The following is a 57,671-nucleotide window of genomic DNA, read 5'->3' as shown; positions in this document are numbered from 1 at the left end:
GCGGATAACGGTTGCTGGGGTGCTCCGGGGTCCAGCGGTTTAATCCCGCCTCCGCGGATATATTCTGCACCCCGCGGAAGTCCTCCAGCGCCAAAGCGTTGAAGTTCGCCATCTTGTTGCCCTGCGATCCCTGGATAAACACGCTCAGGCTGAAGTTGCCGTACGAGAGCGTGTTGTTGAACCCCCAGGTAAAATCCGGAAGCGCATTACCGAGAATGGTTCTGTCAAGCTCGTTGATGACCGTGTCGGGGGCGGAAAGATTCCGGTACTTCCTGTCGCCGGCGCGCGCACGAGTGAGCGCGTTGGCGGGAATGTTATGCTGTCCGTTGAGCACCGCCGAAGATTCTGCTTCTTCGTCTGTCTGGAAAATACCGTCGAATTGCAGACCGTAAAAAGTACCGAGGGGCTGACCCTCCCGCAGGATAAGGCCCGAGCCAAGGTTCACGTCTTTCCCTTCCTCCGCCAGCCGGGTAATCTTGTTGCTATACGTAGAAAAGTTGATGGATGAGCTCCATTTCAGCTTGCCGGTGGTGTTCACGGTGCGCAGGTCGATGTCTAGTCCCGTGTTCTTCAGGTCGCCGATGTTTAGCGTCGTAGCATCGAAGCCCGATGTGAACGGGATGGGCGTGCTCAGCAGCAGGTCATAGGTATACTTCTGATACAGATCGGCCGTGAGGGTGATCCGGTCGTTTAGGAACCCTGCGTCGATGCCGATGTCGAACTGGCGCGTGGTCTCCCACTTCAGGTCGGGGTTGCTATAGGCGGTAGGTTGGCTGCTGGAATAATAGTCGAGCGTCGCACCGTGGTTGAAGACGCCCTCGCCGTACACTCCGACAAGCGCGAGCGACTGGTACGAATCGATGGCCTGATTGCCGATGATACCGAGGGATGTTCTCAGCTTGAGCTCGGATATGAACTCCGCAGGCTTCATCCATTTTTCTTCCACGACCCTCCAGGCAAGGGCCGCCGACGGGAAGAACGCGTATTTGTTATTCGCGCCGAACTTCGAGGATCCATCTACCCGCCCGGTAAGGGTAACGAGATACTTGCTATTCAGCGCATACTGAACCCGCGCCAGGTAAGATTGCATGGACCACGTCGACTCGCCTACCTGGGGGGGTTGAGGTTCGGCTGCGCCGCGAAGGCTGTGGTACCCCAGGCGGGGATCAGAAATACCGAAGACATATCCGGTGAGCCGTTCGCTCTTGAATCCCTGCAGCGTATATCCCGCCATCGCCGCGATTGAGTGTTTATTGTTTATAGTCTTGTCAAACGTGATCGTATTCTCGTTCAGCCACGTCAGGGCTTCGAGCGTTGCAACACCGGCTTCCCCCTTGGAGCCTGCCGCCGATTTCAGGAAGTCCGGCGCGAACGTCCTGTCGCGGGACGAAATGCCGTCAATGCCAAACGTGCTCTTGAGCGTCAGCGACGGCAGGATTTTGTAGCGCGCCTCGACGTTGCCCAGTACGCGGTTAGCGGTGCTGTAGGCCTTGTGCTCCTTTGCTTCGGCCACGGGATTTCCGATCACGATGCCCCGGTCGTTCTCATAGGTATATTTACCGCGCACGGCAGGATCATACACCGGGAGGATGGGGTTCATGCCCAGCGCGCCGCCGATCACCCCCGGCGTAATCTGTTGCAGCCCGGTGTTCACCGAATTTCCCCGCGTATAGGCATACGCAATGTTGGCGCCGATGCTGAGTTTTTTAGTCACCTCGGTCGTAACGTTCGAGCGAAAATTATACCGCGAGAAGTCGGAGTTGATCACGATCCCCTGTTGGCCGAAATAACCTCCGGAAATGTTGAACGTGGTCTTTTCACTCCCGCCGGAAACACCGACCTGGTGACTCTGAATGGGCGCCGTGCGAAGCATTTCCTTCTGCCAGTCAGTGCCCTCGCCCAGCGTAGATGGGTTGACATATTCCGGCACCTGGCCACCGTTGATGCGCGCATCATTGACGAACTCGGCAAATTGCTGTGCGTTAAGCAGATCGATATATTTCGATGGTTCCTGCACGCCATAGTAGCTATCCACCGTCACAGCGCTCGTACCCTTCTTTCCGTGCTTGGTGGTGATCAGCACCACGCCGTTGGCGCCGCGCGCTCCGTATATAGCCGTAGCGGAAGCGTCTTTGAGGATCTCGATGGACTCGATGTCATTGGGGTTGATGGCGGCCAGCGGACCGATGCGCGGCGCGCTTCCAATGGTGCCATTGGTCACTTCCGCCGTGTTGCTGTTCACCAGCATGCCGTCGATGACATATAAAGGTTCATTTCCCGCGAGAACGGAACTGATCCCGCGGATGCGGATGGATGCTTCCGCTCCCGGTGCGCCTGACGTCTGCATGACCTGAACGCCCGCGGCCCGGCCTTGCAGCGCCTGGTCGAACGATGTAGTGGGTACGGCCGTGATCTCTTCTGCTTTCACCGATGCCACCGACCCGGTAAGGTCCGTTTTCTTTACCGTACCGTAACCGATCACCACCACTTCTGACAACGTCTCGAGCGACGGAGTCAGCGTAACGTTCACAGTGGTCTGCGTCCCCACAGTGACCTCTTCCGGCGAAAAACCAATGAAAGAAAAGACCAGCACAACGTCCGGACCGGCATTCAGGGTATAATTACCGTCGGCGTCCGAGACCGTACCGATGGTGGTGCCTTTCATCAACACACTGACACCCGGCAGCGGTTCACCCGACGATGCGATCACCTTTCCGCTCACGGCTCTCCCTTGAACCGTTCCCTCCGGAAACACTTCGAAGGAGACGCCCAACGCCATACTTAACAGTAGCAATAACCGATAAAAAATGCGGTAGAATTTTCTGTTCATAATTGATTGGTTAAGACTTTTATATTGCTTTCATAAAATGCGTTACGTTCGTTACTCTTCTGTTCCCCATGCCGTATTCGGTTTATCTCCCAGCCAGATTTCCAGTGCTCCACCTTTTGCATATTCCTCGTGCGTGAACCAGAAGCGTTGTTGCGGTTTGCCGTTCAGCGACGCGTGCTGTATATATATGTTCTCGGGGGCGTTGTTGTGCGTGGTGATCACGAACTGCTTCCCCATGTAGTACTTCGGATCGAGCCGGATGGTGATCCTGTCGAAGATCGGGCTCGTGATCTCGTAAGTGGGAACAGCCGATTCATTACCCTGCAGGCTGAACAGCCCCATGGCCATGAGCGCGCTCACCCCGCCCATCTGCCCTTGGTCTTCGTCATGCCCGCCGTAGCCGAGGTCGGGCGTGGTACCGCCGTACGCCTGCTCTTTTACTCGTCTCACCCACTGTTGCGTAAGCCAGGGCTTGCCCGCGTAGTTGAATACATGGGCATTGGAGCAACCGGGCTGGTTAGCGTAGCTCACATAGCCGTCGTTGTAGGCGAATACAAAATCGCTAGCGCTTGCCTTCTCGAAAGCATGGTTCAGCTTGTGGCACAGCGTATCGTTGCCTCCCATGAGCGCAGCAAGTCCTTTGATGTCATGCGATACACCCCACGTAGCCTGCCACGCATTCGCTTCCACCCACCCCTGTCCGCTCAGCGGGTTGTGATGCACAAAATTCCCGTTATCGCCTTTCGGAAACAGCAGCTTCTGCTGCGGGTCGTAACACTTCTTCCATCCCTGCGAACGGTTCATAAAGAAGGTATAGTCTTTCTTCCTGCCAAGGCGTAGCGCCATCTGGGCGATGGCCCAATCCTGAAAGGCCGCTTCTATGGTGATGCCTGCGTTGTTACGCCACCAGCCGTTCTTCGTATAGAAGTTGATGTCGTCCGCTGACCCGAGCATGCCGCCGGGAAGGTGGTTGCGCTTCAGAATTTCAAAAGCATGTTTCGGATCGGCTTTTGTGAGCATGCCCTTCATGTATGTGCTCACAATGAGGTTGGTGGTAGGGCAGCTCGTCATGATGTACGAATATCCGCCACCCGAAGGGCCGCGCGGTAGTAAGTAGCCATTGTCTGCATACTGCAGCATCGACGCAGACATCTCGTCCTGTATGCCGGGCCACGCCAGGCCCCACAGAATATTGAGGTTCCAGTGCGACAGCCAGAAGGCGTCTGAATTATACATGTTGTAGCGCAGACTACCATCGGCGTTTTTCGGCAGCGTTTTAACCTTGAAAACGGCATCGGTAAAAGTTCCTTCGCGCTTTCCCTGCGTACGGTCGGGATAATCGCCCGAGATGTCGTTGATCTTGTGCCGGCCCAGCAGCACGTGCCACAAGTCCGTATAGAATTTCACGCGCTGGTCCGTGCGGCCTCCCTGCACGTCTATTTTTCCGAGCCATTCGTTCCAAACCGCTTTAGATTCCTGGCGCACAGCGTCAAAATCCCAGCCCGCACATTCTTTCTGTAGATTATCTCGGGCGTTGTCGATGCTGGTATAGGAGATGCCGATCTTCATCTGCACGACCTCCCCTGCCTTTACTGTATAGGTCGCGGACAGCCCGAGACTGTCGCCCTGCAGTGTGGATACACCCTGGTGGTGTTTACTTCCCACCCACCCATTGAGCTGGTCGTACGGTTTGTCGAACTGCACCACAAAGAAAATCTTAACATCCCTGGGACCACCCCAGTAGCGGTCCACCGAGCTAAACGATCCTTCAAATTCCCTGTCGCTGTTCTTCTTCACCGACGCGTTGGCCATTGTGGTGCCACAGAGATACCCGCCCAGGTTTGTCAGCAATTGCGTCTGCCGATCGTCCGTAAACCTGAAGCGGTAGAAGCTAACACGTTCCGTTGCGGTCAGCTCCACCCACGTTCGTGGATCCTGCAGATATACCCGATGATAGCCGGGCTGAACAATTTCTTCCGCATGCGTGAAACGCGACTTCCACGCCTGTTCACCGCCGGAAGGGTTTACATCCTTGTTGGCCGGCATGATCTCCAGGCCCGAGAGCATCCAGCAGGCAACCTGGCCGAAACCGAGGATATGCCCCTCGTTATAGTTATAGCCGCCACCGCCCTGATTCTTGTTGCGGGTATGCGGTGCGGCGCCCGTCATCCCAAACGGGCGACCTCCGGTAATGAAAAAAAAGTAGCGGCCCCGGTTCGTTTCGATATAAGGATCCACCATCGATACATAGTCGGTAAATTGATCGGCAGAGGGAAAGACCTCGACCTCCGAGAACCCGAGGTCGCGGCCAGTGCCGTCTGTGACAACGATCTTAACCCATACAATTGTTCTGGTCTGGAACTCCACCGCTTTGCCCGTACCGTCGTCAGGGATCTGGTTCACCCAGAGTGTACTACCGTCACTGAAGAGCAGCTTGCAGGTGGCGATGTGGTTGCGTGATGTCACCCGGTCGTAGAGCACTATGCGGTTCACCCGTTGCGGAGACTTCCACTCCAGCTGAAGCCATGGAAACCGTACATACCCCCAGTCGGTGGTGTCGCCCTGGCAGGCCCACTCGCCCTGGCCGGCAATATGAATGATCCCGTCCGCCACATTAGCCGGCGTATAGGACTCTCCCAGATACGTCGATGCAGTAATGTTCGCCTGCGAAGCGATATTGTCGGGCCCCGCCCAGGCTTTTGCCGTAAAAAAGAAAAGGACAGTGATCGAACGAGTAATAAATTGGAAGTTTCTCATTATTAATAATGTTGTCAGGTGATGGACTTGCCTCCTTGCCAGGCCTTTAACAGTAACTGTATGATATATGTACCCAAGGAATCGTTCGCACGTCCGGGTGATAGTCTACGTGTCCGGCACGGATGGATCCGAAGTGGTCTTCCAATTTCACCTTCCCTTCTAGATTTCTATGAGCAATAATCTGGGCCCGCAATTGCCCGAATGCAGTTACGTATGATAGAGGAAGTATCAGCCGCGTCATGATTTAGTATTTAGCTACATAAATGTATGTATGTTCATACTTATTGCCAAGAACTTTTTCAATCGTTTGCGCTGATAGGTAGAAATAATTAAAAAATACTGGACTTACCTAAAACACAACAGGACATAGTAGATGGTATGTACTATACCAGACCCTTTCTAACGCTGCGCAGATGGCATTGCACCTTATTCGCTCTTCAATACTTCGGCGGGGTTACGTCGAGCGGCCCTCACGGTCTGCGACCCGATCATAATAAACGCGATCACCAATACCGCTAACACGCCAACGAGCAGCTCGGCAATTTGTACGGGTGTGTGATATGGGAAATTCGTGAGCACAAATTTTTCGAAGAAGATGTACGTTACCGGCAGAGCAATGAGCGCCGAGATGGACAAGAGCGACAAAAAACCACGGCTCAACAGGTATATAAGGCTGCCGGCGCTGGCCCCCATCACCTTTCGAACGCTAATCTCTTTCAGTCTTGTCTCGGTTGTGAATATCACCATTCCGAACAACCCCATCGATGCAATAGAAATGGCGAGAACTGAAAGAAAGCCAATGATTTTGATCTGAACCGAAAATTCACGGTATGCGTCTTCAATTTCTTCATTAAAAAATTTAGCCTGGAAAGGATGAACAGGATCGATTCTATTCCATGCAGACCCAATCTTGGCTATGGTTGTCGGCATATCGGTGCTGTTTATTTTCGCATTAATGATCGCCCGGTCGTTAGGCGTCCAGAACATAAATGCCACTGGCTCGATGAGGTTATCAAGCTTGCCATAGTGAAAGTCTTTCATTACTCCAACAATGGTCATCTTGCGATGACGTACCTTGAAACTGCTGAAAGTGATCTCCTCTCCGATGGCTTTCTCAGGGTCGTTGTTGCCGATGTTAAATCGTCTTAGGAATTGCTCATTCACAACAACTTCCGTAGCAGCTTCTGCTGTAGTAGGTCGCGTAATGAAATTCCCCCCGGCGGCGAGCTCATGTTGATGCACGGATAGGTAGTTTTCGTCCACAAGGTTAGTCAAGACCAGTACAGAGTCCCGGGAATCTTTGTATTTCATAAATCCACCCCACGCGTTCCCAACACTGGTGACTATCAATGAGCGGGATAGCCCAGTTACTTCTGGCATCTCGCTAAGTTCTTTAAGAAGCGCATCGGGCTTATTACCCTGCATATCAATATTCAGAATGTTCTCCGTGTTGAACCCCAGGTCGAATGCAAGAATATCTTTGTACTGCACATAACCGACCGTGGTGGTCGTTATAAAGATTAGCGTCGCTGTATATTGGATCACCACCAGCACCCGTCTAAGTGCAAGGTGTTTAAATACTTTTACCGATGACACATTCCGGAGCGCGCTAATAGTGCTGACTTTCGAAAAGAGCATGGCAGGCATGAAGCCGGCAATTCCCCCAACAATGACCGAAAATATAATAAAGGCTATAACCATCAGAGGAGTGACTTCGAGCTTCACCATGCGCTGCAACTCCGGCGCTATGTTTATCAGCTCTTGCCGCAATCCGAGAAATAATAAGTATGAAAAAAGAAGGGCTATCAGGGAGATCATAATCGATTCTGCCAGGAACTGCTGCTGTACCTGGCCTTTTTTTGCACCGATAGCTTTCCGAAGACCTACTTCCTTAAAACGTCGCATGGCGCGTGCCATCGAAAGATTCGTATAGTTGAAACACGCAGACAATATGACTATGACTGCAAGCCCTCCGAGTATCCAAAGTACACGCGGAGACATGTGTACGCCAATAGATCCGGGACCTCCCTCGGATGCGTGGAATTCCTCCCCGACGACAGTTTCATAGAGAGGAAGCAATTCGAGCTGGATCGTATTCGTCTCTTCCGTGAGATTTTGGATTTTCGCAATCGCGTTGAGCTGCGACTGGATTGAAGTCATGTCGGCATTTTCCTGCCGCAGGAGGTACACGTAGTTCGACGACATATCCGTCCACGCCTGAAGACTCCTGTCGTTTATACTTTCCTGTTCAAGTGTTGAGAAGGACACCAATGCTTCGAAGGTGATGTGTGAAAAGAAGGGCACGTCTTTCAGTATGCCCGTCACCTGGTAATCAAGTGTATCAAATTTGACGGATTTGCCGAGCGCTGTTTGGTTGCCGAATAGTTTCTTCGCTGCCGTTTCTGTAAGAACAATCGAGTACGGATCTTTCAGCGCCGTGTCGGGATTTCCCTCCAGCATTGGAAACGTGAAGATCTTGAGCAGCGATGGCTCTGCCCAATAGCCTTTTATCGGCAGGATATTTTTGCCGACAATCGCATCTTTCGAAAAGTCGTAGCGTAGAATCGCGACCTCTTCAATGCCAGTTACCTGGTCACGGATAAGCTTTCCAGCCTTTATCGATGTCGAAGCATATTTGGTACCTCGTGCACCATTCGATGTAAGTATGCTGGAGACGCGATAAATCCTCTCTCCATTTTCATTAAACCTGTCATACGACTGCAGGTCGAGAACGAAGGCGATTAGCAGTACTCCGACGGACATGCTGATAGAAAGGCCAGCAATATTGATGGCCGAAAACAGCTTGTTGCGCATGACGTTGCGCGACGATGTTTTGAGGTAACTTCCGATCATGATCCCGTTAATTAAAGGCTTACAGTTTGGCGCACGTACTGTATAAATTCTAACGAACTTAAAATCATCAATAATGGCAACTTTGCCCAGATCGATTACTAGTCAGCGTCCACCATAGCATCTTCCCAATCGATATCATACGACTGTGTTATTTACTGAGCGCCGTGTTGAAGCGCTGCCAGCTCCTCAAATTCATCTTTAAGTTTAACACTTAGACGCTCAAAAATCTGAAAGTATCGGTTATAGGTCGCATGATCCTCTTCACGAGGCATAATCGTATGCTGGTAATCGGTACTCCCTGCAGCTTTCTCGAAATCAGGGTAAATTCCCATATCGATCGCACTTAACAAAAAAGCGCCACGACTCGCACTATTTAAGTTCTTCACCATATTAATAGGTTTATTAAAAATATCAGCCATTAGTTGCGCACAAAAAGGGATTGTGGCAAAGCTACCATTTATAGACAGGCTGTTGATGGTGCGATGCTCTTGTAAAATTTTTCCGATACTATACACCTCATACAAAATACCCTCAATCGTAGCCCGTATAAAATGCTGCCGCTCATGTTTTATATTCAGACCAAAATATGATCCGCGGGCATTTGCATTCCAGATCGGGGCGCGTTCACCAAGAAGATAAGGCAAGAATAACAGACCATTTGACCCTGCGCGCACACGCGATGCCTCATGAATCAGATTTTCCATGATTTGTTCAGTGTCGAATGGAACGCGAAAATCACCAAACTGTCGGGCAAACCACTCAAAGACCACTCCGCCATTATTTGTCGGGCCACCGGACACATAATAGTTTTCTGCCAGAAGATAATTAAAGAACCGTCGCCTATCGTCGCGCAGAACGTGATTTCCAACAATACGAACAGCACCACTGTCTTCTATGGTAACCACGGCTTTATCTTCGCGCCATACACCCGCGCCCAGGGTTGCCATGCAACCGTCGCTTGAGCCGACCATAACCCGTGTGTTCGCACCCAGACCTAGTGATTTTTGATACTCTTTCCGCAGCTTACCCGGGTTACCGAATACTGGCATCAATTCCGGCAACTGCCCGGAATGAATGCCAGCAAATTCAAGTGCCTTCGATTCCCACTGCACAGTGTGAATATTCAGTAACCCGGTGGCGGAAGCCAGACTGTGGTCAATCACGTATTCCCCGGTAAGTTGCTGAAGAATATAGCTCTTTATCGAAAGAAATTTAGAGGTATGCGCAAATCTATCTTTGTCATTGTTTTTTAGCCACGCTATTTTTACCAAGGGAGACATGGGGTGAATAGGTGTTCCTGTGGCATGGTACAGCACTTTTCCTAAATCGGAATCTTTTAACTCATCCGCCTCTCTTTTACCCCGATTATCTGCCCACGTAATAACGTTCCCGAGAGGAGCACCTTGTTTATCGATGGCGAGAACGCTATGCATGGAGGCTATAAAACATATCGATTGAACGGCGTACCGTTGAGGTTGTAGGTTCTCAGTAATCAAATTTTTCAGCACGTACAACATCGTGATAAAAATCTGCTCAGGGTCTTGCTCGCTATAGTCTGGCTGAATGTGAAATGTCGGGTAGGAGCCTTTGGCCGACGCCACCACATTTCCGTTCAAATCGAAGGCAAAGACACGTACCGCGTTTGTTCCAAGCTCTATTGTAATTACACATTCCATTTCGATGTATATTTATTTCCCTATTTCTTCTTCCTGAATTCCATGGGCGTATAGCCCGTAAGCTTCTTAAACGTCGTTGAAAAATGCTGAGACGAATAAAACCCTGTTTCTAACGCAATCTCCGTTACATTGATCTCTGGTTTCTTCAACAGCTTGATGGCCTCTGAAATACGAATGTTGATCAGATAATTCAACGGAGAGAATCCGGTGAAGACCTTCACTTTCTCCGAAAAAGCAGTCGTTCCGAGACCGATCAGCGCGGCCATCTCTTCCACGGTCCATTGGTGCCCCAGGTTCTGCCGCAACGCTTCCTCCATCTTTGTAAACATCTCTGGAAAATCCCGCCGCAGGTTGGTCTGACGACCTGACTGTCGCGCAATAAAAATCAAGAGCTCGTCAATGAGGTGATTAACCCGCGTGGTGTAACCAATCTCCCGTTGAAACAATTCGTCTTTGATTGCCTGAAGAATGATGAAGGCTTCCTTCACCTTTGACAGGACGACAATATTGTTCAGTTGCAGAATCTTACTAATCGTAACACTATCACTTTCCGACAGTCCGCTCCAGTCGCCCAAAACCATTCTTCGACTATTATCAGCGTGTTTTACTTCTATGCTTATCCAACAAAAGGTGCCGATATCAACAAATCCCCTGCTTCCGCCAAAGGACTGGCCGGGCAGAATGATCGCGAGGTCTCCCGGATACAGAATATGAGACCGATCATGGATGAACCATTCAAACTTCCCGTCCAGAATATAATAGATACGAATATTGTCGGTGGTCGTAGAACAAAGTGAATTGAGCTGTACACTGGTATTCTTTCGAATACCGATCTCCCGGATATGACCAAAACCATCTAATTCCTGTGACGCGCCTTGATTTAAAAGAAACTGGTTCATGGTAAAATTAAATCGACAATATCAAAGCATCAGTATTGCTTTAACGCGGAGCTGCAAACCCACATCTGACAAATCTGGAAAAAACAGATGGATATCCAAACTCAAAAACGTCAAAATTTACAATTTATATCGTTACCGCAATCGTGTATAAAATTCAACGGCGGGTTTTATTGGAAGTCTGTCTGGCCAAGACTATTCAGCTTGCAGGACCGATATCAGGTTCATTCTTTCAGGAACGACGCCTGCATACATGAACGACCGAGGAATGCGATACTACACATTTTATGACGAAACGGCTGAGTTGGAGAATACGCAAAGCCCTTTGCGCTTGTCTCATGTTATCACTGGCACTGACGGGAACGGACTGTTCAGATAAAAAAAGTAGCGCACCGTTTCCATTCCTGGACACGGCGTTGAACATAGACCAGCGCGTCAATGACCTGGTCGCGCGCATGACGCTGGAAGAGAAAATCGGCCAAATGATGAACGATGCTCCTGCCATCGAACGGCTCCATATACCACGCTACAACTGGTGGTCGGAAGGACTGCATGGTGTAGCCCGCGCCGGATTGGCAACCGTATTTCCACAATCCATCGCGCTTGGAGCAACATGGGATCAAGAACTGATTCATCAGGTATCAACAGCCATAGCCGATGAAGCGCGTGCAAAGCATCACGATTTTGAGAAGAAGGATAAGCGGTTCATTTATCAAGGACTTACCCTGTGGTCCCCGAATATAAATATTTTCCGCGATCCGCGTTGGGGTCGCGGACAAGAGACGTATGGGGAAGATCCCTTTCTGACAGGAACCTTAGCCGTTAAATTCATTCGGGGATTGCAGGGAAACGATCCTCGCTATCTGAAAACGGTGGCTACGGTCAAGCACTTTGCCGTGCACAGCGGCCCGGAGCCCGAACGTCACAGCTTCAATGCCGTAACAGACGAACGTGACCTGCGCGACATGTACTTGCCGCAATTCGAGATGGCAATTCGACTCGGTAAACCATACTCCGTCATGTGCGCCTATAACCGATACAACGGGGAAGCCTGTTGCGGAAGCCCGGGCCTACTGAACGACATCCTACGAAATGAGTGGGGTTTTGAAGGTTACGTGGTTTCCGATTGTGAAGCGATTACGGACATCTACAAGTATCATAAAATCGTAGCAAGTCCCGAAGAAGCTGCCAGCGTAGCGGTCAGAGCGGGTACCGACCTGGAATGTGGTAATGTCTATTCGCACCTGAAGGAAGCGGTTTCAAAAAACCTTATCACGGAAAAAGAAATAGACATCGCTGTAAAACGGCTCTTTTATGCGCGATTCAAATTAGGCATGTTCGACCCCGCGGAAAGGGTAACATATGCACAAATACCATATTCTACCGTTGATAGTAAGGAACATCAAGCCCTGGCGCTGGCGGCAGCCCGTAAGTCGATCGTACTGCTAAAGAATGAAAAACGTTTACTTCCGCTGAAAAAAGATATTGGCACGGTGGCCGTCATTGGCCCCAATGCCGATCAATGGCTCATGCTGCTGGGCAACTACAATGGTGTCCCCTCACGTGCCGTCACACCCCTGCAGGGCATTCAAGAAAAGGTCTCCCGTCAAACGCGTGTATTGTTTGCACAAGGATCTGAATTGGCCGACGGCATGCCTATGTTTTACACCGTCCCCGCAACAGTACTCTTTACCAACGAAAATACGCCGGGGCTGCAGGCAGCGTACTACAACAATATAACTTTGACGGGACAGCCCCTGTACACGGAAGTCGATTCGACCCTGGACGCCAACTGGTCAAACAATGCCCCGCGCAAAGGCATGGATGACGATAACTTTAGCGTGCGGTGGACCGGCGCCATCATTCCACAACTTTCCGGCACGTACCAACTGGGGTTTATTTCGACGTGCAATACAAAGCTATACATAGACGATAGCCTCGTAACAAAAACGATTTATCACTTTCGCGATGAATACGGCGATCCACGCTTGCGAAAAACAGCCCCTATGAAACTGGAAGCAGGCAGGAGATATAAAGTGGTGGTGGAAGCCATCGAAACATTTGCCGACGCCCAGGTGCAGCTGGTCTGGGCGGCGCCTAAACCCAACCTCCTGCGCAATGCCATCGAAACTGCCCGTCAGGCGGATGTGGTGGTAATGTGCATGGGGCTCACCCCGCGTATGGAAGGCGAAGAGATGGATGTCATGATAGATGGCTTTCGGGGTGGCGACCGAACCCACATCGACCTTCCTCAGTCGCAGCAGAACCTCATCAAGGCCATTCACGCGTTAGGCAAACCTATCGTACTGGTCTTGCTCAATGGCGGCGCACTAGCCGTGAAGTGGGAAAATGACCACGTACCAGCAATTGTGGAAGCCTGGTATCCGGGGCAGGCCGCGGGGCAGGCGCTGGCCGACGTCTTGTTTGGCGACTATAATCCGGCAGGAAGATTACCTGTAACATTTTACAAATCCACACGCGACCTCCCTCCCTTCGACGACTACAACATCACAAACCAAACCTACCGCTACTTCAAAGGCACACCGCTCTATCCGTTTGGGTATGGGCTGAGTTACACCACGTTTTTATACGCAGATTTGCACGCGGCACGTATCCCCGGCACCGATAGCATTCAGGTTTCTGCACGCGTGCAGAACACCGGTGGTTGCGACGGCGACGAAGTCGCTCAGGTATATGCTTCCACAAAAGACCTTACCCGTAAAACCGGCCATCCGATTCGTTCGCTGGTGGCCTACAAACGAGTACATCTTAACATGGGCGAAACACAGTCCGTAACACTCATGGTGAAAATTCCACCCGGCGCCTCAGGGCCGCTGGAGCTTAGTATCGGTGGCGGTCAGCCCGATACACATTTCCCCATGACATCTAATATACTGAAAACTTCCATACCTATACCCTAACATACCGCGACATGAAAGTATACAAAACGGCAACAGAAATAATCATCGAGCACCAGCAGCATCACTATCGTTCAAACGAGGCAAACTGGGACACCTTCGTTAACCGCCCAAACCTCTATGCAGAAATCCTACGTGAAATCGACCGACTACAATCCGATTCAGCACTCGCCGCACGTTGCCAGGCAAGCTCCGTCGCGCCCATCGGTAGTCAGGAAGTATGGGCCTCGGGTGTTACCTACCTGCGTAGCCGCGAAGCCCGTATGGAAGAATCGAAGGATGCCGGTGGCGGCGACTTCTACGCACGCGTTTACGAAGCCGATCGCCCCGAGCTTTTTTTCAAAGCTCCCGCCTATAGAACCGTCGGACCGAATCAACCGGTACGCATTCGAAAAGATTCAAAATGGAATGTTCCCGAGCCGGAATTAACGTTATTCATCTGTACCGCCGGCACCATTGAGGGATATACTATAGGCAATGATATGTCTTCGCGCGATATCGAGGGCGAGAATCCGCTCTACCTGCCGCAGGCAAAATCATACGACGGTGCCGCCGCCATTGGCCCTTGCCTCTTTGTATCCGAAAAGCCAATCGATCCCGGCACAAAAATCAGCATCTCCATCAACCGCCAGGGTAAAACCGTTTTCACAAATGAGATTTCCATCGACAGAATGAAACGAAAGCACACCGAATTGGTAGAATACCTGTTTCGCGAAGTCAGCTTTCCGCACGGTACATATTTAATGACGGGAACCGGAATTGTTCCGCCAGATAATTTCACGCTACTCGCGCAGGACGTGATCAGCATAAGAATCGAGCCTATTGGTACACTAGAAAACACCGTCGCGTGACGGTCATCGCTATGATCCCTATCGAAGGAAACCAACTCATTGGATTTAAAGAAAGTGGACGGGGCTCCGAATTTTTCCAGTCCGCCAATCCAGCTACCGGCGCGCCATTGCCCTATCATTTCGCCAAAGCCACAGCAGACGAACTACACCAGGCGTGCGAAAAAGCTTCGGAAGCATTTCAGCAGTATCGTAAAGCTACGGGAGCCACAAAGGCAGCATTCCTAGAGGCAATCGCCGTTGAAATAAAATCACTGGGGGACCAGCTCATCGAAATCTGCAACCTCGAAACAGCACTTCCCAAACCACGCCTGGAAGGCGAGCGTGACCGCACTGTAAGCCAGTTGCTGATGTTTGCCGGCATGCTGCGCGAAGGTTCGTGGATAGGCGCCCGCATCGACACAGCAAACCCCATGCGTACGCCCCTTCCGAAGCCCGATTTGCGCACAATGCACCTCGGCCTCGGCCCCGTTGCCGTATTCGGAGCAAGCAATTTCCCCCTGGCCTTTTCGGTGGCAGGGGGCGATACTGCCGCGGCTTTCGCTGCGGGGTGCTCCGTCATCGTAAAGGCGCATGAGGCCCACCCGGCCACATCCGAGCTGGTGGGAAAAGCCATTGTACGCGCAGCGAAGGCGACAAACATGCCCGATGGTATATTTTCTTTGCTGCATGGCCATGGAAACATTACAGGCATACAACTGGTTAAGAACAAACACATAAAAGCAGTTGGCTTCACAGGGTCTTTCACAGCCGGCAAAGCGCTGTCCGAGGCTGTCGCCCAACGCGACGAGCCCATACCCGTCTATGCAGAAATGGGCAGTATCAACCCTGTTTTTATTTTGCCGCGGGCGATGCAGGCGGCGAGTCAAAAAATAGCGCAGGGCTTCGCTGCGTCGGTTACCCTTGGCACTGGGCAATTCTGTACCAATCCGGGGTTGCTGGTGTACGAAGAAAATGAGCCCGGCCGCACATTTCAAAAATACCTCACCACGGAGTTTGGAAACACCTCGGGCGGACCGATGCTGACAGCAAATATTCTCCGCTCCTATACAAACGCCATTACCCGGCATATCACACAAGGTGAACTGGAAGTGCTTGCCCGTGGAAAAGACGGTCCGACGCAAAACTGTGCACTCCCTATACTCTTTAAGACTACGGGGGCGGTATTTGCACAGCATCCTGCACTTGCCGAGGAAGTATTCGGACCAACAAGCATGATCGTCTCAGCCGCTTCCCGAAACGAGGTACTTTCAATCGCACGTACTCTATCGGGACATCTCACGGCTACCGTACATGGAACGGATGAAGATCTTGATGCCTACCGCGAATTACTCGATATCCTTGAACAAAAGGTCGGCCGGGTTGTGATCAACGGCTTCCCAACCGGTGTCGAAGTTTCGCACGCCATGGTGCATGGCGGCCCCTATCCGGCGACGACCGACGGACGAAGTACATCCGTCGGAACAGCCTCGATATTCCGCTTCACACGCGCGGTATGCTATCAGAACATGCCGCAGGGACATTTGCCGGCCGAACTGCAGGATAATAATCCGTTGGGCATCTGGCGACTCCTCAACGGAGAACAAACACGAGAATCAATAAAGTAACGAGCGTCTTAAGTATACCTATATGAGCTACAGAAGTGCCGAATGGTTTGGTAAAAAAGATAAAATGGGATTCATCTACCGAAGCTGGATGAAAAACCAGGGCATCCCGGAAGATATGTTCGATGGCCGTCCCGTCATTGGCATTTGTAACACCTGGTCGGAGCTTACGCCCTGCAATGCGCACCTGCGCGATATTGCCGAATGGGTGAAACGAGGTGTTTACGAGGCCGGTGGGTTTCCGCTTGAATTCCCAATCATGTCGCTTGGGGAAACCCTCTTGAAACCAACCGCCATGTTGTTCCGGAATCTTGCCAGTATGGACGCCGAAGAATCCATCCGCGGCAATCCCCTCGACGGAATTGTTTTGCTTACGGGTTGCGATAAAACAACACCGTCTACGATGATGGGCGCAGCCAGCGTGGACCTTCCGACGTTGGTTGTACCCGGTGGCCCGATGCTCAATGGGAAATATCAGGGACGGGACATCGGTTCGGGTACAGCCGTATGGCAGCTCACAGACGAGCTTAAAACCGGCAAGATCTCATACGATGAATATGCGCACGCCGAAAGTTGTATGTCGCGCAGTCCCGGGCACTGTATGACTATGGGCACCGCGTCAACCATGGCCTGCATGGCAGAATCCCTGGGCATGACGTTACCCGGCGCGGCGGCCATACCGGCGACAGACTCGCGTAGAAAGGTATTAGCCCAGCTCTCCGGAAGAAGGATTGTTCAAATGGTTAAAGAAGACCTGAAGATGTCGACAGTTCTTACACGCAACGCTTTTGAAAATGCCATCAAAGTAAATGCCGCCATTGGCGGGTCTTCAAATTTCATCATCCATCTCACGGCTATTGCAGGCCGTATAGGCGTTGAGTTAAACCTGCAAGACTTTGATGACGTTGGAAGCAAAGTCCCCTTACTGTTAAACCTCATGCCATCGGGCAGGTTCCTGATGGAGGATTTCTACTATGCCGGTGGTTTACCGATCATACTGAAAGAATTACAATCCATTTTACACCTGGATACGCTAACGGTCAATGGTAAAACACATAGAGAAAATCTGGAACGCTGTCACGATTGCTATAACAAAGATGTCATTGCCGACTACGACACTCCACTCATTAAAGAAGCCGGCATCGTCGTACTGAAAGGCAATCTGGCGTTAAACGGGGCCGTGCTAAAGCCGTCGGCGGCCACCCCTGCGTTGATGAAACATACGGGACGCGCGGTGGTTTTCGAAAACATTGAAGACTATCACCATCGTGTCGACGACCCCGACCTCGACATCGACGAAACCTGTGTCATGGTGCTGAAAAGTGTGGGGCCCGTGGGCTATCCGGGCATGCCGGAGGTTGGCAACATGGTGCTTCCGAAAAAACTTCTGGACAAGGGCATCACCGACATGGTGCGAATTTCCGATGGTCGCATGAGCGGAACGGCCTACGGCACGGTGGTGCTGCACGTGTCGCCCGAGTCGGCGATTGGCGGCAACCTGGCACTGGTTGAAAACGGGGACCTGATTGAATTAAATGTCGAAGAAAAGCGGATTCACCTGCACGTCTCTGACGAAGAGCTTACGCGACGCCGGCAGCACTGGAAACAGCCCACGCCGACCGCGGACCGCGGTTATGCCAACCTGTATATCAACCATGTGCAACAGGCCGATAAAGGGGCCGACCTGGATTTTCTCGTCGGTAAATCGGGGTCACGCGTGCTACGCGATTCTCATTAGCCCCGTCTACCGATGACATTTTTCATTCTGTTTGCCTGTGTGGGCTGCTTAGTCTTGTCGATAACCTGGGGCAAGATCAATCCATTCCTGGCGTTCCTCGGCGTGTCCATACTTTCAGGTGTGTTACTAAAAATGCCGTTAAGCAAAATTTCACAATCTGTCACTACTGGCATAGGCAATACGCTGGGTTCTCTGGTGATCGTCATTGTGCTGGGCGCGATGCTCGGTAAACTCGTGGCCGAAAGCGGTGCTGCGCAACGCATTGCCGACACGATGCAGCGCCTGTTTGGAACACGTCATCTGGTGTGGGCGATGGCATTCACCGGCTTTCTGGTCGGAATACCCTTATACTACAACGTAGGGTTTGTACTGCTCATGCCAATTATTTTCTCAGTGGCCTACCGTTATAAGCTTCCACTGGTATACATCGGCCTTCCCATGCTTGCCTCCCTGTCCGTCATGCATGGCTTCCTTCCCCCTCATCCTTCGCCTATGGCGCTCGTGATGCAGTTTCACGCCGACATGGCCACGACCTTCAGCTACGGCATTATCATCGCCATCCCGGCAATCATCATTGCCGGTCCGTTGTTTGCGCGATCGTTGAAACACATCGCCTCCTCTGATCCAACCGTGAGCCTTTGTACGACAAACGCCGACGCCGATTTGCCCGGTGTCGTCAACAGTTTTGTATCGTCATTACTTCCGGTCATTACCATCGGTGCGGCAACAGTACTTGAGAAAATATATAGCCTGAATGATTCCGCACAAAACATCTTCGCTTTTTTTGCTGATCCCAATATCGCCATGGTGCTGACGATTGTGATCAGCACGTATTCGCTGGGCATCCGCGGCGGCAAAAAGATTTCCCAGATCATGGCGGTCTATGCCGACGCCGTCAAAGACATTTCCATGATTCTGCTGATCATTGGCAGCGCCGGCATTTTAAAGCAAATATTCGTCGATAGCGGCGTCAGCAACGCACTGGCCACAAGTTTAAAAAGCTGGCCGTTACCTCCCCTGCTCCTCGCGTGGCTGGTAGCCGCCGGCCTTCGGATAGCGCTTGGCTCGGCTACGATCGCCGGCCTGACGGCTGCCGGCATTCTCTCGCCGCTTGCTTTGCAGGTGGGAGTCGATCCAAATCTCATGGTGCTATCCATCGGCGCAGGAAGCCTGTTTTGTTCGCATGTCAACGATACGGCATTCTGGCTGTTTAAGGAGTATTTCGGATTGACAATAACGGACACGCTACGCTCCTGGACGATCATGGAATCAATCGTATCGGTCGTCGGCCTCCTGGGTGTCTTGTGTCTCAACTATCTGATGTGAAGCAACCGTTTGACTTGTTGATACGATAAAGGCGGAATATGCCGGAATCATAAGAATCCGTATACTCCGCCGATACTATCGCTTCCAGACACTATTACCTGTGTACGAACATCAGGCAGGCCTAAGGGTTATCCCAAAACACGCGGGTGGTCAGGTTGTCACCACCGATGGCCAGCGCAGCGGCCTGATAGCTGGTTTCATTCTCAGAACTTTCATCGTCCGGATAGGCCATACGTCGCGCAAAGCCCCCTCCGCCAAGCCCCCCGTTGACAGCATTGGGCGTAAGCGTCGGAAATCCGCTTCGTCTGAAGTTGGCAAAAGCCTCGGCACCGTTCGCGACATTTACGATCCAATATTGTGTATTGATCAGCTCCAGCGCATCGTTCGTGTTAAAGACCACTTCGGGAAGCGCCAGGTAATCGTCCTGCTCTTCCAGTGTGATGGCAACGTCCGGTGTATTCGGATAGAGCGACCATTCATCCATGCTTGCGCGTACCCCTTCCTCGTAATACTGCTGCGCAGCGCCATCGATCCATCCCAGGTGAGCAGCCTCTGCCATCAACAACTTTGTCTGTGCGTTTGTAACAAAGAATATAGGTGCAATGGCACTGCCTACGACACTAAAATTGAGCTGCGAGTAATTAAAACCCTGGCCTGCGGTTCCCTGGTAGTCCGGATGCTCCGTGATGGTATTTTGGTTGTACCCCACGGGAAAGCCGACCTGATTCGCGGGGGAAACATCGGGAATTGCATTCGGAGCATCGTTCGGCTCGGCATATTTGCCCCAGATGTATTTAGCCCGCGGATCGTTTGTGGCTTTCAGTTGATCAACGAACGGCTCGGCCAAATAATAATAACGTGGATTAATGGTTCGTGGTCCCTGGTTAAGCTGGTTGGGATATACGGTAGTAAACCGCAGGTAGGCGTTGTCGGCGTTCGTTTCCATCACACCCGCATTGACGGCCTCGGCGACAATGTCTTTGGCCTTGCCGGGGTTAATCTTCGAATACCGCATGCCCAGTCGCAGCAATAGTGAATTGGCCAGCTTTTTCCATTTTCCTGCCTGAACGTCAGCCGTGACAGCAGGCGTGGCAGAAGAAAAACCATAGAACAAATCTTCTGGAACATAGCTGCCCGCAGGATCCAACGCGTTCGACGCCGCCGTCAACTCCCGATACAAGTCCTCGTATATTTCCTCGTCATCATCATATTCAGGAAAAAAATTCTGCTCTAAATACGCTCCGCCGGCGGCGTAATATGGCACATCACCGTAGGTATCCACTAAGGTCATAAACACATAAGCCTTCCAGATACGCATCATACTCATCAGGTTTACGTTCCCCTGCGGCTCTTCCTTCGCTAGCGCAATCGCCTGAACAAGCAACTTAATGGTATTTTCATAATTGGCGTTCCATTTTAGGTTATTGAAATTGTTATTATCCAGATTGAAATTAAACCCAGAAGTAGCACCAAGATCGTATGCATTTAAAAATTGTTGTACGATAGTCTGCTCACCTTCCCACGATCCTGTGTGCGTGGTCCGCACGGCATTGGCAAAGAGCAATGCCGGGTCAATTTTTGTAACGCCATATGGATTCTTGTTCATTTCCTCAAAACCATTATCACATCCCCAAAAACCGAGGATTGTCACAGATACCAGAAGAATTATATATTTTCTCATAATCAGTTTCTTAGAATTTAACATTCAGGTTAATGCTGTAGTTACGCGTCGTCGGCAGCGAGGTCTGCTCATACCCTACCCGGTTATCACCGGAAGACGCAAACGCCTCCGGATCCAGATCAGCCAAGTCTTTATACAGAATCGCCACGTTACGGCAAGACGCGGACAATGCCAGCCCCTGGATAAACTTCACGCGGCTTTTCACCCACGAGGTCAAATCATAACTAAGCATTATATTTCTCAGTTTGACAAAGTCCGATTTAAAGATGAAGGGATCGGCGATCTGCGCATTGCGGTATCCGGTGTAAAAATCCTGCGGATTCACCGCGCTGGTATTTCTTTCACCATTGGCATATACAGCATCGAACACCACCCCTGTTTCACCTTCACGACGGCCAACCAGGGAAGCTTTTGTATGCCCCTGCCGTAACCCATTCAAGGCTGTTGAAGAAAGGATCTTACCGCCCGCTTTGAAATCGACATGTACCATCAAGCTCAGGTTTTTATACGACAGGGTGTTCACCCAGCCCCCCGTCCACTTGGGAAGCGCGCTTCCAAAATTCACATTTTGGGCCGTCGCTATCAACGTTCCATTATCATTTACCACGATCTGCCCGTTCTCATTCCGCTGATACGTGCGGGCAGAAAGTTGATTGAGCGGTAGCCCGACTTCATATACCAACGACCCGATGAACTCGTTGCCCGAGAATGATTGCACGGTAAACCTGTTCACGCCGGGGGCCAGGGCGAGCACTTCCGTTGTATTCAGCGCCGTGTTAAAAGAAGTCGTCCATTTAAAATTGGTGTATTGAACCGGCACAACCTCTACCATGAGTTCCATGCCGCGATTTTGAAGCGATCCGATATTGCGTTTTGTATCGAGATAGCCCGAGGCGTTGGAAACCTGGACATTGAGGATCTGGTCCGTGGTAACTTTTTCGTAGGCTGCTATATCCAACCTGACTTTACTGTTGAAAAGCCTCGCCTCCAGACCGAGTTCTTTTTCTGTCACGGTGAAGGGAGTAAGCGACCGATTCGGAGAGGTTGTACTGGGAATGGTGCCGAGCGTCTGACCGTTAAATTGATTTTGCACCAACCCATAAAGCAAAGTACCCTCGTAAGGAGATACACCGTTGGCGCTTCCCACGCGCGCCCACGAGCCCCGCAGCTTACCATACGACAACCACTCGGCGTCAGGTAAAATTTCCGAGAAAACAAAGCTACCCGACACGGAAGGATAAAACTCGCTGTTATTTTCAGGGTTTAATACCGAGAACCAGTCCTGTCTGCCGGTAATATTCAAGTATAACATTCCCTTATACCCCAACTCCAGCAACCCATACAATGAATTGACCTGGTCACGGGAAATAGTATAGTCTGTAAGCCGCGTATCATCGACGTTCGTTTTGATGACACCGTTGGCAAATGAATAAACATCGCGTATCGTGAACTCCCGCACGCTCAGGTTAGCCGTGCGATTGCTGCGTTTGAAAATATTTCCCCCAACGCTGGCATCAACAGAAAAATTACCGAACTCTTTATTTGCGCCGAGCAGGAAATCGGTGTTCACCTGCGTGCCCTGTGCGTCGTTGGCATCATATGTACCGTTGAAAGCGGTGCCTGCGGAATTGTACGGGGTAGATGTTCCCATACCCGTAGGCGTATTGTACTCGGTCAATCCTACACCGTAGTCGTAGTTATACCGACCTTGTATAAACAACCAGTCTGTCAGCTTATAACGCACGGTGGCCGTTCCCAGAAAGCGGTCTTTCTTGTTCTTAAAGAACTGCCGTCCCATCTGGAAGTAAGGATTGATCAGCGTCGTCTGAAATCCGGACGTTGGTGTTTCCGTACCATTCGGCGCAACAGCATTTTCCTCTAATGCGCTCAACGGAACTGAGGTGGACATCCGGTATAGAAAGTTGGCTGCGCCGGGTCCTTGTACACCTACCTGCGGCGGGTTCTTGTTGATCTCGTGCGAGAAGTTGATGTTCGCGGTAACGCTCAGCCTGTCGGTGACATTCTGTTGAAGCCCCAGGTTAGCAATATCCTTGGAATACGTATTATCCGGCGTGATCCCTTCAGCATCTGTTTTTGAATAGGATAGTCTAAAATTGCCATTCGCGCCGCCGCCGGAGACTGCCACCGTATTGGCGAATGTCCGGGCGTCGCGAAAGAACTCTTTGATGCGGTTTGGGTTGGCCGTGTAGGGCCTCATTTGGCCATCAAAATTGATCGTCGGTTCTCCATCCAACCTTGCGCCCCAGCCCAACATGCCAGTGGACACAGCGTTGCCTTGTGTAGTCGGTCTATTACCCAATTGACCCTGCCCAAACTCGTGTTGGAAATCGGTAAAATCCATGACGCGGCCGAGCGTATAATTAGAATTAAGCTCCACCCCAATGCCGTGGCTATTCCTACCTGATTTTGTCGTGATGATGACAGCACCATTCGCCGCGCGTGAACCATATAACGCCGCTGCCGTCGCGCCCTTCAATACGGTCATACTTTCGATATCGTCCGGACTGACGATCTGAAGATTGTCACCCCGATCACGCGAATCGTTGCCATTGGCGCTCTGGGCGCCTTGATCCATGGGGAGACCGTTGATTACGATAAGCGGTGAATTATTCGCACCTGCGAAGCCGGACTGACCACGGAGACGGATTTTTGTACTGGCTCCGGCCCCCGACGACGGCGGCGAGATATCCAGCCCGGCGACTTTGCCTTCCAGCGATTCTCCTACATTGACTGTTCTGTTTTTCTGCAGTGCATCGAGCTGCACCGTTTCAACGGCGTAACCAAGCTTCTTCGATTCCTTCTGAATACCTAACGCGGTTATCACCACTTCGCCCAGGGAGGCGACGTCGGGGGCAAGCGCGACATCAATAGTGGTTTTTCCATCGATCGGCACCGGCTGCGCAATATATCCGACAAATGAAAAAACAAGTGTTGTTGCTCCTGCGGGAATGTCCAGTGAATACATTCCTTCGGAACTGGTCACCGTACCGATTCCAGTACCTTGCACAACCACATTGACGCCGGGAAAAACAACGCCGTTCTCATCCGTTACGGTCCCACGAATCGTTTGCTGCTGTGGCAGTGGTAAGAACGAACCTGCAACCCGCGATCCGCTGCCGAGGGCTGACGTATGAGGACACACTATACAAAGTGCACCAATCAAAACGATTAAGTAATGTTTTAGCATGTTTACTAGGTTAGGGTTAAGAATTGACGTGGCTATTCGGCAAGGCCACGGTAACGAAGATATCGGTCACCCCTCTGTCATACTTCCAATAACAAACACCGTTGAATATTGCACACGATTGCGATGACCATTTAAACCAGCGTTATCCAAAAAGAGCGGCACAGGGCTATCGCTCCCTGTGCCGCGGCAAAACATGGAAATGTATATTGGTAGACGTCTTACATTTAACTAACCGGCGCAACGTCACTGCCAGAAATCCATACCTCTATTTAAAGAATGGGTAGCCTTCCGTGGCATACTTCTTCATTCCCTCTACGTTAATATCTACACCGATACCAGGCTTTTCAGAAACTGTGATGAACCCATTCTCGACCATGGGACCGTCAAACGTCACGATATCTTTAAACATCGGGTCTGTGTGAAAGTAAGATTGCCACTCCAAAATCATAAAGTTCGGAACAGAAGCACAAACGTGGCACGATGCCATGGCGCCCAAATAGGAGGCAACCATATGCGGGGCGAAAGGAACATAGTACAGGTTAGCCAGATTGGCGATGCGCTGGCCTTCACCTAATCCTCCGACTTTCTGGAGGTCGGGCATGATGATGTCCACTGCACCGATCTCCAGCAGCCTTCTGAAACCATACGCCAGGAAAAGATTTTCGCCTGCACAGATGGGCGTTGCCGTGGCGTCGGATATAATTTTGTATGCTTCGGGGTTCTCCGCAGGAATCGGCTCTTCCAGCCACATCAGGTTAAGCGGCTCCAGTCGCCTGGCAATTTGTTGCCCCGTAATGGTATCATATCGCCCGTGCATATCGCAGCATATATCGATATTGGGACCCACCGCCTGCCGCGCCGCCGTCACCTGATCAACCATCCGTGTCAATTCTCCGGGGCTAGCCGTCCAATTGTACAGATCATACTTGTTGGGATCGTTCCGCTGATCAAGATCAAACTTGATGGCTGTAAATCCCATATTCTTAGCCTCTAACGCCGCCTTTGCAAAATCGTCCGGCGTTGGCAGATTCTGCTGATACAAGGCCGTATCGCAGTACACTCGGATTTTGTCCCGAAACTTCCCGCCCAGCAACTGGTATACCGGAACGTCTAGCGCCTTGCCCATGATATCCCATAGCGCCGTTTCGATAGCCGACAATACGGCCACAAACATACCGGATTGTGCGCCTTCAAAGACACCCGACTTGCGCAGATCGTCAAATAAGCGGTGTACATTCAAGGGGTTTTTGCCTTTCAATCTTCGCTCCAGCATCTTGACAAAGTGGTAGGTACCAGCCACGGCATCGACGCCTTCGCCACACCCATAGATACCCTGATTGGTGTGTATCTTCACGAAGAGCCCATGTCCAAATCGTATAAAGGCGCACTGAACTTCGGTAATCTTCAGGTCGGCGGGCTTTGAATACATCGGGTTTCGATCTGCCGCCTGCACCAGGCCGGTTCCGAACAACGCGCCTGCCGCAGACACCGCAGCCCCCGTGGTAATGGCCTTTTTAAAAAAGGCTCTTCTCGACGAAATATTTTCCATGTATATAAGGTTTATAGGGGCGCACTACCACGTACGTTGCTTTAGCAATTCCTGAATTTGTTCTTTGGGTACCGGTAGCGTATCGATATTGCTGGTTAACCATTTCGAAAAATCCTTTTCGATCTCTTCCGACCATCGGGAATCAATTTCACCCGGCGTATACTTTTGTTCGCGCAAGCGCTGATGACCAAACATATCACGAAGCCGTACGATCTCGGATGTCTTCACTACCTTTTCGGCCAGGTGGGCCGGAATAAAAATTACTCCACCATCTCTTCCTAATACCACATCGCCCGGCATGACCGTTGCCTTTCCAATGCGCGTCGGCGTATTGATACCAACCAACGTCGTATTGAGTTGCCCCTTAGGATCATTCAGGTGATGCGACGGATGGTAACTCCGAAAAAAAGACGTGAAGGACCCGATTTCCCTAAGACCGTTGATATCGCGTACTGCACCATTATATACTATACCGTTTCCCGTCTTCGCAAAAATAGAGTTGCCCAGGTTATCACCGATAGTCGGGCCGTCCTCGTGCGCGCCAAATTGATCTACGACATACACATCGCGCTTTGTTAACAGGTCGATTGGCCACGAATTTTGTGATTTGATCCTCTTATCATGGTTGTGACCACGGTCATCAATTACCGTATGAATGTCCGGCCTACCGGGCATAAACGTAGCCGTGACTGCTCTGCCGACAAGCACGCTATCGGGATTGATCATTACCCATCCGTCGTCGTATTGATGTTTATAATTTTCATTGCGAAGCACCGCCCACGCTTCTTCCAACGTCACAAACTTCATTCGCTCAAGAATAGCATCTGGAACTTTCGGTCTTCCATCGGTATACCGCTCTCCCTTCCATTCCGGCGTTAGAAAAACGAGTTCTTCTTTAGAAATCTGCTGGCCCTGCGCTCCCAGGTAAAGGACGCAGCAGATCCACAACAATATGTTAGTTTTCGTCATAAGCAAAAAGAATCACGGTTTCATCTGTCAGATGATATTTTCACAAGCCAGCAAATGTTCAGCATCGGGACAGCTTCGCAATACAACCTGCAGCGACCGTCAAGGAACAAGTTTTTCATGCTCACCCGAATATGTATTATAAAACTTCTCAACTTCTAGTGAAAAAACTTCTATTAACCATCACCGGAAGATTCTATACAAACGTTTTAAATCAACGGTTTTAAACATGGATGCCCGGAGGCTTTCTAAACCTTTCGGATAAGGGAATAGCGCAAACTGCCGTCAAATCGGTGCAAACCCCATGACGTTTCTTGCGCATGGGCTTAATTGCCCGCCCAAAGATTTGAGAAGAACCTGGTTCTTTTTTAGCCACCATCTTTAGCCCAAACCTGGCGACATGTTAATACTATATGCGGAAGATGAGGTAGACGAATATGATTCTTTGAAAAATACCTGATCAGGGGATATCCTGGTGCTATATACTTGAAGACTCGTAATGGCCGCAAGATTTCAGATAGTTTAGATGCATTGACAGAAAGATGCCATGCAAAGCACATAACAGCTATGCTGGAGCAAAGATTTCTTCAATTAGCCTGTACGAATCCGAGATACCATGACTCAAAAACGGATGACGATTACAGAAGAAGAAGAAAAAAATAGAACTACTCCCCGGTGATACACGCCAGATACTTACATTACGGACAATGATAGACACACGGAAGATCAACAGCCCTTTGGAATAATATTGCGTGTATAACACACGCCCTCGAAGCCTGTTTTTATTTTTCCTCTTTTAACGTGGCCAGAAAACTGACTACATCCCGAATCTCCCGCTTTGTCAGTAGCAATCCCATGGGAGGCATACTGGACGCCGCATCGGTGCGTTTTACGATCTGATCTTTACGGATTACCGTATCGGGTTTGTTGCCCACCTTCACCGTAATATCTTCCGCCTTTTCACCTTGTAAGATACCGCTTACTTTTTTACCGCCCTTCAATTCGACATTCACCGTAGCGAAGCCGGGTGCCAGGCGTGCACTCGGCGTGACGAGCGCCTCCAGGAGTTGCTCGCGTGTCAGGCGTGTGGCGACACCGTTCAGACGGGGTCCAGCCGTGCCCCCCATATCGTCGTACGAATGGCAGCGGATACACTGGGCCGTCTGGTGACTGAAGAAGACGCGTGAGCCGCGCTCCGGGTCTCCGCCGAGCAGGCTGCCCGCAAACAAGGCTTTCAATGTATCGGGTGATGATGTCGCGCTGATCTTTTTTAACCGCGCAATGAGTGACTGCGAATGGGTACTGTCAATTGCCTCTTCCAGCTCCAGGTATACTTCCGGCGGAAGTTTTCCCCCGGCTCGTTTCGCAAGCAGCTGGTCGAAGACCTTTTGTGTATGCTCCAGGGGCAGTGTGCCGAGCGTAACCAGCGCGGCTTGTTTTTCTTCTGGTGTTTTGGTATTGATCACATCGCTGAGCAGCGACACCATCAGTTCCCGTGGTATATTCATTTTCGGCAATAGGTCGAGGCCTGTTACCCGCACGCTTTTGTCTTTGTCGGCAAGCGCTATGCGAATGGCATCGCCGATCTGTTTATCGTCGAGCGCTGCCAGCGCCAGGATCGCTTCTACACGTACGCCGGCCTGGTTGTCTGTTTTCAACCTGCCCAGCAATTGTGCAGACGCGGTTTCGATGTGAAGCTTGCCGATAGCTTTGACCGCTGCCAGGCGTACGGCTGGCTCTTTATCCGACGTCAGCCGCGCAAGCGCTCCGGATGTTTTCGCTTTTACAGGAGCGAGGTCGCGTTTCACTTCCCCGCGATACCGGCCATCCACCCGATCGAGCACCGAAGGTTTGGCCCAGGTCCCGAGCGCTGCCAGCGCTTCGGCCCGCATCGCTGCCGGCGCACCCGCTTTGCCTGCGTAGTCGATCAGGTTCTGCATGCTTTTGTCCGTGCCGACGCGCAGGTTCGCGCCGATCGCGCGGCGTAGCAATGCCTCGTTTGTAAAGGTTGTGGTTGCCAGCACATCGCCTAACGCAGGCAGCGCCTGTTCGATGGAGAGATCGTCGTTGATGGCCCGGGCTACTTCGGTGACAATATACTCGTCGCGGTCTGTCAGAAACCTGGTAATGGAAGGATCGCGCATCCGGCGCAACGCTACCACAGCCGCAATACGCACGGCGCGTGAAGCATCGGTCGACAGCGCCGCCACCGGCTCAGCCCGACCGATGCGTGCCAGCGCGAGGCTCCCGGCATGGCGCAAGTAAGCGTCCTCATCGTTGTCGGTGCGTAAGAACTCGATGACCGGGTTGATTGCCGGCGCGTAGGCAATTCTGCCGAGCGCCTCGGCGGCAAAGAACCGGGCACGACTGTAGTCGTCTTTTAACAGGGGCAGCAGCGCTTCGCCGGCCTCCTTGTATTTTACATCCCCCAACCATTTCGCAGCCTGCGCGCGGATTTCAGGATCATTATCTTTTAGGAGCGGTAACAGCAGCTTCGCGTGCTGTATATCTTTTCTCGCAAACTGGCTGATGCCCCAAATGGCATTCACACGTGCCAACTGGTTGGTCGTCTGCGCAATGTTCGCCTGAAATACGCGTATACCGGCGTCACCGCGGGTAGCCAACGCGAACTGAGCCTTCTGGCGAACACGCATGTCTTCGCTTTTCAACAAGGCGCCGAGGCGCTCATCGTCGTACGTTGTAAAATCCTCGCCCAGCAGTGTCTTCACTTCCCGTCGTGCCGGGGTATCTCCCCCTTCAGCGTCGAGCTTCCATACACGGCCGTAGTCCTTCGTGTCCCAGCCGTTTATCCAGTCAGCCAGGTACATGGCGCCATCCGGACCGAAGTCAATTCCCGTTGCCAGAATACCGCCGAGAATCATCTTGCTTTCCGCCAGCTCGAACGTTGCGCCCTTCGGCTTAAGCTTGAAGGCGTGAATGCCCGAGCGGGCCGGGTTACCGACAAACTCACCGACAAAAAAGGTGTTCTTCCAGGCCGGACTCAACGCCAGGCCTGGGTTGTATAGCATTCCTGTAGGGCCGTTCACGAAGTTCTGAATCGGAGGAAGAATGTAGGCCGCCTGGCCTTCGAACCGCGGCACGTACATCTTCTCATCCATCCATACCTTATACGTATTGTTATCGGGGTCGCGGTATTTGCCGAATTGCCAGTTGATGCGCCAGCCGGTATCCGAGCCGTCGACGATATATACCAGGCGCTCGCTTTCACCGGGATGATCGCCATCGTTGTCCACACTGATGAGGTTACCGTATTCGTCGAAGACAAATTCGTGTGTATTCCGGTTGCCGTAAGCAAACACTTCAAAATCGCTGCCGTCCGGGTTGGACCGCACGATCACACCGCTGTTGGGATGCTCCCATTTTCGGCCGTCGGAGCCCTTACCACTGAACCCAATGTCGCCGATCTGCCAGTATATCTTTCCCTCCGGTCCCACTTCAAGACCCGACATACCGTGCCCCGAAAAACCCGGGTGAATCCCGTAACCATGCGAGAGCGACGTCTTCTCATCCGCCAGGCCGTCGCCATCCTTATCTTTTATCCGCCAGAGGTCCGGGCCGATGCCGACAAACAGGTCGTCACCGTACTTCAGCACACCGCCCGCCGCGTCGGTTACTACTTCGTTAAAATCCTCCACCATCCGCTGCGAAAGGTCGGCCACACCGTCGCCCGATACATCTTCCAGTCGGTAAACATGCTCCTTCTCCACCGTCATGTCCTGCCAGTCGTGTGACCCGTCGCCGTTGAGATCAGCCAGCCATTCGTTCTTCTTGCTATTTTCCGGCGCCAGAACACGTTTAAAAAATGCTAGCTTATCCTCCACGCTTTGCAGCTGGATAGACTCAATCTCCCAATCGCGGTGCGCGCGGATATCAAATTCCGAATGTTTTTGGCGGTTAGTGCGGGTGTAATACAGCCGTCCCTGATCGTCGACGTCGATCGACACCGGGTCTGCCACGAGCGAATCCACGCCCCATAGGCGCAGCGTGAGCCCTTCGGCGATCTGCGGTGTCACCTGCGCCTCAATGGCTTTTGCCAGCTGGGCGGTTTCCTTCGGATCCATCCGGCGAATCTTTTTACCAGCGTCCCCGCCGTGCTCTTTGTCCTGACAACCTGCGAGTAAAAGTAAAATACTTACAAACAAGGAAGGCGGGCATACAGTTTGCCAGCGGTTGGGCGGCACGAGCGTTGTTTTCATATTTCGGTTTGGGTATGATGTCACCCGATGGCCAAGATAATAAAATAAAATTCACCAGGCGGCCCGGAACAATCTTGTTCCATGAACGGAAATCGGGGCTCGCTACGCCGGCAAAAGCAGGTCCTGATGCCAGCCTCTATTCGCCAACAACGTTGGTGTATGCCTGTACTTTGATAGCAATTCAACATTGAATAGATTCTCCACGTATCTTTTTAAGAATACGGGGGCAGAAAATAATGTAGCCTGAAGAGAATTCTATCAATCGTAGCGTTATGTGCGCTCGACGAAATCGTATCATTCGAATACAGCGCAACGCCGGCACGGACGCAATGTTTTCATCGTTTATATTACCTGTCTTAACCGTTGTTATACTGTACACACACGCCCGATGCCGGCACCGTGGTATGTGAGAACTTACTATCTCCGCTAAAATCTTACACAGCAGATAAAATACGGTTACCATGACATAAAAGCCTTCAAGATAAACCTGGAAGGCTTTTTTGTTTTTTCGTTGGCTCCGGGGTACGAAGGCAAAAAAGCAATGCCCTATCTTAAATCTTTTTCATTATATTAAATGATCTAAACGAGTGAACGAAAACTAAAAATGCCAAGAATAGCCCCCTGGATATTTTGCCTGTTAGCCGTCTATATCAGTTCCCCCGCGCAGGTTCAAGAGTCAGCCGCTCAACTTTTCTTCAGGCGGATATCGGTCGACAAAGGCCTGTCCCAGGCCACCATAAACGATGTCTGCCGGGATACGAAAGGTTTTGTCTGGTTCGCTACCGAAGACGGGCTTAACCGGTATGACGGCAACGAGTTCCGGGTTTACCGGCATGTGCCCGGCGACACCACGTCTCTTAGTCACAACGTCGTCCATTTTGTACAGGAAGACCCGCGCGGAAACCTTTGGGTCGGAACCGTTGACGGGCTGAACTACTTCGACCGTCATACCGAAACGTTTAAGAGTTACAATCTCCCCAACCGGCCCGGTACAATATACGTCAACGCCACTACCGACAGAAAAACAAACCGCCTCTGGCTCGCCGCGGGCGTAGGAGGAGTACGCTATTTCGATCTCACCACCCAGACCATTCACGACGTGGAACACCCCGGACTAAATAAGATGGTTGTTTGGACAATTAAACAGCTGGGTGATAGCCTGCTTCTGGGAACGCTCGGCAGCGGCCTTCAGTTACTAAACCTTAAAACAAACGTTCTATCCACAATCGCGGACTCTACTTATAACGTACGCGCAATAGCCCTCACGGCCGAGGCAATTTGGTATGGAACCGAAGGCAAGGGCCTTGGCAAAATAGACCGGCGCACACATACCAGGCAGCATTTCAACCGCGACAACGGGGCACTGAACAACGACAACGTATGGGCGATTGTCGAAACGACGCAACGCACCCTGTGGATTGGAACCGATGGCGGCGGTCTCAACATCATTAACGCAGCTGGAAAAAACATACAAACCTGCGTCTATTCCGAATTCGACGAACGCAGCATCGGCGCCAACACCATACGGTCCATATATATCGAGCCGGAAGGCAGCGCCTGGCTTGGAACCTATAACGGCGGCATTAGTTATAGTGGCCGTATGCCGTTACTATTCCGCTGGTATAAAAAAGAATTCGGCAATAATAATTCTCTTCTGAACAATTCTGTCACCGCCATAGCCGAAAGTGCCGACGGCACTGTGTGGATTGGAACGGACGGTGGCGGACTACACAGCTTCAAGGACGGTATCGTTAACCGCATAGCACTACCCGCGCCGTTCGAGAATGTAAAGGTCGTGATCTCTCTCCTCGCGGATGAAACCGGGTTGTGGATAGGAACATTTCAGGAGGGTTTGATCCACCGAAATCCGCAAGGCCAATGGAGACAGTATCGCCACATCCCCGGAAACCAAACGTCACTGTCGGATAATATCATTTGGACCCTGGCCAAAGACCCTTGGGGGAATTTGTGGGTTGGAACCGACCGTGGCATCAACAAGTTCGATGCCACCCGAAGAGTTTTCTATAGTCTTGACAACCTTCCTCCCGGAAATATCCAGAAGATATTCGTGAATGGCCAGGTACAAAGTATACTGTTCGCTGCCGACTCCGCGCTCTGGGTCGGCTCCTATGGAAGCCTCACCGTATACCAACCCGCTACCGACAGTGTGTTCGAAATACGTACGCAATTGCCCGGAGTACGAAACCTGCGCATAAAAGCCATGCTACAAGACGGCAACAGCATTTGGATCGGAACCTTTGGAAACGGGCTGCTTCGTTACGACGTAAAAACCCGACGGTTGTCTGCACTGGATGAACCCGACGGGCTTCCGAACAACGTAATCCTGTCTATTGAAAAGGAAGACAATCACAACCTCTGGTTAAGTACAAACAAAGGGCTCATCCATTTTAATCTGTCCGATACTGCCTTCACCACATTCGACGCTAACTATGGCGTACAGGGGATTGTATTTAATCGCCGTGCGTCGATCAGACTCCGGGACGGTCAATATATGTTTGGTGGCTCCAATGGTTTCAACATCTTTACCGCGGAGCCTTTCGATTTCAACCATGCCGATTTGCATGTCGCCTTTACGGACTTGCTGCTGGCAAACAGCCGTGTGAGGCCCGGAAGCAAGCTACTGCCCCAAAGCATTACAGAGGCCGACGCAATAACGCTGCCCTATCGCGACTCGCATTTTATCACGTTCACGTATTCGGCACTGAACTACGTCGCTCCCGACCGTATCCGGTACAGTTACAAGATTGACGGCTTCGACACCACGTGGATATCCGCCATGGGTCACAGTCTGACATTCACGAACCTCGATCCCGGCCGCTATACCTTGCGTGTGCGCGCGTCGTACAACGGCCGGGCTTGGGGGCCACCGGCAACCATCACCATTCAAGTGCTCACTCCCTGGTGGCAAAGCCTCTATTTCCGACTTTTATTCCTGGGCACCGTCATATTACTCATCTACGGTTTTTATAGGTATCGTGTGCGCTGGCTCCAGGCGCGTAAAAAAGAACTTGAGCACCTTGTGAAAGAACAAAGTCGTGAAATAACGGATCAGAACAACCACCTGGCCGCTCAAAATGAGGAGCTCCTACAACAAAACGAAGAGGTTTTGGCGCAAAAAGAAATGATTGCTTCACAATACGTCTTGCTCGAAGAAACGCAGCAAGAATTACAGCACATCAACGAGTCACTGGAAAGCCAGGTACAGCAGCGCACGGAAAAACTCAACGAGACCATTGTACAACTCGGCAAAACAATAAAAGAGCTCGATGCTTTTGTCTATAGCGCATCGCACGACCTGGTCGCGCCGCTCAAATCGGTGCTCGGCCTCGTAGACCTGGCACGGCTTGAAAAACCCAGTGACGAGCTGTCACTCTACTTAACCCATATCGAGATCAGCGTTGGAAAACTCGAAAACGTCATACAAAGTATGATTCAGCACTCCCGCAATACGAGATTCGAGATCACCCATGAAGCCGTTAACATTCACGACCTGATCCAGGAATGTATCGCCGACGTCAAATTTATGCCGGGAGCCGAGTCTGTTACTTTCCAGGTGGACATTCCTCCGCAGCAAATTGTACACAGCGACCCACGCCGTCTCAAAATCATTTTTGACAACCTGATCAGCAACGCTATTAAATACAGGGATCCAGACAAGGCCCCAAACACCATTCAGCTTGCTTTCGAACGCGAGACAGCATTCTGGAAATTGAAGATCCGCGACAACGGCATCGGCATACAAAAGAAGCACCTGAACCGGATTTTCGAAATGTTTTTCCGCGCAACCAACCGCTCGCAGGGCTCGGGGCTTGGCCTATATATCGTACATGAAACGGTAAACAGGCTCTACGGTGAAATCGACGTCGACTCCGAGTTTGGTGCGTGGACGCAATTTGTCGTTACGATACCCCATGACGAGGAGTATGTAGCGCACTAAGACCTGCTCACGGGCAAGACGGACTGCATCGCAAATGCATGCGCTTGCTGCAACACAACCAACACCACCGATTGTAGGCGGTGGCGGGGAGCACCGTCGGCCAGGCTTTACGGGTGGGAAACGATACATTACGCCAACTGACGCTCGCCGGTGCCGGCAGGTTATTTTTCTTGTAGGAGCGACGGAAATCAAGATATTTTTCTATTTTCCTAATCGCATACCCTATCGCTATGACTCGAATCTTCATTTCAGGCACCTTATTATTATTAGCATTCTCATCGATGCGTTGCACGCAACCTAAATCGATGGAACAAACTCCGCACGATTACTCCCCTGCTTACCGCACGATGGACTATTTATCGGTGGCCAAAGTTATCCGGCACCAGGGAGGACCGCACGTCGTCAATTTAAAAAACAACGAAAAACGATTGATCGTCGTGGGATGCCCACACTCATCCGATCCCGATGCGGTCGAGTTTAAACTGATTGAAACGTACTTTAACGATCTTCAGCCACAGATTGTCTTCAACGAGGGTGGCGAAATTCCCGATACCCTACACTATGAGCATCGCGATCGGGCCATTCAAAACAGGGCCGAGATCGGCTTGCTCAAATTCTTGTGCGATCAACACCAAATCAAGTTGATGAGTGGGGACTTTTCAGAAAACGAAGAGTTTAATATCATGCTGAAACGGCATCCGAAAGAAACGTTATTCCTTTACTATGTGATGGAACGATTTTGCAATCCCTATCGCTATGGATTCGACGCAGACAAACCGATCGCTATCGCGTACGGAAATTTCATCAGGAGCTATCTCTTGCCGAACGGATTCCCGCTGGATCCTTCGCAGCAATCTTTTTCCTACTTCACAAACCTATATAAACAAAACGTCGGCGAAGAATTTGATATTAAAACAGCCGATTTCGGAAAGTTCGATTTCCTCTCCGACGCAGGAAAGTTCACAGCGGTGGGGCGGGCGTCCAAGGAGGTAAGAGACAGTGTGCTATTAACCAAAATTCAGCTTGCACTAAAAACACATGACAGGGTTTTCGTTGCGTTTGGCGGCGCGCACGTGATTGCAATCGAACAAGCGTTGAAAGACATCATGGATGGCAAAATGGAGGATCAAACGTCAAGGCCGCGTTAAAAATTCAGCAATACCTGAAACAGCCTACTCTCGCCGTTGTCGTTGTCTGAAACCAGATGAAGCACAAAATCAGCACCCGCCATTTGATAACACATGCCTTCAACCTTTTGACGCTTAAATACTTTCTCTACTGTGGACAAATTGACCAGCTCGTCTGGTATGATTTCATTTTTGCGAAGCTGGTCTGAAGCATTGGAGATCCAGGCGATGTAACTATCGCCAATTTCCCCATCGTCATAGGAATTGCCCGTATCTTCACTCGTAAGCGAAATCAATAAAGTATCGTTTTCCCGAATGTAGCATAGTTCCGACACGCCCAATACAACCTCTGTATGATTGACCGGCAGCACCAATCGTTTGATGACAAGATTTGCATTATCCTGGTTTTCCCAAAAGTTCGTATCCGTCACGATCAAATGATTATCCTGAGTTGATCTATTACCCCGGTTTCCGAGTACGAGACTGTTATTTACCAGGGTAACTCCCTCAAGATTGATCTCTGCAACACCAGCGGCTTCTATCCGTTTTAAGAAATCCTTTGTCTTATAAATGGCGTGCTGCATGCTGCCTATTTCTAAACCTGCTTGAGTAAGGGGGATCAGTATTATCCGCTTCCTGTTTTTCCTTGAGCCCGATCCCACAATCAGCAAGTTATCCGTGTTATCCACCCGAACAATCGCAGAGCCCTCCAGATCAACTTTTTCCTGCTTTGCGATCCTTAGTTCTGTATGGTCGAATAAATGAATGGCGCCAAGATGTTCGTAGTCGTTATTCATAACCAGGACATTCCGGGAGTCGTCGCCAATAAGATAGAATTTCCCTTCGTAATAGTTGATGGATGATCCCGAAGGAAAGTCGGATATCAGCAACGATTTAACTAAATGAAGTTTACGCATTAAATAATGTCTTTTGAATATGACGTTGTTGTCTACACTTTCTTCCGTATCCTGCTTAAATGCTCTGGAGACAATCCTAAATAAGACGCAATGTAATACTGCGGAACATGCTGAACGACATGTGGATACTCCCGCACAAAGTCATGATACAAATCCTCCGCGCTCTTACTGATAATGTTTTTCCGCCTGGCCTCTGCATTGCAAAATATCCGCTCTGCTATTAACCGGCCAAAACGCTCCCAGGTCTTGTACTGATCATACAAACGATGAATGTCGTCCCTCTTAAAGACCAGACATTCAACATCCGTCAGCGCTTCAATATATTGTAAGGAGGGTGATTGTAAAAGAAAGCTGGGATAGTCCGTAACAAAATGACTGGGCGAAATAAAGTCAACTGTCACATCCTTGTCGTGCAGAAAATTATACTCCCGTAAGAAACCCTCTGTGACAAAGGCAATGAATGTGCAAACCTGCCCTTGTTTTAATATCAGCTCCTTCTTGCGTATTCGCCTGGGGCTAAGAATGCCTCGAAATGCCTCCCATTCCTCGGCATTCGGAGAGACTAATTGTCGAACGTAACCTTCGATCAATGCGATGGATTCCTGATTGGTCATCTACCGCAAAGGTATGACAAAAAAACCATAGGCAATACCAGCAATCGACTTCCAGTCGACTGCACCGCGTTTAAAAATAGCCGGGGCTATGAGGTTATTGATAATTATCAATCACTTCTGGAAACTGGGGAAATACTTTTGTCCCAGACAATACCCCAGAACCCAATACATTTAATCATTTATCCATGAAAATTAAGAATCGAAATTCCAGGCCTACCCTTGAGCGGACCAACCTGCTTCCTCAGCATAAGGCATGTTTACTCATGATATTTATGATATTTCTGCTCGTACCTGAACTGGCATCCGGGCAGGGATATATCGAAGGAATGAATATCAACTACGAGCGCTCACCCGTAACCATTAAAGATGTCGACCCCGACGAGTCGTTCACACTCAATACATGGCGGTTTAATACGGGCTTCCCGGTGTTTCTTACGAAAGACAAATCAAAGTACCTCATCATCGGGGCAAGCTTCGAAGTACTGAATTTCAGCGGAACGCACCCGGCTTTTGCCATTAAAAATGTGTACGGCATACAGCCGACGATCGGACTTACGCAAAAAGTAAGCAGTCAGCTTACCCTGCGCTACATATTTCTACCAGCGCTCAATTCCGATTTTGACGACGTATCCTTTACGGATATAAAATTAGGCGGCATTATGCAGGCAGCCTATTCCAAAAAACCAGGGTTGACCTGGAGAGCCACCCTGGGATTCCGGGATCAATGGTTCGGACCACAGATCATCGCGCTCGTAGGCCTGGATTGGAAGGTGAACGAGAAGTGGAGAATATTCGGAGATGCTCCCCGCGATCTGACGATCGTGTACAGACTAAACCAAAAGAATTATGCGGGATTTACATTGGAAGCGGTAAACACCAGCTACAAACTAAAGAACCAGCAATATCTTTCCCACAACACGGCCCAGCCAGGACTATTCTTCGAGCGATACCTCTCCCTTTCGCTCGCCTTGCGCGCAACAGTAAGCTACAGCTTTATACGCCACGAGAATATTAACCACCAACAGGACAAGACAGACCTCCAGGTTGACTTCGTCCCTATTGGCTACGAGCCCGATCCGTTAAATCCGGAGTTTTCAAAAGGAGCCAATTTCAAGCTTGCGCTCAGCTACCGTGTATTCAGGTAGTGAGACAACTCCCCCTCCATTATGACCACATCTAAATTTTCAACTGACTCTTCAAAAAATAAACATGATGAATCAAACATTCATGAGCCTGATCACCTGTGCTGTTTTATACTTTTCAAACGTATATACAACAGAAGCAAGGAGCAGACAAAACCTAAAAGCCCCGGAAGAAGCACTAACCTTGAGCAGGTTTAACCACAACGGCCAGTCACACATTCTTGCCGTACTGGATGATGACGGAAAAACACTTACCGGAATTGATTTGAGCGTCAAATTAAACCGGTTTGACCAGTCCGCGCTCGAAGTAATTCAAACGTTACAGTACAATGAAGTGGTGGCGATCATCCGCGCAAGTAAAGACAGGGTTACGGTTCCGTACGAGGCGCTACTTCCGGCAATCGAGGGCAATAAACACATCGCGATCGGCATAAACTATGACGAGCACGGCGAAGAAACAAGTGTAGATGCACCATTTTTATTTCCCAAAATAGTGGATACGGACCCAGCCATTCATCACCTGAAATATACACCCGGATGGCTTCTGGATCATGAAGTCGAGCTGGGGCTCGTGTTCCCGGACGCAGTTTGCTCCAACCTGGATCTTCCAAACCAACGAATTGGCTTCCTGGTAGTGAACGACTACTCCGAACGGGCAACACTCATGCGGGAGCTTGATGTTAAAAATGTTAAGAATGGCAAAGGCTTTCCCAACGCAAAGAGCATGAAAGGTTTCCTGCCTACCGGGCCCTATATTGTTGTACCCAGGGATTGGCAATCGTTCGTAGCCGAATTAACACTAGACCTTCATGTCAATGGCGTGATCAGGCAAAGCGGATTCGCAAAGGACATGGTCTGGAATATCAGCAAAATAATAGAAGAAACACTTGCCTCAAAAAACCGAACATGGCCTTGTCACAATAAAAACGTAGGATTGCTCGAGAACGACTGCATCCCCGCGAACAGCATTATTATCACGGGTACACCCGCTGGCGTAATCTTTAAAAAACCAACCACGGGATTTAAAGTAAAGACTGCATCTAAATACTTTCTCACCTTCAGTTTTTTTTCGCATCAACTCCTTCCCTACGTCATGCAAGAGCATTTAAAAAAACAGATACGCGAAGATAAATACCTCAAACCGGGAGACTTCGTCGAGACATCAATCTCCTTCCTGGGAACAATTAAGACTACGATTGAGTAACCCGGATATAAAGCCTCAGTACTTTCTACTGAGGCTTTTAGCGGCGGTATCGGGGCGTCCTTACCACCCGGTTCTTACGAATCTGAACCGACTTATTTTTGGGATACTTAACCTCAAACGCTATACGGTACCGCACCGTTTCGCCAGGGGCCAGCAGCTTCAGCCACTGTAACCTACCGGAGGGTGCATCAAGACTCGCCCCGGATACTTCAGAAGCTTCCACTACGATATCCTTTTCCTGGGAAATGGGAAGCTGGTCCTGAATCCTTATAGAAACGCCAACCTTACGGTTATTCCGCACTTGAATTTCATAGATAAACGACTCGGAACGTTTTCCTCCCAGAGACGATGTGCTTGCTTTATCTTCAACTTTTGTTCGGTTCACCACAATCTGATTGTCGCGCCCCAGGGACAGCTCAAGCGTATCGCCCACGAGCCTGGTATCGATATTCGACTCCCCCACATAGCTGTTTCCGTAATATACATTGGCCACGCCATCGATCAGATTCAGGTTTTCCCAGCCGGTAACTTTGGCTAACAGAAAGACATTGTTTTCAACCTTCGGAATCGCCAGATATTCATACGAAGCTTGCAAGGACTCACCCTTAATGCCAACAACATACGGCGTACTCCCGGAGGCAAGGGAGTGGACGCCCTCCAGGGTAAACGACGTGTTCAATTCTGACACAGCCTTATCAACAACCTCCACTGCTCCTGATTCGTCGGCATCGGCTCGATTCTGGGCGCGCTGGTTCAGATATCCCTCGTTGGCCACCGACGTGTAGTTAAGATTCCATACAGTTAAATAAGGCCGCGTAGAATTTTGCGTCAAATCTCCGGACGATAGCCAGAGCTTCACGTTATTCCATTCGAGCCCGGTATCATTATAAACCCGCGCTTTATATTGCAGCGTTACCGGCTTGTTGATTTCCGGAACGATAATATCATACGACGCCTCCCACGAAGCATTTTCCACACCGTAACGAACAACAAATGGAACGGTCTGATCCTTATCGGCCTGTACGGTAACTACAACGGTATAACGTGCCGGATCATAGGGATCGCGTTTCTCAATCGCCTGCTTCTCCGATAACAGCTCGGTCATAATACCAACCTTGCGCCGCAGCTCGGTCTGCGCAGTGTGAATAGACAATGTGCGGTCGCGAAAAAAATCGGCGGTCTTTGCGAGCTCCAGCAAGGACGTCCCCGGCTGAACACGTTGATTCTCCTGCAACATCTGTCGCTCGGCATCATAGGCGGCGATCCGGTTGTTGATCTCCACCAGCTGGGCTTGCAATTTATCAATAGAGTCTTTTCGCATACGGAACTTTACCGGCATCGCACGCAATGACATTGTTTCCTCCTCGACAGACACCGAGACCAGATTCACACCACCGCTTGCCGTGACATGCACACTATTATCCACTAACGACTTTGAAATGCCCCGAAAGCGCAACACGGAGACCCCACGCTTCACCGGGACGTTCTCCGTAAACCGAAGCTCGGCACCATTCAAATACACCGTGGCTTCGTCTATTTTGGAATCAATAACTACCGGTGACTGGCCTCGTGACACCGTAAAACCCAGCACATAACAAAGTGCCAACAGGAGCGTATGCTTTTTCATCGTCATAAAACACTAACTTTTAAAGAATATTGCATCGAATATATGCAAAATTACCAACATACTCCGATCAACGGACCGGCTGGCTGATTTCGACAGTAATATGTATACGTTCATTCCTGGAAAAGAATATGAAGTAGTCCGTTTTTTCCGTAAGAGAATATAAAATGCCTACATTGAATACTATATATTCCAACCTCCATGAATGCCAACGTTGACAAAACGCAGACAAATACTCCACCAGACAGCAGCAATCCGTCCAACATATCATCGCAAGCCCATCTCCGGGGGTGATCCAAAATTGGTCCAGACAACGAGGCCAGTGCATTCACCAGGGGCCCTGCAGATCGCGATTCAAGGATGGCTCCGGATATAAAGCATTGCCTTTTCCGCCACTGATCGGGAAAAAATGCCTGCCGAAATTGCACGGCTCAGATGGTATTCTTAACTTCCATCTGTTGAGCCCATCTTTTGCGCACCCGACACGGTTGCCGAAGATGGGCTTTTTGTTTTACAACTCAATCCAGGTGTAAGACCGGTTAGATATTGAGGTCATTGTTGTCCGGTTAACATTTTATACCATGACAAAAAATGTAAACTTTCGCAAGATATTTATTGCGTTCGCCACCATCGGCGGCCTGTCAATCCTGGCATATTATTACCTCGTGGTGGTGGCGCCCGCCCGGGAACGGGAGCTGAACCAGCGGGGATTCAGGATCCTGACGCGCATCGAGCGCAATATTCACGATAAGAAAAATAATGTGCAGGTCATCCTGGACGAGGTCTACGGCAAAAAGCCTATGGCGGGCGAGCGATACTCACCGAACGATACAATCGCTTACTTTGACGGCTTAAGGCTGGAAGGGGCCATTTCCACAAACGAATGGAACCGCAAATTCCACGGGCGCAAATTTGTACCGAAGAACAATGGCCGCGACAACAAATGGTTCATTACCTTTTTCGGTTCTATCTATGACCGGAAGCCCGGCGGCGGAAGGTATGACTTTGTTCGTTCAAAGGACTCGTTGCTGGAATATCACTGCGACGCAGAAAAATACCTGACAGACGTCGTCGGGTATCGACAGGATTTTTTCGAGGATTACGTTGTGCTCTACGGAGACTCAGCCATATACCAAACCCACCCGCTCGACCTGAACCCGGCCGTCACGCTCGCAGGCAACCGACGGGTGCCGGTATCCAACGAGATCCGGCACGATACCCTGGGCGGCAAACCCTATGTGGTATACTACCATGCCGTCGACAAGGCGTCGGAAGTACCGTTCGTGTTGTGCGGCCTGGTTTCGGAAGAGAAATACGCACACGACCGGAATATGATTGATACGGACAAAATTGTCTGGATCTCGCTCTTCACCTTGCTGGCGCTATGCTCCCTGCCCTACCTGAAAGTATTCCTGATTGGTCAGTTGGAGCGGGTATATCACTACGACGTGACCGGCCTGGGTGTTGCCAGCCTGCTGGGAGCCGCGGTGATCGTAACGATGCTGGTATTGTGGATGCACAACATGGCCGAGCGCCAGCAGCAGGAATGCACACTGCAGCATGTCAGCGGCGAGCTGAAACGACGGGTACAAGGCGAGGTGGCCGACATCCTCATGGAGATCGACCAGCAGGAGATGTGCTATATGCCTGCGCCCACGTCCGCCACATACCGTACCTGGCTGCGGGCGAACCTGCGCCACCCGTATGCGGTGCAGATGCAGGGACTTAATCGTTATTTTAACAACGCTTCGTCGTGGCACCCGGTAAGCTCGCTGCTGTTCATTGACAAGAATGGCCAGAACTGGGGTACCTGGATGAATAAAGGAAATGGCCGCGCGGACATGGACCTGCGCGCCCGGGAATATGTCAACGCACTGCAAGCATCGCCCTACAAGCTTGTACTGCCGGCAGACAACGTGGTCCGCACATTCTATCTGCAGCCGGTATACTCGTGGCATAGCCAGGAAAACACCGTAGTCGTCAGTAAAGCACCCAATAGGCCGGCACAGGAACTGGTCGACGACCTGGGGCGGAACCTTCGGGACAGTCTGCGGCATAACCACTGGGCGCAGGGCGATACGCAAGGGCACCTGCGCATCCTGGCGCTGGAAACACTGCTGCTGTCGGCCATGCGACCGGCCATGCCGGCAGAGGTACAGTTTTGCATCCTGGACGCCGGCGGCGACGTACTTTTCCACTCCGACGGCCGACGCAACCTGCGGGAGAACTTCGTCGAGGAATGCAACAAAGCGGCACTGGTTCGCGAGCTGATTCAAAGCCGCTCCACCCGATTCGAAAAGATATTTTACTATGGGCAGGATCGCCTGATGCACTTTTCCCCCCTGCAAGACCTGCCCTACACGGCCGTGATCCTGTACGATTCAGATGCCTACATCAGCACGCTCTCGAACGAGGTAACGTTTACCTTGTTTATGCTTTGTTACCTGACCCTGGGCATTGTCCTGCTCATCGTCATACCCTTTCTCGTCGGGCGCCGTCCGTCGCTGCTCAAACGCCAGAAAATCGACCTGCGCTGGCTTCGCCCGCATACCGGCCAGCAGAAATTTACCTTGCTCTTGCTGGTGCTGCTGGTACCCGTCACGTTGGCCGCGGGTCAGTTCATCACCGAGGGCCTGCTATACCACTTTTCCGGTGGGCGCCTCGGCCTTTCCTCAGGCACCCTGCTGTATGTGTCATTCGCCTTCCCGGTACTGACGGTGATGCTGACCGGGGCAGCCGCGCACGCGATCGCGCTCACGCGGCGCCTGGATCAGGCGGTGTTGCGCCCCCTGGTGCAGTGGCCTTTCCGTCTGCTATTCGGATTGTGCCTGCTCGCCGCGCTCATGCTCTGCGGCATGCTGTGGCAGCTCGAAGGGCTCCAGTCGTTACTTCCCGCCGCACTATTCACCGCACTGCTGGTGGCAGTGTCGGCGTGGTTCCTCTGGCGGCCAGATGCCCTGGTCCCCTTGCTGGCGATGCTGCGGGATCCCGGTAAACTGAAACGCATGCCCTGGCTGAAGAAACCGGAAACAAGCTATCGGGTCACAACGGTCCTGATGCTGGCCGCCGTAAACCTGAGCATCCTGCCGACGTTCGGCTTCTTTCGCGCGGCCATCCGCGTGGAAAACGGCCTGCATGAAAAGCGCGGGGCGCTGGCAATCGCCGAAGGCATCGAGCAACGGCAGCGCTGGCTGGTCCGAAGCTTCCCCGACATCACCCGCCGCTGGGAGCAGATCGCCACGGGAGGCCATACGCTGACGCCCGCGGCGCACACGACAAGCAATACCGGCACCCGCCGGGCCACCGCGATCAACGAAGTCTGCACCCGGCGACAACGGCTGCCACAGCGGGGCGACCCGTTGCACCTGGTCCGTACCGGCATCTATACCTTTGGTAATCGAAACGACCGGGTCGAGCTCCCGAACGCGCACGTGCTGGATATCGCCGAAGACAACTGGCGATCGTCAAAGCCTCAGCTTGCCGACAGCGTCACCTCCTGGTACCTCCGGCTTATCAGCCTTCCCAAGATGACATTCAATGCTTATGAAACCCGCAACCTGTACCTGGACCGCAAGGCTCTGCTAAACAATCCCTACCGGTGGTGGTGGGGACGTGGTCCCGGCAATGCGCACGACATTCTATACTATCACTATGGCAGGCAATTTCCATCCGAAGCCTATGCGGGTGTATCCATAGCGTTGCCGATGCGAATAGAATGGGAGCTCCTGGAATTTCCAGGGCACCTGATGTTCTTGTTCGCTGTGGTGATTATCTGTCTGGCGACCTACTTCACACTCCACACGGCCTACAAACGCCTGCTGCTGGTCGGGTATTTCGAGCCCGAAACATTACAAATCGCCCGCGATACAGACATGGACTATATCCGGTATAACGCCGTTCACGGCCCGACAAACCTGCTGATCCTCGCGCCCATTGGCACGCGGGTAATTCCGGTGATACAGGAAACACTTGCCCGGGAGGCATATAGCAAAGACGATCCCGACACCGCGCTTGCAAACAAGGTAGAGCACCTCAACTTTAAAGGCTCCCCCCGGAAAGACATGCCGGATCAGATCGTGCTGCTGCATTACTTCGACCCGCGGGACGTTGAAAACGGAAAATGCATAGAATACCTCAAAGAACTCTCTAAGTTGTTCCAACGCAGCACCACCAAAGTGATCTGGGTGACCTCTGGCGATCCCGGCGACCAGGCACTACAGCTTTCCAAAAAACATCTCGCGCAAGCGGCTACTAAAAATAACGATGTATCGCTGCAGCAGGAGCAAGAAAAGCTACTGCAGGTGCTCGATGATTTCGATCAGGTAAATTATCCCCTGGAACAAAATGATGCCGCCCTCTTCCAGGACTACAAGGGACTGCAAATTGTCACCGACGAATTCCGCTTCGGCGCTTACTTCGCGCGGCTGTTCCACAACATTGTTTCAAAGAGACCCGGTCAGTATATACTACAAACCTATTTCAAAAAAGACGCGAACGGTAACTGGACAGCATGCGAGTCCAGGTCGGAGGAAATGTTCGTGCTGAAAATTCAGGAACTGGCAGGAAACTACTATCATTCGTTGTGGGCGTCGCTGACCAGCCAGGAAAAATATGTATTGTACGACCTGGCCCAGGACGAGCTGACCAATTACCTCAACTTCCCCGTACTCAGCAGCCTGCAGCGTCGCGGGCTGGTATATGTTTCGAAAGAAGAAAAAGCACTGCACATTTTCAACCGAAGCTTCCGCAATTTCATTCTGTCCGTCGTCAATCCGGACGACGCCTTACAGCTGGAGCGCGAGATCAACGTGACCGGCACCTGGGATACCATCCGCATGGTGCTGATCATCTTCTTCGTATCGATGGGCGCGTTCCTCCTCTATACGCAGCAAACGGTCTTTAACCAGGTCACTGGCTTTGTCACTACGCTGACGGGCCTGGTGCCGACGCTGACAGGATTCTTTTCAACCATGCGGGGCATCAGAGGAAAATCCTAATACCCTGCAACGATGGATACACCATTAATGATTTACGGCAAAGCGTTTAGAAATCCTTTCCTTGCCACGAATTATTTCGGCGATGTAAATCCCGTTTTGCAGCGGATGTGTGTTGATTGTCACTTTGCGATCATTGCTTTTGGTTGTGAATACCGGCACCTGCTGACTGTTGTAGACCGTAAGACGATACCATTCATCCCCACCTTCATGGCGCGCGGCATCGTGGCCTTCCGCGCTGCCAGTTTCTATATCAATGTAATCGGCCGCCGGGTTGGGTGATACAGTCATAGACCATCCGCAGTATGGATTTGACGTATCCACATACGCATAGGCAATGGCAACATTCGTCCCGGGCGCAGGCACGCAACAGGTGTTTGCATTGACCGAGCACCAGACATTGGCGCGCACTTCAATCGAACCACTTCCACCAGAACCGGTATTGAATGACATGCTAAAGTCCGATGCAGAATTAATTGTAAACCCCGGTGGCACCGTATAGGTGTATCCGGATGCCGAGCATGGAGGATTGACATACAGCGTATAGCTGGTATTCGGGCAGAGCGACATGTTATCGGTGGAGCCCATGATATAATACGAGCCACCGGGCACATATCCGCTGTTTTCGCCGAAGCATATTCTTCTGAAACTTTTGATGGTCGTGCCTGAAAGGGGGCAATAAATCTCGACACTCAAGGACTTGACAGTATTGGGCGAGAAATTGTGTTGCACAGCCACCGAGCTTGAATTGCCGCCCACGGCAGCGCCTGACAGCTTCCAGGCATACGTAGCCCCGGGAATCGATGATGTGGTGGAATAATTTGACGTCGAGCCGTACGCACAGACCCTTTTGTTGCCGTTCATGTTTACACGATACCAGCCGCGCTGCCAAACAGCGTTTGCCCAGGGGTGACCCTCCAGCGTATGCCGGTACACCGCGCCGTACCACCACTTTGATCGCACGATGCCGTACTCGCTTGTGGTAATCGCAGTATGTACGGGCACGCTCATATTAGCCCCAAAGACAATCATTACGCCTTCTTCCCAGGTGTCTTGTGTCAGCGGTGCGATCTCTTCCACAGCGTCATTGATAAAATACTTTCGCACATCACCGTTGATCTCCACCGCCGGTCCACCGTTGTACTGGGACCATGCCCAGCCGTGACACTGCGATTTCGTGGTCGCTCCACTCTCCACCTGCACCCACCAGTTGTTCGCGGTGATCTTGTTGGCATTGTCGGTATTGACATAGTCCCGGTAGTAGTCGTCTTCGGGGTTGACCACGGCAAAGACGGCTTGTCCCATGGGCGTATAAATTGTTGTGCCGACACCACCGGGAATCTGCGCACGAAGCTGAACGCAAAGGATCAGCAACAGACTGGTGATCAGAATTTTTGATAAACAATAGCGGTTGGTTGTAAAGCAGGCTTTCATACACACGGGGGTTACGATTTAATTACTACAAGTAAGACATCGAGCCGGTCATGCTAACACATAATACATCACAATCACATTCCGAACGGTGTCAGATAGACATGAATGAATATAGAATATTTTTTAATTGCGCACCAGAACCCATGGAGACGTTTTCTGATTTTATTACAGGAGCGGACAATTTCAATTTTGTACATCAGACGACCCTACGTTCAATACTAACGCACAAGTTACCAGGAGCTCTGCAAGCAACTTGCTTCCATCTTCCAACAGAACCGGTCCCGTCGATAGGACGTCGATGGTTACCGATACAAGCCCCAGCATCACCGCGCATGCGAGTAGTACACGGCCACCACGAGAAACCTGCTGCCACAAGAAAAAGGCAACCCCTGCACCCAAACAGGCTCCGGCTATTACCGGAAGCTCATGCAGCAACACATGTGTGAGGTTCCGCTTGTACGTAAAAAAGATGATTCGTTCTTTCAACTGCTCATGATACATAAACCGCTCATCCAGTGCCAGGATCAGAAAGAATGCAGCGACGAAAAACCACATCCCCCGTCGTCTATACATGCCCGTAACGAACGACAGCGTAGCCGCCATGACCAATAGCACCCCGGAGAGCCATGTACCGGTTGAAGCTTCCCCACTAATGGCCAGCGACGGGTAATAATAATTCCGTAGAAAGGCAACGCCCACTACGCCGCTCACGAATAGGCAAACCATGGCTATGGGTACCGAAGATCTGCTGCCGCGCATCATGTACAGTCCACGTCTTCTCCGAAGTCTATAATCTGCCACTGCCCATCGACGTTCACAAACCACAATACTCTTGCCAGGGCATCCCCATTTACTTCCCCCGGAAAGATAGAAGTGATCGCGGCGATATCGGCGATACCATCTCCGTTAAGGTCGGCCTCCCAGTGCGTTCGGTCCTTCCGATTGATCGTACACGACGACGGCATGGTCGTGTCAAAAGGTATATAGATCCCCAGGATCTCGTCAGACGATAACAGCTTCTGGCACGCAAACTGAAGCGTGGGCCGATCATAACTACATCCCAATTCTTCCGGGTGAAGCTGTACCATAATCGACAGAAGCTGGGTCTCGATCAGCCCCCGTTCAGTCAAAAAGAATACGGGTATGCGACGTGTAAACTGATGAACGAGCATTCGCAACCCAAAATCCGGCCGGTCATAAAATTGATGGACTCGGCCCGGCAGAATCTTTGCCGACGTCTCGCCGTAACGATACACAAGCGGCAACAAATATTCCGTGTTTTCTGTCTCCCGCGCCTCGACACGTATTTCCGGCATACCCTGTGGAGTGGTGAAAGCTGTATTGTCATCTGGCTCGATCTTAATCAGAAAAGGAGCTCCCCCTGCGAAAAAGAAGTTCGACCGTGTCGTGAGAAACGATGACCTGGCCGATGGAAGTTGCCCGCCCGCGGTGTCGCCGTCCTGGATTGGCCGGTTTAGCTGCAACAGGGTCGGAAAGTTTTCGGGCATCCTGATTCCCGCGGCGGTAATACGTTTATAGTCCTCAATGGCCCTGTTAACCTGTTGCCGGTAGGGGGCCGTTGCAACACTGTCCTGCTGAAGACTATCCTGCGCCCGAATCATTCGCCTCACCAGCTTTAAAAGAGGCTCAAGCGGCGGCAAAGTATGCAGGATGGCATGAACGCTGTCTTCCTGAACTCCCCCGTATGTAATTGTATTTCCGGTGACCCATACAGAGTCGTCCGATTCCTCCGTGAGAGATCCTGCGTTTGGCATCGAAGCACTATCCGATTCAGGAAGAGGAGTCTTCTCTTCCACCCCACGCGTCCGGCCACATCCCATCAGCAATAGCAGATACAGGCACACTGCCCAGGTGACACACTCTTTCATTTAGTCAGCTATATATACAACGTGCAATATAACATTTATTTAACGCCACCCGGGATATTCAGCACAACCTTCCCCGTCGTCTTTCCACTTTGAAACACCGCCAACGCCTCTGCCATGTGTGAAAAGTCAAACCGATGACCGACAATCGGTGGCGGCAGATGTAACGCCTCAATGTCCCGGAGCATCTCATACATCAGCTCCTTTTGTTCGTATATCCAGATGAGGTTGAACGCCATCACAGACTTGTTGGACTTGATCATCGTCAGTGGATCAACCCGGGGCCGGAACAGATACCGGAACGCCAGGCTGATATAATTGGGCCGATGTGACGCGGGCGTAAACTGAGCAGAGCCATACGCCACCAGTCTTCCCATCGGCGCCAGCATGTTATAGCTGTCGTAAAAATATTTCCCACCAGTAGTTTCAAGGACAAGATGTAGCAACCGGTCTCCCAGCGCCAGGCGCAAATCATGGCGAAAATGTTTTCCCCGCACAATGGTTTTATCAAATCCCTCCTGCTTCAACAGCGCCACCTTGTTCGCTGCGCCCACCACGCCAATCGTATAAGCGTTGTACTTTTTCGCAATACGGTGGGCCTGCAACCCAACGCCGCCTGCTGCGCTGTGAATAAGGACCGTTTGCCCGGACCTCAGGTCGCCTAACGTCCTCAACGCATAGTATGCCGTGAACGTCTGCACAGGAAAAGCAGCGCCCTCCTCATAGGACCAACCCGCCGGCAGCGGAAACAAATACTCCGGATCTGCAACGATATGGCTATCATAACCACCAAACCGGGTAACGCCCATCACCTTCTGTCCTACCTGGAATTTATCTGAATCCGAGGAAAGCACCTCTCCACTAAACTCAAGTCCTGGAATGAAGGGTACCTGGGGTGTGGCGCTATAAAGCCCCATGATCGCGAAGATATCCGCATAATTAAGGCCGACGGAACGCACGCCGACCAACACCTTACCCTTTTCCAGCGCCGGGATTTCTGAACGGTGAGGCTTCAAATTTCGCAACGAGCCAGTCTTTTCAACAAGATAAAATTCACGCATGCGCACAATATACCCAATACAAGGCTTCCGGGCCTACCTCAGTAGAAATATGTTTTGACCTTGTTCCAATTTTTCCGTTAGATTCGCAGAAAGAGTGGCCGTGGAAAACAATAAAACAAGAGGGATCCTAATTCTGATTTTCATCATGCTGGTATGGGGGAGCTCTTACTCCATAACAAAATCCGTCGTAGCAACGCTCCCGCCTATGTGCTTTGCTTTCATCCGGTTTCTCATTGCCACGTTGTGCCTGCTTCCAGTCTATCTCCAGCATCGCCGCAAACAGAAAGACAAGCTGGTAACGTCAGACTACGTCAGGTTGGTATTCATGGGACTCACCGGTGTAACCGGATATTATATTCTGTTTAATTTTTCGCTCCTATACACATCTGCCTCCGTCGGCGCCCTCATCCAGGGGCTTATTCCCATCTGCATTGCTTTGTTTGGCATTCTATTTTTGAGTGAAAAAGTAAATCAGCGGCAGATCGCCGGTATTATTATTTCGTTTGCCGGTGTGGCCCTTGTGGGACTCATCTCAAATGACAAGACAAACGGAAGCAATCCCATTCTCGGCAACCTCCTCATGCTGGCATCGGTCGTCTGCTGGACGGTGTATACCTTGCTGTCCAGAAAATCAAACCATCTTGATTCCATAACAACCACGTTCTTAGGCGGATGTGCCGGTACGCTTCTCTGTTTACCAACGGCTGTCTATGAATACACCCACCTCGACACGCCCATACGCCTGGGAATGTTCGGCTGGGTGGCCGTGGTATATTTGGGTGCCATATCTTCTGCGCTCTGCTATCTGCTCTACAACCAGGCCTTGAAAAATCTGCCCGCGGCGATGGTAGGCAACTTTCTCAACCTCGATATCCTGGTGGGTGTCTCCATTGCCGTAATATTCCTGCACGAAAGCATTACCCCATGGCAGATCGTCGGCGGGGTACTTATCCTTTCTGGTCTATTTCTGAGCTCTACACCGACCAGGCCAACCCTAACTTCCTGACCACGTCTTCAATCTGGTCCTCGGGCAGACTTCCAAACTCGAACAATACTTCTGGCCTGCGCTTGCTGTTGGACCGCGACCGGTAATAATAACTACCTGCTGTCACGTGTACTCCCTGCGCAGCCGCCCGTTCGACCACTTCTGTTTCGCTCAACGGCGCATTAATCCGTAACCAGATATTGAGCCCGGACGGCGCGCGGTTAAAATGAACAAGCTCGGCGGGCATCTCCTCCAATGCACGTACACATCGATCATACTTGTTTTTGTATACCTTCCGCATGCGCCTGAGATGCCGCTCCCAAAAACCTTCTTCCATAAAACAGGCCAGCGTCTTCCGGATAACGTACGGCACGGTATCCATCAGGTATGCGTACGATTGATAGTCCACCGAAAATTTCTTCGGTAATACCAGGTACGCCACCCGCAGGGATGGCATCAGAGAGTTTGAGAACGATCCCAGGTATATCACCCGATCATCGCGGTCCAGCCCTTGTAGCGCCGGCATCAGCTTCGCTTTATGTCGGAACTCACAGTCGAAGTCGTCTTCGATGATATAAGCATTGTTCTCCCGCGCCCAATGCAATATCCGCAACCTGGCCTGCACGGGAATAGACACGCCCGTAGGAAACTGATGTGACGGCGTCAGGTAAAGCAAGTCTGCCGTCTGCCCGGCAAGCTTGTCCAGGTCCACACCATCTTTCTTTACGCGCAGCGCTTTTATAGTATACCCACATTCTGAAAAAACCTGTTGAATACGTGGGTATCCCGGCTCCTCTACCATAATCTCCGAACAGGTCTTACGAAGAATAACCGCCAGCCAGAAAACCAGCACACTGGCGCCCGAGCCTATAATAATCTGTTCGGGTTTCGCCTGTACACCACGGTGGTGAAACAGGTACGGGATCAGCTGCGTCTTCAAAGGATCTTCGCTTTCATGCTCCTGGTATTGAAAACTGATATTATCGAGCGCCCAGTTGCTGCATTTTCGCCACTGCGCTACCGGAAAATTGTTTTCATCCACCATATGGACAGCGGAATTAAATCTTTCTGCCGGAGTATTGACGGTTCGCTTTGTCGCGCCACGCCGCGATTTCCTGAACTCCAGCTCCGAATGCCGCTCCCGCACATCCAGTTTGGCCGCATACAGTCCCTTGCGGTTTTCATTCACCAAATATCCTTCTAACGTGAGCTGCTCATATGCCCGTACAACCGTGTTTCGACCAACCTGTAGCTCCCGCGACAACATCCTGTACGAGGGCAACCTGTCGCCGTGCTGTATCCGGCCCTCCAGGATGGCATCCCGGAAGAACTCATAAAGCTGTTCATAGAGCGGCCTACCCTTGCGATTCAAAATCGGAATCATATCTGCACCCGTTAAATAGTATAAAACTGACCCCAGGAATGGGTGCAAAGGTAGGCTACTTTTACCGCTACAGAAACTCTTAACCCCTAAAAAGTGACTTACCATGAATATCCTGAAACGTTATCCCCTCCTGCTGATCATCGTATTGTCGTTGCCGTCCGTTCGCGCGTTGGCACAAATCCCCCCCGATTTCAAAATGGTCAATGCTTCCCTATCGCAGGCCGGAGACCTCATTATCGTACCGTCAAAAACATCGTCCAACCATGACTTCGATTTTCTGGCGGGCAACTGGACCATGGACAACAAGCGATTAAAGGCCCGGCTAAGCAACAACACGACATGGCTCGAGTATAAATCGACTTCTCAAAACTATGGATCTATACTGAACGGTCTGGGCAACATGGACTTCTACCGAACGTCTTTCAACGCGGTCAGCGAAAAGCCCTATGAAGGGCTTACGTTGCGGCTCTTCAACCCGCAGACCAAGCTGTGGAGCTTATACTGGGTCGACAGCAACCTGGGTGTGCTCGATCCACCCGTGGTCGGCTCCTTTGAAGGCGCCGTCGGTACATTCTACTGTCACGATGTCTTCCAGGGCAAGCCTATCCTCGTCATGTTTCAATGGGATAAAACCGACCCGAACAACCCCGTCTGGGCGCAGGCCTTCTCGCCCGACAACGGCCGGACGTGGGAAATGAATATGACGAATGTTTCACATCGTCAGAAGTAAAGCATAAAAAAAGCCATCCAGACTAACCCGGATGGCTTTTACGGAATTGCTCCTACGTTATTTTCGCACCAGCTTTCTCACTACGGTCGCTCCGTTATGTATAATCCGGATATAATATATACCCGGAGAGAGTTCGGATACCGGGAATGTACACGAAAAACCAGACGCCGGCACCACCAAGATCGGCCTGGCCATCGCATCGAGCACTTCTACTCTTTCCATCCTGCGCGACGACACCAGTGTCACGTCACGCTCGGCCGGATTGGGATACACGTTCAGTTCGTCCTCCCGCGCATCGGCGATGCCGGTGACAATACTCGTCCGGAATGTACGGGCATCGCTGTACTGGAATCCATTCCACACGGTAGCCCGCAGGCGGTAGAAATACTCCGTATCATCGGCAAGTCCTTCGAGGGTTGTCGTCACGTTGGAATAGTCGTTGTAGTAGCTATATCCATTCACCGGAGCAGTCTCTCCGAAGTCACGGGTAGTTCCGTATTCAAAAACAAGATTGGACAAGTAACTCCCCTGAAGGCGAACCAATCCGCCGATGTCTACACCCGTGCTGCTAACATTTTTTGCTGGGTCCGCCACGAGAATAACGCCGCCGCTCAGGCGGAAAACATTGTAGTCACTGGCAAACGCTTTGCCATTATAGAGGCCAATGACTCTATAGTAATAAACAGAGTCCACATACGGCACCGTAATGGTTGCGTAGAGCTGTGCCCAGCTCCGGCCGCCAACTTCCGAAGGCGTTGGCGTAGCCATCGATCCGTAGGTCTGGGAAAGTCCGTATTCAAAGCGTAACGCCGTGAGGGCATGTTCATTAGACAGGACCTGCGCATAGAGGGTCACCTCGCTGCCATTCGCCGACACACGGCCAAAGGTTATTTCGAATTCAGCACGGGTTTTGAACCGCGTGGCCTGGCTTACATAAACCTTTCCGTTATGCGTACCCTTCAGTCTTATATAATATTCTGTCTTCGGACGCAGCCCTTCCAACACGAGCTCGGCATACTTCTCCTCGCCGGCAGCGATGTCAGCAGGATCAGCGTGAACGACCTTCTTATTCTTAAACGTCGCCACGGTATCGTATTCAAATTGCAAGTTGGTGATGGCGCTCATGTTGGATTTGACATACGCCCACACCTGGGCCGTTGTCGTCTCCGGATAACCGACGTTGGGTGGCCCCAGCACGACCTCGGGTGGCGTATCGAATTGAATCGTGTTACTTACCAGGAGGGTTCCGTTGACAGTCGTCGTTAACCGGTAGTAATACGTCGTGTCCGGCAGCAGGCCCGATGCTGGAAATGCATATTCAACATTTTTACCCGTGGTGACGGACCCGGGCGTAAGCGCAGCAGCATTGGCGAACGCAGGGGTCAGGCCATATTCGATGCGCGCATTCTGCGCCACCGTGGCATTGCTGGCAATAACACCGTGAAGCACGGCGGAGTTTGCCGTGATGGCGGTGGCCGCCAACGCTTTCACCGTTACATCATCAACCTTAAAGCCTTTGGATAACAACGCCCCGTAGTAACCACCGACAAAGATCTTGTCACCGTGGATGCTAACGGTTCTGATCTGCGCTGGAATGGAATAGGACGTCCACGTATTTCCGCCGTCTGATGTCATTAGGTTTAGTCCGTATTCTCCAGCAGCAAAGCCAATGTTCTCACTGGTAAAATCGATGGCCAGAAGGTGATCGTATGGCGTTGACTTTTCCATCCACGTCTCACCGCCGTCCGTGGTCTTTAATACCAGACCAAACTCGGCCGAAATGTATCCCACCTTATCGTTTACAAAATCGATCTCGGTTAAGTCGCCATATACCTCGTAAACAAGGGCCCAGCTTTTACCGCCGTCAATCGTTTTATACAGGTCGCCATAGTGCAGGGCAAATCCCCGCTGCTCGGAAATGAAGTGCAGCTCGGTGACCTCGAAATACGATACATTCTCCCAGCTTGTGCCACCGTTGAGTGTCTTGTAAATACCTGCTCCTCCTATAAATCCTTTCTGATCGTCGATAAATGAGATGACCCTGCCGGATACAGCAGCATCGCCCCACGTTTTTCCGCCGTCCGCTGTCTGCATCACTTTCGTCGTGTAGTTGTTGTTCGCGACGACATATCCTTTGTTTTCGGATAAGAAATACCCCGACATATAGTACCAGTTTTTATCAATCAGGTTGTTTACGACCGGCAACCATGTTTTACCTTGGTCGGTGGTTTTATAGATCCGGTCACCCAACGCATAGCCCGTGGTAGCCGAGGGGAACGTGACTTCTTGTATGTCGTTATAGCTCATGCCATACGACTGCCACTGTTGGCCGCCATTGTAGGTGCGCATGATCCGGCCCCGGAAACCCACCGCGAAGCCGTTGTCTTCATCAAAAAAGTATAGTGCGTTCATGGCCTCCGCATAGTACCGCCCGTTGAGAAATCCGGCCCATTCCCAGGACATACCGCCGTTCTCTGTCTTGTGCACCACACCACCATCACCCGCGATATACCCGACGCGTTCGTTTAAAAAGAAGACGTCATACGCTGCATCAGGGACCCAGGGAAGCTCTTCCCATGTTTCTCCGCCGTTGGTGGTTTTATAGATATTCGAATGTGCTTGTGTGGCGTATCCAACCTTGGAATTGACAAAGGTGAGGGCGAAAAAATTCGACGGAGAAATATTTGAGTCGTTATGTACGATGCGCCACGTGAGGCCACCGTCAGTCGTCTTCGCCAAAATGCCATTGCTTCCCGCAACATGTCCCGTCTTTGAACTGGTAAAGACGGAAGCCACTACAGCAACGCCTGGTACAGCGCGCGGTGTCCAGCTTTTGCCACCATCGTATGTGACGAACAGCTGCGAGCCCGACGTGACGAATACGGTATCGGGATGAATAACGGATACTCCGTTGAGATTATCCGAAGCGCCAAAAAACACCCGGGTCCATCCGCCACCCTGGTGTGTCGACTTATATACCGATCCATTGTCCCCAACGACGTAGCCGATCTGATCCTTAAACGCAATGCGATTGCCCTGTGCGTTTTGCTGCACGCCCCAGGTCTTTCCGCCATCTGTCGTTCGTAGGATTTGATAGCCGTTCACTATAAATCCAGTATTATCGTTCACAAAACAAATATCCCTTACGGAACGTCCCGACGGCAGCGGATTTAGCCACTCCCACTCCTCCGCCGGCGGTTCCGGCGCAACATCTCCTACAAACACCGTCTTGGCTACACTACACCCCACCGCATTCTGCACGGATACCGAATACCATCCGGGGCTTGTTACCGTGATCGTACGTGTGGTTTCTCCCGTGCTCCAGGCATAGCTACTAAAGGCACCAGCATCCAGTTGAACCGACGAATGCCCACTGAAGGCTATCCGATCCGGAAGCGCAATCGTCGGCGCATCCTTTACCGTGACAAAAACGGAATCGCTGTACGCACATCCGATCATATTGATCGCCTTCAGTTTGTACCATTGCGTAGCATTCAACACGGTGGTCCGTGTTGTGTCACCGGTATTCCAGGTGTATGAGGCG

At 51.2% G+C, this 57,671-nt stretch carries 31 protein-coding genes (2 of these 31 cut by a window edge); 12 read left to right on the top strand and 19 right to left on the bottom strand.

Features of this window, described 5'->3' with window-relative positions; translation table 11 throughout:
- From K7P01_RS19155 to K7P01_RS19135, 5 genes are all read right to left on the bottom strand, one after another.
- On the bottom strand, nucleotides 1-2,830 hold the 5' portion of the coding sequence (locus K7P01_RS19155) for a SusC/RagA family TonB-linked outer membrane protein (protein WP_267296030.1). The gene continues 305 nt to the left of window position 1, outside the view; 2,830 of the gene's 3,135 nt are visible here — the first part of the coding sequence; the start codon lies at nucleotides 2,828-2,830; its stop codon lies off the left edge, out of view.
- 51 nt (nucleotides 2,831-2,881) lie between these two features.
- On the bottom strand, nucleotides 2,882-5,587 hold the full coding sequence (locus K7P01_RS19150; RefSeq protein ID WP_267296028.1) for a GH92 family glycosyl hydrolase: 2,706 nt from the start codon (nucleotides 5,585-5,587) through the stop codon (nucleotides 2,882-2,884).
- Nucleotides 5,588-6,013: 426 nt separating this feature from the next.
- Nucleotides 6,014-8,440 (bottom strand): ABC transporter permease, encoded by a 2,427-nt coding sequence (locus tag K7P01_RS19145; protein WP_267296026.1) that lies wholly within the window; start codon nucleotides 8,438-8,440, stop codon nucleotides 6,014-6,016.
- A 152-nt stretch (nucleotides 8,441-8,592) separates the two neighbouring features.
- Entirely contained in the window at nucleotides 8,593-10,116 is a 1,524-nt protein-coding gene (locus K7P01_RS19140) for a gluconokinase (RefSeq protein WP_267296024.1), read from the bottom strand.
- A 20-nt stretch (nucleotides 10,117-10,136) separates the two neighbouring features.
- On the bottom strand, nucleotides 10,137-11,015 hold the full coding sequence (locus K7P01_RS19135; protein WP_267296022.1) for a helix-turn-helix transcriptional regulator: 879 nt from the start codon (nucleotides 11,013-11,015) through the stop codon (nucleotides 10,137-10,139).
- A 335-nt stretch (nucleotides 11,016-11,350) separates the two neighbouring features.
- Here K7P01_RS19135 and K7P01_RS19130 point away from each other — a divergent pair, with 335 nt between their 5' ends.
- From K7P01_RS19130 to K7P01_RS19110, 5 genes are read left to right on the top strand one after another with little or no spacing between them, the layout of a single operon-like run.
- The gene (locus K7P01_RS19130) at nucleotides 11,351-13,933 is read left to right on the top strand and encodes a glycoside hydrolase family 3 C-terminal domain-containing protein (protein ID WP_267296020.1); all 2,583 of its coding nucleotides are present in this window, start codon (nucleotides 11,351-11,353) and stop codon (nucleotides 13,931-13,933) included.
- An 11-nt stretch (nucleotides 13,934-13,944) separates the two neighbouring features.
- Complete coding sequence (locus K7P01_RS19125) at nucleotides 13,945-14,781, top strand: fumarylacetoacetate hydrolase family protein (protein WP_267296018.1); 837 nt, start codon at nucleotides 13,945-13,947, stop codon at nucleotides 14,779-14,781.
- An 11-nt stretch (nucleotides 14,782-14,792) separates the two neighbouring features.
- Complete coding sequence (locus tag K7P01_RS19120; RefSeq protein WP_267296016.1) at nucleotides 14,793-16,385, top strand: aldehyde dehydrogenase (NADP(+)); 1,593 nt, start codon at nucleotides 14,793-14,795, stop codon at nucleotides 16,383-16,385.
- A 22-nt stretch (nucleotides 16,386-16,407) separates the two neighbouring features.
- Nucleotides 16,408-18,120: an IlvD/Edd family dehydratase gene (locus K7P01_RS19115; RefSeq protein WP_267296014.1), complete on the top strand. Its 1,713-nt coding sequence runs from the start codon at nucleotides 16,408-16,410 to the stop codon at nucleotides 18,118-18,120.
- A gap of 12 nt (nucleotides 18,121-18,132) precedes the next feature.
- The gene (locus tag K7P01_RS19110) at nucleotides 18,133-19,446 is read left to right on the top strand and encodes a gluconate:H+ symporter (protein ID WP_267296011.1); all 1,314 of its coding nucleotides are present in this window, start codon (nucleotides 18,133-18,135) and stop codon (nucleotides 19,444-19,446) included.
- Between the two features lie 121 nt (nucleotides 19,447-19,567).
- On the opposite strand, the gene K7P01_RS19105 is transcribed toward K7P01_RS19110, so the two are convergent.
- From K7P01_RS19105 to K7P01_RS19085, 5 genes are all read right to left on the bottom strand, one after another.
- Nucleotides 19,568-21,127, bottom strand: coding sequence for a SusD/RagB family nutrient-binding outer membrane lipoprotein (locus K7P01_RS19105; RefSeq protein WP_267296009.1), 1,560 nt, complete (start codon nucleotides 21,125-21,127; stop codon nucleotides 19,568-19,570).
- Nucleotides 21,128-21,137: 10 nt separating this feature from the next.
- On the bottom strand, nucleotides 21,138-24,335 hold the full coding sequence (locus K7P01_RS19100) for a SusC/RagA family TonB-linked outer membrane protein (RefSeq protein ID WP_267296007.1): 3,198 nt from the start codon (nucleotides 24,333-24,335) through the stop codon (nucleotides 21,138-21,140).
- A gap of 265 nt (nucleotides 24,336-24,600) precedes the next feature.
- Complete coding sequence (locus K7P01_RS19095; protein WP_267296005.1) at nucleotides 24,601-25,884, bottom strand: mandelate racemase/muconate lactonizing enzyme family protein; 1,284 nt, start codon at nucleotides 25,882-25,884, stop codon at nucleotides 24,601-24,603.
- 24 nt (nucleotides 25,885-25,908) lie between these two features.
- Nucleotides 25,909-26,853, bottom strand: a complete 945-nt coding sequence (locus tag K7P01_RS19090; RefSeq protein ID WP_267296003.1) for an RraA family protein — start codon at nucleotides 26,851-26,853, stop codon at nucleotides 25,909-25,911.
- 779 nt (nucleotides 26,854-27,632) lie between these two features.
- Nucleotides 27,633-31,067 (bottom strand): HEAT repeat domain-containing protein, encoded by a 3,435-nt coding sequence (locus K7P01_RS19085; protein WP_267296001.1) that lies wholly within the window; start codon nucleotides 31,065-31,067, stop codon nucleotides 27,633-27,635.
- Nucleotides 31,068-31,671: 604 nt separating this feature from the next.
- Between K7P01_RS19085 and K7P01_RS19080 the strand changes: the two genes are divergently transcribed.
- Together K7P01_RS19080 and K7P01_RS19075 are read left to right on the top strand one after the other, a co-directional pair.
- Nucleotides 31,672-35,025 carry a sensor histidine kinase gene (locus K7P01_RS19080; protein WP_267295999.1) on the top strand — a complete coding sequence of 1,118 codons (3,354 nt, stop codon included), beginning with the start codon at nucleotides 31,672-31,674 and terminating at the stop codon, nucleotides 35,023-35,025.
- Between the two features lie 305 nt (nucleotides 35,026-35,330).
- Nucleotides 35,331-36,173 (top strand): hypothetical protein, encoded by an 843-nt coding sequence (locus K7P01_RS19075; RefSeq protein WP_267295997.1) that lies wholly within the window; start codon nucleotides 35,331-35,333, stop codon nucleotides 36,171-36,173.
- On the opposite strand, the gene K7P01_RS19070 is transcribed toward K7P01_RS19075, so the two are convergent.
- Nucleotides 36,170-37,069 carry a DUF6929 family protein gene (locus K7P01_RS19070; RefSeq protein ID WP_267295995.1) on the bottom strand — a complete coding sequence of 300 codons (900 nt, stop codon included), beginning with the start codon at nucleotides 37,067-37,069 and terminating at the stop codon, nucleotides 36,170-36,172. The genes K7P01_RS19075 and K7P01_RS19070 overlap by 4 nt on opposite strands.
- A gap of 32 nt (nucleotides 37,070-37,101) precedes the next feature.
- Nucleotides 37,102-37,683, bottom strand: coding sequence for a Crp/Fnr family transcriptional regulator (locus tag K7P01_RS19065; RefSeq protein ID WP_267295993.1), 582 nt, complete (start codon nucleotides 37,681-37,683; stop codon nucleotides 37,102-37,104).
- Between the two features lie 272 nt (nucleotides 37,684-37,955).
- Between K7P01_RS19065 and K7P01_RS19060 the strand changes: the two genes are divergently transcribed.
- Together K7P01_RS19060 and K7P01_RS19055 are read left to right on the top strand one after the other, a co-directional pair.
- Nucleotides 37,956-38,828: a DUF6268 family outer membrane beta-barrel protein gene (locus K7P01_RS19060; RefSeq protein WP_267295991.1), complete on the top strand. Its 873-nt coding sequence runs from the start codon at nucleotides 37,956-37,958 to the stop codon at nucleotides 38,826-38,828.
- Nucleotides 38,829-38,892: 64 nt separating this feature from the next.
- Nucleotides 38,893-40,029, top strand: coding sequence for a fumarylacetoacetate hydrolase family protein (locus K7P01_RS19055; RefSeq protein ID WP_267295989.1), 1,137 nt, complete (start codon nucleotides 38,893-38,895; stop codon nucleotides 40,027-40,029).
- 37 nt (nucleotides 40,030-40,066) lie between these two features.
- On the opposite strand, the gene K7P01_RS19050 is transcribed toward K7P01_RS19055, so the two are convergent.
- Nucleotides 40,067-41,662, bottom strand: coding sequence for a DUF4139 domain-containing protein (locus K7P01_RS19050; protein ID WP_267295987.1), 1,596 nt, complete (start codon nucleotides 41,660-41,662; stop codon nucleotides 40,067-40,069).
- 572 nt (nucleotides 41,663-42,234) lie between these two features.
- Between K7P01_RS19050 and K7P01_RS19045 the strand changes: the two genes are divergently transcribed.
- Nucleotides 42,235-46,650, top strand: a complete 4,416-nt coding sequence (locus K7P01_RS19045) for a PDC sensor domain-containing protein (protein WP_267295985.1) — start codon at nucleotides 42,235-42,237, stop codon at nucleotides 46,648-46,650.
- A 24-nt stretch (nucleotides 46,651-46,674) separates the two neighbouring features.
- On the opposite strand, the gene K7P01_RS19040 is transcribed toward K7P01_RS19045, so the two are convergent.
- The 4 genes from K7P01_RS19040 to K7P01_RS19025 form a co-directional block, all read right to left on the bottom strand.
- Nucleotides 46,675-48,081, bottom strand: a complete 1,407-nt coding sequence (locus tag K7P01_RS19040; protein WP_267295983.1) for a T9SS type A sorting domain-containing protein — start codon at nucleotides 48,079-48,081, stop codon at nucleotides 46,675-46,677.
- 183 nt (nucleotides 48,082-48,264) lie between these two features.
- A complete protein-coding gene (locus tag K7P01_RS19035; RefSeq protein ID WP_267295981.1) occupies nucleotides 48,265-48,807 on the bottom strand; it encodes a hypothetical protein in 543 nt (180 codons plus the stop codon).
- A gap of 32 nt (nucleotides 48,808-48,839) precedes the next feature.
- Entirely contained in the window at nucleotides 48,840-49,970 is a 1,131-nt protein-coding gene (locus K7P01_RS19030; RefSeq protein WP_267295979.1) for a hypothetical protein, read from the bottom strand.
- Between the two features lie 35 nt (nucleotides 49,971-50,005).
- Nucleotides 50,006-51,028: a zinc-binding dehydrogenase gene (locus tag K7P01_RS19025; protein ID WP_267295977.1), complete on the bottom strand. Its 1,023-nt coding sequence runs from the start codon at nucleotides 51,026-51,028 to the stop codon at nucleotides 50,006-50,008.
- 94 nt (nucleotides 51,029-51,122) lie between these two features.
- Between K7P01_RS19025 and K7P01_RS19020 the strand changes: the two genes are divergently transcribed.
- Complete coding sequence (locus tag K7P01_RS19020) at nucleotides 51,123-52,034, top strand: DMT family transporter (protein WP_317987623.1); 912 nt, start codon at nucleotides 51,123-51,125, stop codon at nucleotides 52,032-52,034.
- On the opposite strand, the gene pdxR is transcribed toward K7P01_RS19020, so the two are convergent.
- Nucleotides 52,003-53,397 (bottom strand): MocR-like pyridoxine biosynthesis transcription factor PdxR, encoded by a 1,395-nt coding sequence (pdxR, locus tag K7P01_RS19015; protein ID WP_267295973.1) that lies wholly within the window; start codon nucleotides 53,395-53,397, stop codon nucleotides 52,003-52,005. The genes K7P01_RS19020 and pdxR overlap by 32 nt on opposite strands.
- A 103-nt stretch (nucleotides 53,398-53,500) precedes the next feature.
- Between pdxR and K7P01_RS19010 the strand changes: the two genes are divergently transcribed.
- A complete protein-coding gene (locus tag K7P01_RS19010) occupies nucleotides 53,501-54,127 on the top strand; it encodes a hypothetical protein (protein WP_267295971.1) in 627 nt (208 codons plus the stop codon).
- 57 nt (nucleotides 54,128-54,184) lie between these two features.
- Here the strand turns inward: K7P01_RS19010 and K7P01_RS19005 are convergent, their stop codons facing one another.
- A protein-coding gene (locus K7P01_RS19005; protein WP_267295969.1) for a YCF48-related protein crosses the window boundary here: on the bottom strand, nucleotides 54,185-57,671 show its 3' portion. 1,256 nt of this gene lie beyond the right edge of the window; the window shows 3,487 of its 4,743 coding nt (coding positions 1,257-4,743); its start codon lies beyond the right edge, outside the window; the stop codon is at nucleotides 54,185-54,187.

The organism is Parachryseolinea silvisoli (assembly GCF_021190955.1).
In the GTDB taxonomy this organism is placed as follows: domain Bacteria; phylum Bacteroidota; class Bacteroidia; order Cytophagales; family Cyclobacteriaceae; genus Ohtaekwangia; species Ohtaekwangia silvisoli.
This window is presented reverse-complemented; position numbering and strand designations above follow the sequence as displayed.

Coding starts and splice junctions, on each gene's coding strand:
- K7P01_RS19150 (WP_267296028.1), bottom strand. CDS start 5,587: ATGAGAAACTTCCAATTTATTACTCGTTCGATCACTGTCCTTTTCTTT.
- K7P01_RS19145 (WP_267296026.1), bottom strand. CDS start 8,440: ATGATCGGAAGTTACCTCAAAACATCGTCGCGCAACGTCATGCGCAAC.
- K7P01_RS19140 (WP_267296024.1), bottom strand. CDS start 10,116: ATGGAATGTGTAATTACAATAGAGCTTGGAACAAACGCGGTACGTGTC.
- K7P01_RS19135 (WP_267296022.1), bottom strand. CDS start 11,015: ATGAACCAGTTTCTTTTAAATCAAGGCGCGTCACAGGAATTAGATGGT.
- K7P01_RS19130 (WP_267296020.1), top strand. CDS start 11,351: ATGTTATCACTGGCACTGACGGGAACGGACTGTTCAGATAAAAAAAGT.
- K7P01_RS19125 (WP_267296018.1), top strand. CDS start 13,945: ATGAAAGTATACAAAACGGCAACAGAAATAATCATCGAGCACCAGCAG.
- K7P01_RS19120 (WP_267296016.1), top strand. CDS start 14,793: ATGATCCCTATCGAAGGAAACCAACTCATTGGATTTAAAGAAAGTGGA.
- K7P01_RS19115 (WP_267296014.1), top strand. CDS start 16,408: ATGAGCTACAGAAGTGCCGAATGGTTTGGTAAAAAAGATAAAATGGGA.
- K7P01_RS19110 (WP_267296011.1), top strand. CDS start 18,133: ATGACATTTTTCATTCTGTTTGCCTGTGTGGGCTGCTTAGTCTTGTCG.
- K7P01_RS19105 (WP_267296009.1), bottom strand. CDS start 21,127: ATGAGAAAATATATAATTCTTCTGGTATCTGTGACAATCCTCGGTTTT.
- K7P01_RS19100 (WP_267296007.1), bottom strand. CDS start 24,335: ATGCTAAAACATTACTTAATCGTTTTGATTGGTGCACTTTGTATAGTG.
- K7P01_RS19095 (WP_267296005.1), bottom strand. CDS start 25,884: ATGGAAAATATTTCGTCGAGAAGAGCCTTTTTTAAAAAGGCCATTACC.
- K7P01_RS19090 (WP_267296003.1), bottom strand. CDS start 26,853: ATGACGAAAACTAACATATTGTTGTGGATCTGCTGCGTCCTTTACCTG.
- K7P01_RS19085 (WP_267296001.1), bottom strand. CDS start 31,067: ATGAAAACAACGCTCGTGCCGCCCAACCGCTGGCAAACTGTATGCCCG.
- K7P01_RS19080 (WP_267295999.1), top strand. CDS start 31,672: ATGCCAAGAATAGCCCCCTGGATATTTTGCCTGTTAGCCGTCTATATC.
- K7P01_RS19075 (WP_267295997.1), top strand. CDS start 35,331: ATGGAACAAACTCCGCACGATTACTCCCCTGCTTACCGCACGATGGAC.
- K7P01_RS19070 (WP_267295995.1), bottom strand. CDS start 37,069: ATGCGTAAACTTCATTTAGTTAAATCGTTGCTGATATCCGACTTTCCT.
- K7P01_RS19065 (WP_267295993.1), bottom strand. CDS start 37,683: ATGACCAATCAGGAATCCATCGCATTGATCGAAGGTTACGTTCGACAA.
- K7P01_RS19060 (WP_267295991.1), top strand. CDS start 37,956: ATGATATTTCTGCTCGTACCTGAACTGGCATCCGGGCAGGGATATATC.
- K7P01_RS19055 (WP_267295989.1), top strand. CDS start 38,893: ATGATGAATCAAACATTCATGAGCCTGATCACCTGTGCTGTTTTATAC.
- K7P01_RS19050 (WP_267295987.1), bottom strand. CDS start 41,662: ATGACGATGAAAAAGCATACGCTCCTGTTGGCACTTTGTTATGTGCTG.
- K7P01_RS19045 (WP_267295985.1), top strand. CDS start 42,235: ATGACAAAAAATGTAAACTTTCGCAAGATATTTATTGCGTTCGCCACC.
- K7P01_RS19040 (WP_267295983.1), bottom strand. CDS start 48,081: ATGAAAGCCTGCTTTACAACCAACCGCTATTGTTTATCAAAAATTCTG.
- K7P01_RS19035 (WP_267295981.1), bottom strand. CDS start 48,807: ATGGTTTGCCTATTCGTGAGCGGCGTAGTGGGCGTTGCCTTTCTACGG.
- K7P01_RS19030 (WP_267295979.1), bottom strand. CDS start 49,970: ATGAAAGAGTGTGTCACCTGGGCAGTGTGCCTGTATCTGCTATTGCTG.
- K7P01_RS19025 (WP_267295977.1), bottom strand. CDS start 51,028: ATGCGTGAATTTTATCTTGTTGAAAAGACTGGCTCGTTGCGAAATTTG.
- pdxR (WP_267295973.1), bottom strand. CDS start 53,397: ATGATTCCGATTTTGAATCGCAAGGGTAGGCCGCTCTATGAACAGCTT.
- K7P01_RS19010 (WP_267295971.1), top strand. CDS start 53,501: ATGAATATCCTGAAACGTTATCCCCTCCTGCTGATCATCGTATTGTCG.